This is a genomic window from Desulfosporosinus fructosivorans (assembly GCF_004766045.1).
In the GTDB taxonomy this organism is placed as follows: domain Bacteria; phylum Bacillota; class Desulfitobacteriia; order Desulfitobacteriales; family Desulfitobacteriaceae; genus Desulfosporosinus; species Desulfosporosinus fructosivorans.
This window is the reverse complement of record NZ_SPQQ01000020.1, coordinates 1-54,870: the sequence shown is the minus strand read 5'-3', so window position 1 is coordinate 54,870 and position 54,870 is coordinate 1. Positions and strand designations below refer to the sequence as shown.

Below are 54,870 nucleotides of genomic sequence, written 5' to 3'. Positions count from 1 at the left end.
TTAGCATTTTCAACTTGCGTTGTCAATGACTAATTTACTGTGTTTAGATTGAATAGTTTGAAGGGTTTAACCCCTCACTTGTTCATTCAGTGTGCGTCTTCGTGGCGCTCAAATAGAATACCATTTCTAGTGTATGCTGTCAATATATTATTTCAAGATATACTTCTGCGTATTATCCTATATTATCGATATCCAGGCCTTCGCATCACTTTTTATACTTTGAAGAGCTCTCAATCGTTTTAATACTGAGAATACAGATCTACTATATATTACTTTTCATTATTTCTCTTCCTCCCGTTGTGTATCTACTTCTTAGAAAATCCATTACGTATAGTTTATTGTTTCCATTGGGTATTATTATAAATAAGTTAGTTTATAAAAAATAATGTACAAGCTTATAAATAATCAAAAGTTATTCTCCAATTTCAATACACACCCTTCATAGTTTTTGTATAAGATGTTGGGTAAGATTAATTAAAATCAACTTGATCACGACTCCGCCTGGCTATCAGTGTAGAAATTTCACTCATAATGGCGTTGTCTTCAAACAGTTACTATGATTATATTTTTAATAAGGGGAGTCTCCTATGTCAAATAATAAACGTCTCCAAAAGGAAACATTAACCATACTCTACCTTAAGTGCCCCATCTGTACAGAACCATCTCATATTAGTCAATGGGCAACTGAATGCTTTGATACTCCGACTTATCAATGTTCTGTGTCGAAAGAACAGCAGTTGAAAGATGATAGTTTCTTGATTTGCCCTAAGTGCTTAAGAAGTAGTATGTATGGTGTACTGGTGCAAATGCAATAAGAGCATTATTAAAGAATACGATAAGGGATAGGATTCATAGCACTTGAATCCTATCCCTTATTCGTATTCTTATTGGTTCAACTTCTTATCCTTCCAAATGAATTGTTGTAGTCTCAAACGCAGATTTAAAACTCTCACTTTCAATTATCTGATCAATCATGACTTTTTTTTCGTCCTTTGTGTATTCGTAAAAGATTGGATTTAGATCCCATTCGTTTTCTAAAGGATAGTAACGCAAATTTGCTCTAACTGTTTTTTCCGCTTCATCGTCTTTTAAGACTAGAGTTAACGCATAATTGTTAAAGTTAGATTCCCTATCAAAACCTGACCCGTTAACCGCAATATCGAAAATCTCCATTTCTACCTCCCACTTTAAGCACGTTTTCTTTTTATTATGTTATTACGGCAACTTCTTTATTCAAACTAAAGTTTTCAGTGGCACGTATATCTTTAACAAAAGTCCCCGCACGGACAATAAGTATTGTCCAAAGTGTGATCTTATTGATTAAGAAATACGTGAAAGTAGCTATACAGAAAACAATCAAAATCTTACATTCGGCAAAACACAGTGATTAAGACAAGGTATAGAAAGTGTTTCAGAATGATGCTATATAATCCTAATCGTGTAATCGTTCAGCAAAACAGGGATCCATTGCGCACCGGCTTTTGCCCGTGGCTCTGCTTTAACGTTCTTCATTTCAATCTGGGTTACCGTGCCACTATCTTGTATAACATGAAATATATCACCATCATTACCGTGAGTAACACCCACGACAAAGCCAGTTCCTACTGGGTCTACCTTGCTAATTGCAATTCCTTTTCCGGCCCGAGCTTGAGGTTTATATTCCTCAAACGAGGTACGTTTTACAAAACCTCGTTCAGTCACTGTCACTAAATCCCCCAAAGGGTTTTCCTTTGAATTGGACAATAGGATTGCATCAACAAGCCGATCCTCACTGCCTAAAGCCATTCCTTTGACACCGCGTGATTTTCGCCCCATTGGGTTGATTTCGGCTTCCAAGTACCGTATTGATTGTCCTTGATGTGAAACGAGGAATAATTCCCCTTGGCTATCTCCCAAGAACACCTTCACCACGGCGTCCCCCTCTTTAAGTCCCATAGCCTCCGAAGAACGAGCGTTAACAAAATCACTGGCTGCGCTCCGCATGACCTGTCCATCCTTCGTGATAAATATGAAGAATAACCCCTCTGGTACATCCTTGATGGAAAGGGTAGAGACTACTTTTTCTCCCATAGGCAACGGGAATAAATTAGTTAGGGGACCCCCTTTATCTTTATTTCTTGCTTCAGGGATTATTCTAGCCTTAATGCTGTAGAACTTTCCGGTATGAGTAAAGAAATAAAGGATATCTTTGTCAGTGCAAGTAATCCTCTCTGTTAGAGTATCTCCATCCTTAAAAGCGCAGATTAAAGCACTCCCCTTATTTTTCTTTGTTTGGAGAGGCATCCTTTTAATAAATCCATTCGCTGTGAGCATAACTTCGATGTGATTTTCAGGTTCCTCAAAGGAGCTTAGATCAAGCTGATCCCTCATTTCTTCAGGCAGAATGAGCGTACGTCGTTCATCCCCGTACTTGTCGGAGATGTCTTTAAGTTCTTTCTTGATAATATCATAAACCTTGTTCACATTTGCCAGGATACTTTCTAACTCTGCAATGTGTTTTAAGACCTCAGCATGTTCCTTCAGAATTCCTTCTAGTTCAAAATTTGTTAAGTTTTGCAGCCTCATATCCAAGATTGCCTGGGCTTGGATCTCGGATAATTCAAAACGAGTAATAAGTGCTGCCCTGGCAATCGAAGGTGTTTTACTGGCCCGTATAATAGCAATCACTTCATCAAGGTTATTTATAGCAATCACTAATCCTTCAAGGATGTGAGCTTTTAGACGAGCCTTTTCTAAGTCGAATTCTGTGCGTTTTGTGACAACGATTCTGCGATGTTTTATGAATGCCGCATTGATCTCTTTAAGACCAAGGACCTTAGGCGTGCCCTCTGCCGTGATGACTAAATTGATAATCCCAAAGGTATCTTCCATCTGAGTGTGTTTATACAGGAGACGTAAGACGATCAAGGGATCGGCTTCTTTTCGGCATTCGACAACAAGTCGAATCCCCTCCCGATCAGATTCATCCCTGACCTCGCTAATTCCTTCGATCTTCCCCAAATCTGCCAATGTTTCAATTTTGGCGGCCAGCGTTGATTTATTAACTTGATATGGAATCTCAGTGATCACGATTAAGCTTTTGCCATTTAAACCTTGTTCGATCATCGCCTTACCACGCATCGTCACTTTGCCACGACCAGTTTTATAGGCATTGACAATACCCTCAGTGCCTATAATCAATCCACCCGTGGGGAAGTCTGGTCCACTCACCTTCTCCATGAGTTCATCAATTGTAATCCGAGGATTATCTATTTGAAGGATCACACTTGTTACGACTTCCCGCAAATTATGAGGAGGCATATTAGACATCATACCGACAGCAATTCCAGACCCTCCGTTAACTAAGAGGTTAGGAAAAGGGCTTGGGAGCACGACAGGCTCTTTCAGTCGTTGATCATAGTTTGCTTTGAAAAGAACCGTATTCTTCTCAATATCTTGGGTCATCAGGTGGGATAAATGCGTCATTTTCATTTCCGTGTAACGCATAGCAGCTGCATTATCTCCATCGATTGAACCGAAGTTCCCCTGGCCATCCACCATAGGGTATCTTGTTGCCCACGGTTGAGCCATACGAACTGCGGATTCATAGATTGAAGAGTCTCCGTGGGGATGATATTTTCCCATACAGTCCCCTACCAAGCGAGCTGACTTGCTGTAGGGTTTATCCGGGTGCATTCCAATTTCGTCCATGGAAAAAAGAATTCTGCGATGAACCGGCTTAAGCCCGTCTCTAACATCAGGAACGGCCCGCTGCAATATAACATGTTTAGAATAACCTAAGAACGCTTCTGGTAAAACGTCTTCGAGTGGCCGCTGAATAATATTATCTTCCGTAATGCTCATCCTGTATTATCTCCCCTAAACTCTACATATCATCGTCCGTAAAGACAATATTCTCCATCAAAAAATCGCGTCGTGGCTCTACTTGCTCACTCATCAGGATACTTAGCTTACGCTCTGCTTCCAAAGTATCATCAATTGTTACCTGAATCATGCGTCGATTGGCGGGATTCAGGGTTGTTTCCCAAAGTTGTTCTGGATTCATCTCTCCAAGTCCTTTATAGCGTGAAATCTTTGCCGTTTTCCCTAATTCCTTGAGTTCTTTCTTTAATTCAGGATCGTTGAACGCGTAGCGAATAATTTTGCCTCGTTCCTTCTCTACTTTATACAAAGGAGATTGCGCGATATAGACCCTTCCGCTTAAAATCAAGGGTTTCATATATCTATAGAAAAAGGTCAGCAGTAGACAGCGGATGTGTGCTCCGTCAATGTCAGCATCGGTCATAATACATACACGTGCATAATTGCCCTTCTCTAAATCAAACTCTTTGCCTACCCCCGAGCCAACGGCTGTAATAATGCTCCTAATTTCCTCATTCCCTAAGACTTTATCGATCTTAGCACGGTAAGTGTTTATGACCTTCCCCCGCAAGGGAAGAATGGCTTGAAATCGGCGATCTCGTCCCATTTTAGCAGAACCACCTGCACTGTCCCCTTCGACAAGGAAGAGTTCATTACGTGTCTTATCCTTTCCACTACAGGCTGCAAGTTTACCGCTTAGTGCTTTAACCTCGGCATCTCGAGCTTTCTTTTTTAGCTCCTTGGCCTTCTTCGCTGCGAGTCTTATAAGACAGGTTGTCAACGTGCGATGGATCACGTCTTTGGCTACGGAAGTATTTTGCTCAAAAAATTGACTGATCCCCTCATTGGTCAACGACTGAACAATGCCCTCAACTTCCATATTGGATAGTTTCGTCTTGGTCTGCCCTTCAAATTGAGGATCTTTAACCTTGAGAGATAGCACACACGTTAAGCCGTCTTTGAGGTCATCCCCGATAAGATTCTCATCTTTTTTGAAAAGATTATTTTTACGTCCGTAATTATTGAAGACTTTTGTCAACGCCGTTCGAAAGCCTGACTCATGAGTTCCACCCTCATCTGTCGGGATATTGTTGACATAAGAGTGTAGCGATTCATCATCTCCGTCGTTATACTGAATGGCACACTCCACAACTACATCCTCTTTTTCCCCTTGGAAATAGATCGGTTTTTTATGTACGGGGGAAACATTAGATAATTTAATTAAGTGATCAACAAAACCAATTATCCCATTTTTTGAAGTAAAGGTTTCTGTCTTAGTCTCTCCTCGAAGGTCAGTAAGAAGAATGGTGAGACCATTATTCAGAAAAGACAGTTCCATTAAACGACTTCTTAAGGAATCATATTTAAAAACGGTCGTTTCTTTAAAAATGAGGGGATCGGGTTTAAAAACCACAGATGTTCCTGTGCCTGTCATTTTTTTGCCAATGACGTGTAAATCCGATTTAAGCTGACCCCCGTTGACATACTCAACTCGATAAAGCTTACCGTTTCGTTTTATGTCAACTGTTAAATAAACAGACAAGGCATTGACCACGCTTGCTCCGACTCCATGCAATCCTCCGGAGGTTTTATAGGTTTCTCCACCAAATTTACCTCCAGCATGTAACGTCTCAAAAGCTAAGCGTACAGCAGCGATTTTCTTGACAGAATGTATGTCAACTGGAATACCACGTCCATTGTCCACGATCGTTATTGACCCATCTATGTTAATAGTAACTGCGATTTGATCACAAAATCCAGCCCCAGCCTCATCAATTGCATTGTCAATGATTTCAAAGGCAAGATGGTGAAGCCCTCTGCTTCCAGTGGAACCAATATACATGCCAGGACGTTTGCGGACCGCTTCCAACCCCTCAAGCACCTGGATAGATTCTGCATTATATTGCTTAGCTGTCAAGAACAGTTCGCCTCCCTATCGGTTTTATTTCACGATGGCTACCCGCCGATAAGTAGAATATCACCTGCTAAGCCCCTTTGTCCATATAATTTACTTTCAAAACCCTAAATTATCATTTTTTTACAAATCCAAAATTAGTTTGATGTACCAGACCTCTTAATTTTCCACAAGCAACTCTACATTATAACAGTATACCAACAAAATGCATCTTCTCCTTGAAGCAATATTAAAAGCGATGTAATATAGTATCCATGAGCTTTAACATATAACGTTTCTCCATATGTTTTTTGAGTGAGAACCTATAACCTATTTGCTAAATCGACAATGAACTCGTTCAACTTAAGTTGAACATCGAGACTTCGGTAGGGGACTCTCCTCCCAAAGCGGAGTACGGGGTGCCAAGGTGGGAGTCTCATGATTCGATAGAATACTGCTTATTTTGCTGTGAGGATAAATACCTACTATATATGGTTTTCTAAATTAATGGGGGGTAATCTTGTGACAGCTAAGACATTTCACCAACTGATTCATTGGCGTGATTTTAAACTAAAAGTTTTTTTTGAAGGGATTATTATCGGACTATTTTCAGGCTTAATTATTGTGGCTTTTAGATACTGTTTAGAACAGGCAGAGTCATTCAGAGAATCTATTTTCCACTTAGAGAACATGGGAATATCAAAAATTATTATCTTACTTGTTGGACTTGGACTTATAGCATTTTTACTAAATCTGATTGTTAAGAAGGAACCTCTTGTAAGTGGTAGCGGGATTCCACAAGTGAAAGGGGTTTTATCGGGTCACATAAAATTGAAGTGGGCGAAAGTTCTCATACTTAAGTTCGTTGGTGGTGTTCTAGCGATTGGTGCAGGTTTATCATTAGGGCGTGAAGGGCCTTCCGTCCAGATAGGAGCCGCAGTAGGTCAAGGCGTAAGTAGACTTTTAGGTCGTTTAAAAATAGAGGAAAAGTTTTTAATTACGAGCGGAGCAAGTGCAGGTTTGGCTGCGGCCTTTAATGCACCTTTAGCTGGTGTTATATTTTCAATGGAAGAACTAAACAAAAACTTCTCTCCCGCCATTTTAATGTCTGCAGTTGGGGCCTCTCTTTCAGCAGATTTTGTAACCAAACTATTCTATGGCTCAACGTCTGCCTTTAATTTCCCCCTACTCCCGATATTACCCGTTAATTATTACATTTACTTAATAGGACTGGGTCTTTTCATCGGGTTATTCGGGGGCTTTTTCAACCGTTCATTACTTAAAACTCTAGAAATAAAAAATAAAATGAGTTTGCCAAACACTTTAATTATTTTAATTCCTTTGCTAATTGCATGTTTATTAGGCTATTTTCTGCCAGAAGTGCTTGGTGGAGGGAATCATCTAATAGACTCTCTCGGCCAAAATAAATACCCTATAAGCCTACTGATCATATTAGTACTAGTAAAATTTTTCTTTACTTTGATTAGCTATGGTACAGGCGTACCAGGTGGTATATTCTTACCTATCTTAGCGATTGGCGCATTAACAGGAAATCTCTACAGCGATTTGATCATAAAAGTCTTCCATGTTAGCCCGTATTATAGTAATAATTTTATCATCTTTGCTATGGCAGCTTATTTTACGGCCGTCGTGAAAGCACCTATTACTGGAAGCATACTCATTACTGAAATGACAGGCTCATTTAGTCACTTATGGGCATTAATTACTGTTTCCACAGTGGCTTATCTAGCCAGTGACCTATTAAAAAACAAGCCCATTTATGAAGCACTTTATGATCGTATCTTGACGAAAAAAGGTAGTACCAACAACGAAAAGAAAACCATGTTACTTATCGAAACTGTCGTTTGTTTAGGTTCGGAAATGAGTGGCAAATGTGTTAAACAAATTGCTTGGCCTAAGCATTGTCTATTGGTTAATATTAAACGAGGCGATCATGAGATCTTACCCCAAGGGAATACGCTACTCTATGCTGGAGATAATATCTTCGCTCTAGTAAACGAGAGTTATGCTGTGGATATTGAACAATCCCTTTGCGTACTTGCTAAAGAAAATCCTCAAACAAACAAACAAACAAATAAACAAATTAAACTCCCAACATCTTATACTTTCATATATTCCAATAAGATAATGAGGACACTCAGAAACAATCGTCTGAGCGTCCTCATTATCTTATTATTTAACAATCATGACAGGACATTTTGCTTTACTTAAGACGCGCTGGCTAACACTCCCCAGCAAAGATCCGGCAATCGCTCCATAGCCACGGTTTCCCATAACGACTAGATCAATTTGACCGCTCTCGATCTCCTCTAGTATTGCTAATCCTGGATGCCCAGGTTGTTGTTTCTTTTCTATAGGTACATTTCCGGTATCAACTCCAGCCAGTGCAGCCGTCAAAGCCTCTCTCCCGTAAATACTAATTTCTTCTTGGGGTACAGAGATCCCGCTAGAAAGGGTATAGCCCAATGCCTCTGGTGTATAAACCACATGCAGAAGGACGATTTTGGAGCCAAACTCCTTCGCTAATTCCAAGGCCGTTATCAAAGCACGTTGTGCTGATTCAGATGCATCGGTCGGAACCAAAATATTCTTAAACATTTCCTCTCCCGCTCTCTATAAATTAATAATACCTACCATGATAAAGGCAAAGTTGATCTTAAGTAATAATGATTATCTACTTTCTCAGTACCAATACCTCGGGTATTGTCTATTTGGAGACAGGTTATTGACCACAACTCCGATTATTACTAAAATAACCGCTCCGACCATAATCGGTGTCAAAATATAGCTAGAATGGGCTTTACTCAAAACAGCAAAAAGTGCAGTTGCGCCCCCCGGTGGATGTGTAGTCTTAGTAATAATCATAACGACCAAAGCAAGAGCAGTGCCCAAGGCCGGGGACCACCAAGTTAACCCAAACATCATAAAAGTTGCAACTCCCGCTGCAGCCGACAGAGTATGCCCAAATATTACATTACGCGGTTGGGATAGAGGCGCATCAGGAACACCGTAAATCAACACAGCTGATGCTCCAAAGGAAGCCACTACCGATAAGTCAAACTTGTGAGAGAATAATACTATAGCTGTTATGCCTAAAAAAGCACCAACCCAGGTAATAAATACGTCCAAGGGTGGAGGCGCCACAAGGGGAGTTGTCCTTTTGTGGCCTTTCATTTTAGATAAGTACATAATCATTAGAGATGGTACCGTCTGTGTAGTTGCATTTTCTAGATCAGACGGAACCACGATTTCCCCCAGTTTTTTTACTTCTTGCACTAGACTCACTCCCAGCTCAATTTCCATACCGTAATTATAAGCGAATCTTGGCTGGAAAGCTGTGAACAGTATCACACTTTCAATAAATGATCCAATTGCGATACTCCCACAATCTGGATTTTCGACACTAGTCGAAACTGTGTCTGAGCTGGACCTTTGTTATTACGGACGAATATAGGCCCATCCTTGTGCCTGCTTTTTCACTAATTCTCCAACACCTGATGGAACAACTTGGACTAATTCAACTAGCTGCTCCTTAGTAACACCTCTTTGGCGCATGGCGTTGGCGCAAGCAGCAAATTTAACCCCCATTTTAGCGAGCCTAACAATTTGTTCCACATAGGTATCAGGGCTTTTGAGTAGTATTTCGATACCTTCATGATTTGCAACTAATTCAGCATTCACATTGTCTTCACCTAAATCCGCTAACAGATTTTCAATATTATTTAATCCTAGTAACCCCTTGTCACGCTCATCAATATGAAAAACCACTTGATATTTGTCCATTAAATTCCATCTCCTTATTACAATTCTATCATAAATCTTTCCATGAAAAAAATCTAAATCTAAGATAATCCATACTATGGAAGTGAGAAAAAAATAATATCGAATTACCGCAATTATCCTCTATTCAAAGAGAGAATAACATGCATAATGAGCTTATTATAAATATTAGCGATCAGGAGGCAAATCATATGAAAAAGGTCCTACTCCTTCTACTCCCTTTCCTTTTTCTTGTAACAGCCAGCTCTGCTGGAGGCAACAATGCTTCCTTCCTAAACCTCCAAGTTGGTAGCCTACCTGTTATCGCCCAGCCTTCTAGGTCCTCAATCGATCGTACAACTATACCCCTATTAAATAAACTTAGTCAACGAACTTCAACCTTACTTTTCGGCGTAGTAAGTGACATCCACGTGCAACGTGCCAATCCTGTTGCCCAAAACAAGTTCCAGCAGATGCTAAGTGATATTATGCAGCTCCAAGTCCCTAACCTAATCATCAACGGAGATCTTGGAGACGGAACTCCACAAGACTATCATACTTTAAGTACCCTTATCTCACGTCAAAAAAACACTCCAGCAATCTTTTACACGATTGGTAATCACGAGTTTTACAAGGCGAATCACAATCCAATAACCGATGCTTGGAGTCCCGAAACCTTCCCCAATGGTGAAACTGAGGTTGCAGCTATCAATCGATTTCTTATATTTTCAGGACGTGACCAAGTTTACTATGACGAATATCTAGAGGGCTATCATTTTATCTTTCTTGGATCCGAAAAATCGGCGATCTCTGATCGAACTATTGGTGATAAAGCTTTTCTTTCGAATACACAATTAGAATGGCTAGAGTCGGAACTTAAGGAGAATTATTCTCCAGGTAAACCCATCTTCGTTTTCCTACATCAACCATTGTCACGTCTCGGATCTAGTGTAAATGGTTTTATAACTCAGGCTGATCGACTTCGCGAAATACTGAAGAAATATCCCGAGGTATTTTTCTTTTCTGGTCATATTCACCACCAATTGTCTCTCCCTAGCACAATGATAAAGGAAAATTTTAACATGGTAAACTCTTCTTCTGTCGCCCTACCACGAGACGTTAACGGAAAACCTCTTCCTAACCAGAGTGAAGGCCTAATAGTAGAAGTCATCGATAACAAAGTGTTTATTAAAGGGCGGGACTTTCTAACCAAAACCTGGATTGAGGGCACACAACGCGAGTTTGCTTCACCTAAAGTCATATAATAGAACGCCATTTAATAATGAAGCCTGCTTCCAGCTCAGTTCATCAGTCCGGAAACAGGCTTCATTACTTATTCTATTGCAGAATTACCAAGAAACTGTTCCTTGATAATTCTTTATCGACCCTTCTCCGTTGCCATTCGCCGTAATTTCTCCCGACCATCCGCTGGGGTAATATTCAAAACAGATCGACGAGACATCGTCAATGAACCACTAGGGCAAGCTGATGCACACGCACCACAGCCAATACAGCGTTCTTTGTTCAAAACTGGTATTTCTATTACACTTCCCTGGTCAGTCATAACGATTGCATCGATTTGGCATCTATCTGCGCAAATACCACAACTTATGCAGCTTTTCAACTCTAATGACGGAGTGAAATTACTAGAATGCGTGGCATAGACCTGTTGTTCATTGATGCTGCGCAGAACTTTGCAACAGCAACCACAGCAATTGCAAATATAAGTTGGTTTATTCATCACGTTATCACACAGGTGAACTAACCCAAGTTCTTGTGTCCGAGCTAGCACTCCCAGCAGGTCCTCCACGGTTGCCGGTTTACCTAGCCCTTTGCGTACAATCCATTCAGCCGCTTTACCAAGGGACATACACACCTCTACCGGTGCGTCGCAGGCTTTACCTAGGTGAGAGGCTTCATGACGACAAGCGCACATAGTAATTGCACCTCCGCCGGATTGTCTGATGACCTCTGATGCCAATTCATAATCTAATACTTCTGTTTCTACTGCCAAAGGGATAATACTTTCATAAATCAAAGTTCGCATGATCTTAGTATCCAACCCAGCAATTTCTTTCATAACCCCTTCGCTGTGAAAATAGATTTCAAACAACTCCGCGAGCTCTTTTAAGGAGGCATGGTCACCTGTCCTCATAAAGGTGTATTCAAAGAATCCGACCAACATTGGAGCCAGCATGTAGTAGAAGGACTCCTTACGAGGGATATCCAGGACCAGTCCCTTATCCGACATTCCGTCTAGAATTACTTTTAAATCATTTTCTTCAATCCCTGTAAGAGACGCAATCTTAGTTAGGTTCATAGGAATTGAAGAGAATTTACTGCCTACTAATGCTTCGCTTTCCGTATACAGTCGATGAAGAATTGCCATGAGATCTTCATTGATTGGCGCGCCTTCTGGAGTTCTGCTTAATCGTTCTGCCAAGGCATGGTAGATCTCTTCTTTGGCATTAATTATATGTCCCACTCCTAGATCCCCTTTCTCTCGTAATCCAAACACGATGCATGCACATGAAAGGCACGAAAATGCAGCTTCTCCTAGAAGTATAGCTAAACTTAGAATGGAGTTAAGCTCCATTCTAAGTTTAAGTTATGTTTCTTAACCAAGCTGATTTTCGGATTAAGGTACTTCCTTCTATACTCTAATCGCCTCAGCATACGCCTCATGGATGGCGTCTAGAACTTTACGTGGTTTTGCTGCATCCCCTATGATACTTAAAGAGTCTATCTTTCCTTGCAAAGCAAGATAAAGTTCATTATTAGAGCGAGAACCTACAGCTAAAATTACTGTATCTGCCGGGATAATCTTTTGTGCGCCCTCATTCTCTACCAAAACACCGTCTGCACGAACCTCAAGTACTTTAGTTTGATCTTGGCAGTTAACCTTGTAACGTTTTAAATCTGCCAGCATAGACCAGCGAGTACTAGGACCGATATCTCGTCCGATTCCTTTGTCCATCTCAAGAACGGTGATTTTTTTACTCCCCTGAGTCAACAAACGATAGAGTTCCTTGTCTGTTTCTGCGTGCTGTAGCATGAGGAACCGTAAAGTATCATTATCCAGGGTGCCACATTCCGCTAGTAGCAATGCCGTATCAACTCCAACAGCCCCGCCGCCTACGACAATCACGTTTTTCCCTATTTTTCCACAGCCTAACAAAACGTCCCAGGCTTGCAGTGTCTCAACTCCTGCTTCAATAGGGATAGGTGGGGAAATTGGACGAGCCCCAGTAGCAATAACTACTCGAGTAAATTTCCCTTCCTGCACAGACGTCAAAACGTTCTCTGGAGTTGCCTTTACATTATACTCAATTGTCACTCCAAGTTCCAGACAGGCATTAGCTAAATAAGTACCTAGATTCAAGAAATCTTGTCGACCGGGAGGGCTTGCAGCTAGTTTTAATTGACCACCAGACTGCTCATTTTCTTCCCAAATCGTCACCTGATGTCCTCGTGCTGTGGCTACCCGTGCAAATTCCATTCCAGCTGGACCTGCGCCAATCACTAGAATTCGTTGACTTTCTTTAGTAGGACCACTTGACGCTAATTCAGCCTCTCGGCCAGCCTCCGCGTTAACCAGACAGCTCGTCGGTTTCAAACGAAAAACGTAGTCCAAACAGCCTTGATTACACCCGATACATTGACGAATCAGTTCCGAATGCCCATTCATGGCTTTATTAGGTAGTTCTGGATCTGCGAGGAGTGGCCGAGCCATGCCTATAAAGTCTGCCTTACCCTCTTGGAGGATTTCCTCTGCCAGATCAGGCGTGTTAATCCGATTGCACGCAATAACAGGGATAGAGACAACCTGTTTGATTCCGGAAGCTAAATAAGTATAGGCTCCTGGAGGAACATTCATAGTAAGTTGAGGAACTGGGGTTTCGTGCCACCCGCCGGTTACATTGATGGCGTTTACTCCTGCCTTCTCCAGGGCTTGACAAAAGGCTCGGGACTCGGTATTCGTGTGACTACCAGGCACAAAGTCATTCCCTGCAACCCGGACAATGATAGGATAATCTGGACCGACAGCTTCACGCACTGCCTCTACCACTTCAAGTCCGAAGGTCATGCGTGCCTCGAGGTCTCCACCATAACGGTCTGTGCGCTGATTTGTAACCGGGGATAGGAACTGAGAAATAAGGTATCCGGCACTGGCCAAGATCTCAACTCCATCAAATCCTGCTGCTTGGGATCTTTTTGCTGCACTGACAAATGATGCGATTATCTCAACTATTTTTCCCTCCGTAAGCTCCTCAGGGGTTTGACCCGTAAGTCTTGAAGCGATCGGAGATGGAGCGACTGAGGGCTGACCAGTCAGGGCGGAGTGAGCATATCTTCCTGCTTGGTAAAGTTGTGGTACGATTTTGGCACCTTCCTCATGTACTGCATCCACCAAACGGCGAAGACCAGGAATAAAGCGATCATCATCAAGTTGAGTCATCCCGAAGGCATTGCCAATCCGATCGATGCCACACCCGCCGACTATGATAAGGCCAACCCCTCCACGCGCACGAGCGCGATAAAACTCGATGAGTTGGTCATTAACCTCTCCTTTAGGACTGTATCCTAAATGGATAGGCGTCATTACCAGACGGTTACGAAGCTGTAGTGAACCTATTTGAGCGGGAGAAAAAAGAATAGACATAATAAATCCTCCTTTTATTTATATATAAATATTACTTATACTCTATTTAATCATTTCAACTCGACAACGGACATAACGGTGTAGCGGAGTTCCAGCGATTGGGTCGCGATGGGTGTTCTTGGTCAACCAGTTGACATTAACACCATATACCTCACCATTATAGGACAAGCCAAAACCATGAGGGATTATCACATTTCCGGACCGGGTGGCTAGACTTGTTTCCAGTTCAATATCCACCGTTCCTGCCTCAGTGGTAACTCTCACTATTTGTCGATCACTTAAACCCATTCGCTCGGCATCATCCGGGTGCATAGCTAGCGTACAAGCACGGCGTCCCTTGTTCCACTCTGGGTTGCGCATCAAGGTATTAGCATTCATGTCCATATGTCTTCCGGCCATGAGAATAAAGGGGTAATCCCCATCAGTCGCTAAACGTTCAGCTTCAGACTCAGGGGTAATACTATATACCCACTCCTCGACTTCTGGGATATATAGATTGATCCGTTTATCCTCTGTGCGTAGGTTGGCGAAATTTTTATTTGGGTCCACTTGGCCAATCCACAAGCCCTCAGGATGGTCGACAAGAGCTTGAAAGATGTCATCACCCATAGTTGGACCTGGTTTAAATCCGGCACGAGCCGCGTTTTCACGAAAGTCTTTTGGCACATTCTGCAGTAAGGCCCACATCCAGGCCAAGTTGACCGAGCCCATTTCTTTACCCAGTGTTTTAGCTACGATAAAGGGGAGAACTGCCGCTACTTTTGGGTCGGATTGCACATAGGTGTATAGTGCCTGACCATATTCCGAACGGGATTTGCTCGCAGCCTCATACACTGACTCGGGGATCGTTGGGATAATACCTAGTTTGTCTGCCAAACGGGTCAATATTTCACTCCCTTCAAGGGCCTGACCCGTTTGCTCTACGATGGGGTGGCGCATTTGGCAGTAAATCCCAGGGTAATTCCACTGAAAGTAAGTGGTATCCCAACGTTCGTAGGCCGAAAGATCGGGCAGAACGTAATCGGACATCAAAGCCGTCTCCGTCATGGCGATCTCAACAGTGACCAGGAGGTCCAACTTAGAGAAGGCTTCTTCATAGGCCGAAGTATCGGCAAAAGAACGCAGCGGATTACTGGAAGTGATAAGCACTGCGCGCAGCCGCTCCTGATGGTTGTTATTAATTTCTTCTGGCATTACGTTGGGCGGATACATACCCATGATTGGCGGAAAATCCGTAACCACTGTGCGCCAGTATTTAGGATTCCGTTCGTCGGAGTGCGAGCCCATGGGCATTAAATAACCTGGAATAACGTTCCCTCCCGGTACACATAGCCGCCCACAGACGGCGAGCAGAATAATCTCCAAATATGTTGTCAGCGTACTGTGCCGACCCATGAGCACACCTAGGTCAGCGTGAAGAGAAGATTTGCGGGTGGCGAAAAGACGGGACACCTCTTTAACCTGATCGTAGTCCAGCTCACAAACTTGGCAGGCCGCACGGGCATCGAAATCAACGAACCAAGGTCTAACTTGCTCAAACTGGCTAACATAACAATCAATATACTCTTGATTCTGCCATCCTTCTTGAAGTATGATGGCGATCATGGCGCGGGTAAGAAGGGCATCCGTGCCTGGACGTAAAGCCAGGTGAATATCCGCCCTTTCCGCTGTCTCAGAACGTCGCGGATCAATGACCACCAACAATTTATTGGGGTCCTTAGCCATCTGATCCAGATGTCGCCTAGCCTGTGGTGTCTGATGGCTCATCCATCCGTTCCAGCCAATGGCAACCAGCATATCAGTGTGATCGTGGTCAGGTATGGTGGCATTGTATTGCTTACCAACAGTGCGTCCGTAACCCCAGTACATCCCGGTAAGTTCCCCTGCTATGGCATTGTAGTAATACTGGGAGCCCAGAGATCGCAGTAGACGGAGTCCAAAAACCGCTTCTGAATGAGCCCCCAGGCCACCAAGACCCATAAAAGCCAAGGAACGTGGTCCATGTTCATCAATTATGGAGCGAAGTTTCTCAGCTATTTCGGTTAATGCCTGGTCCCAGGTAATGGGAACGAACTCATTGCCCATTTTTTTCAGTGGATGAGTGAGCCTTTGATCGTGATGTTGATGATGGGCAATATTTAGACCCTTACGACAGACATAGCCTTGACTTCGAGGATTATCTTCGTCCGGTTTGACCTTAACAATGCGATTGCTCTCCACCAGTACCTCAAGCCCACAATTTTGAGCACAAAGAACACAACTGGTCTTTTTCCATTCTTTCATCGCTACCTCTCCTTTGTTCTACTCTAAATAACCCATATGCTGCTTAAAGCACTAGTCCTTTCTTCGAAAGAAATAACTACAATTCCATATAATTAGAAAATAAGTTTTGAATATTCCATTATTTCTGTCTAAAAAAACGGGTCCCACTCACCCCCCCATTTATCATTGATTAGATGTCAGGGTCAGACCTCTATGCCACAGAGAGTACTACTTGATATGAACCCTAGCAAATTTTTCTTATCTCTAATCTTGGGAAAGCTTTTCAAGAACTTTTTCAAACGTGGCAAAATCTTCATCCGAAAAACGTTCTTTAATTTCCTGATTAAGCTTCTCCGCGAGGCAAGTAATCTCGACGATACTCAATTTAGCCTTTTCTTTTAGAAATACCAGGAGTGAGCGCTTGTCATTTGGGTCGTCTCTCCTCTCGAGCATATCCTGACGCTCAAGTCTATCAAGGATAGATGTGAGCGTTGATCCATCCATGTCTAAACTTTTAGCAAGATCTTTAAACTTTAATCCATCATTTTCCCACACTGCACTCAATACATAGAATTGAGCAGGTGTAATGCCGTACTGCGAAAAACTGCTTTCATAATAACGATGAACCCTTCTCATCACTCGACTAAGTTTATAGCAGACATACTTTGACGGCCTACTGCTGTTAGTTATCTCGTCCACAATTGCACCTCTTAGAAATTATTGATTTAACATTTTGTTTGTATAACATTAATTGTATACAAATGATCCTTAGATAAAGTATAACTTAGTTTCTATTTTATGACAATATGAATTTGGATTCATAAACAAATAAATATTCACAACATCCTGTTACCGTTGAAATTATTGTGTTCGCCAAAAAGATGCTGCCTACATATTATGCGGGCAGCATCCTTTTACGGACTTTTCTCTGTTATACGACCTCTGCGTTCAAATTTGCTCCGGTGAACTGACTGTTATAAAGATCTGCATAGAATCCTTTCTGTACAAGAAGGTCATTATGGTTACCCATTTCAATAATAGTTCCTTTGTTCATGACCAATATCAATTCTGCATCTCTAATTGTAGAAAGCCTATGCGCAATGACAAAACTTGTTCTGCCCTGCATTAATTCCGTCATAGCTCTTTGAATATAAACCTCAGTTCTTGAGTCAACACTACTTGTAGCTTCGTCAAGAATTAAGATTGCAGGATCAGCTAAGATTGCCCGTGCAATCGTTAGAAGTTGTTTTTGCCCCTGTGAGATATTAGAAGCTTCCTCATTTAAGATGGTATTATACCCATCAGGAAGTGTTTTAATGAAGTGATGGGCATGAGCGGCTCTTGTTGCTTGCATAACCTCTTCTTCTGTAGCACCCTCACGACCGTAAGCAATATTCTCCATTATAGTGCCATTAAAGAGCCAAGTATCTTGCAGTACCATGCCGAACATACTGCGTAAAGCACCACGCTTGATATCTCTGATATCAACCCCATCTATTGTTATTTTGCCAGCATTTAGTTCATAAAAACGCATCAATAGATTAACAAGTGTCGTTTTCCCTGCACCAGTTGGCCCAACGATTGCGATTGTATGTCCCTGTTTGACATCAATATTCATGTTCTTGATTAGGGGTTCTTCTTCTTTATAGCTGAAATCTACGTTTTCAAACCTTACCTCTCCTTTAGGAAAGGCTATCACTTTAGCATCGGTCTGATCCGGTAGTTCTTCAACCTCATCTAGTAGTTCAAAGACCCGCTCTGCCGAGGCTATAGTCGATTGAATAATGTTCGCGATATTAGCGGTCTGAACGATGGGCATCGTGAATTGCCTTGAATATTGAATAAAGGCTAGAATATCACCAATTGTAATAGTACCCTTCGTTGCAAAAATCCCACCAACGACACAGACAATAACATAGCCTAGATTGCCGACAAATCTCATTAAAGGCATAATTATCCCTGAAATAAACTGGGCGTTATAGCCCGCAGTATAGAGTTTGTCATTAATTGCCTTAAATGTTGCGATGGATTCATCCTCCCGGCCGTATGCCTTAACAATTTTGTGACCAGTGTACATTTCTTCAACATGCCCATTAAGTTCTCCCAGTGATTTCTGCTGAGCGGCAAAATGTTTTTGAGAGTGTTTAGCAATATTCATGGTTACCACAATATAAAGAGGCAGGGTTAAAATTACGATGAGGGTTAATAACGGGCTAATTGATAGCATCATTACCACGACACCGATAATCGTTACAATAGAAGTAATCAATTGGGTGAGACTTTGTTGTAGCGTCGTTGAGATATTATCAAAGTCATTGGTAACACGGCTCAAGATTTCTCCATGTGTTCTGGCATCAAAGAACTTAAGCGGCAAGCGCGAAAGCTTTTCATCCACTTCTTTGCGCATATTATAAACTGTTTTTTGGGCAACTCCTGCCATAATATATTGTTGCAAATAACTAAATGCCGCACTAATAAGATATAAGCCTAAAAGAATTAACACGATCTGACCTATATAAGTGAAATCCATGGAGGGAACAGGCAGATTCATCTTAATGGCCATCATTTTGGCGCCAAAACCCTCTGCTATTTTTGTGATCGCCTTACCCATAACTTTTGGGCCGATAATACTAAAAATTGTGCTCAGAATGGCAAAGACAAACACTGCAATAAATTTAGTTCTCTGCGGCTTTAAATATCGAAGCAGCCTAAAAAGTGTCCCCTTGAAGTTCTTTGCTTTTTCTACCGGTTTTCCTAAGGATCCCGCCGGGCCACCTGGCCTTCCACCAAAACCTTGTTGGGATTTATCCCCTTTACGTTCTTCGCTCACGCTAATTCCTCCTCTGACAGCTGGGAAGCTACAATCTCTCGATATACCTTACAGGTATTTAGCAGTTCTTTATGGGTTCCAATGCCAGAGATCTGTCCATCATCTAAAACAATAATTCGATCGGCATACATAACAGTTGAGACGCTTTGAGCAATAATAAATACCGTAGAGTCCGCAATTTCTGGTTTAAGAGCTGCCCGTAACTTGGCGTCCGTTTTAAAATCGAGGGCGGAAAAACTATCATCGAAAATATAGATCTCCGATTTTCTAATTAAAGCACGGGCAATGGAGAGACGTTGCTTCTGTCCTCCAGAAACATTGGTTCCGCCCTGGGCAATATGATGCTCAAAGCCCGCTTCAAGCTCAGAGACAAACTCTGTTGCTTGTGCCACCTGAGTTGCATGCTCAATTTCTGCCATGCTAGCATCTTCTTTACCGTATTTTATATTTTCAGCAATAGTACCCGAAAAAAGCACTGTCTTTTGAGGAACAAAACCGATCTTACCACGAAGCACTTTTTGACTCATTTCTCGAACATCGACTCCATCCACCAGTACACTTCCACTTTCAACATCGTAGAAACGAGTAATTAAATTTATCAACGTAGATTTACCAGAACCCGTACCTCCAATAATAGCCGTTAGCTCACCTGGTTTCGCAGTAAAGGTGATATTGCTAAGAGCTGGTTGATCTGCACCAGGGTATCTAAAGGAAACATCCTTAAATTCCACAAAACCTCTTGCATTATTCAATAGTTTGGGTTTTTCAGGGTCAACGATGTCCAGATCAGTTTCAAGTACCTCATTAATTCTTACTGCCGAAACCTGAGCACGGGGTACCATAATAAATAACATAACCAACATGAGTAAGGAAAATAATATTTGAGTAGCATATTGAATAAATGCCAACAGCGATCCGATCTGCATAGTTCCTGCTTCGATACGGAGAGCACCAAACCAAATAAGTGCCACAGTGGTTACGTTCATAATTAACATCATGACTGGCATTAACACGGCCATGATGATATTGATCTTTATTGCGTTGTCCATAAGGTCTGCGTTGGCATCATCAAAGCGTACTCTTTCTTTATCAATGCGATTAAAAGCTCGTACCACTCTGATTCCCGTCAGTTTTTCCCTTAAAACAAGATTCAACTTATCTATTTTTTCCTGCATTACCTTAAAGAGAGGTAAACCTCTTTTCAAAGTAATTCCAATGATACCGAACAGGATTGGAATTGCCACCACAAGCACCCAAGCTAACGATGTATCCTGTTGCAAGGCCATTATCACTCCACCAATACAAGTTAAAGGCGCAGTAATCATCATACTAAGAATCAAAACCGATACCTGCTGAATTTGGGTTACATCATTTGTCGTTCTTGTTATTAGGGTTGCTGCTCCTAATTTATCGAACTCATGCAAGGAAAAACTTTCAACTTTAGTAAAAATCTTTTCACGCAATATTTTTCCGAACCCTACGGCTGTTTTTGAAGAGAGATAGGTCGCCAAAATTGCACATAAGGTTCCTCCTGCTGCAATTAGTAACATGAAGCCGCCAATTTTAAGAATGTAATTGACATCTTTATTCACCAAACCTATATCAACAATATCCGCCATCAAAGTGGGTAAATAGAGGTCGGAAAGAACTTGTACAAACAGAAGCACGATCACAACTGCTATGTGTAGCGTGTATTGTTTTAGAAATCTAAATAATTTAATCATGACTAACAATCTCCAATCTTTCGTGATATAACTGTGTTTATATAATTATTCCTCGCGACTACCTAAAAGCTTCTTTAGAGCATCCAAACCAACAGAAATTTTATTTAGCTCTTCCTGTGTGCCTTTGTTCAGGACATTCCCGATATTCTCCTCTAGCCGTTTATGAAAGTCATGATGTATCCCCTTACAGCTAGGAGCTATACTGACATTGACAACTCTTCTATCTTCTTCGCTCCGCTTTCGCTCTACCATGCCCTGCTTCTCAAGTCGATCTATAATCCCTGATACAGTACTATTTGATAAGCTAAGCTTGGTACTGAGTTCTGTGATTTTCATTGTTTTTTCCTTACTTAAAATCCCCATAACCATACCTTGAGGCGCAGTCAAGCCAGGATTCATCTCCTCAAAGACTTTATTCATGCTGTGCTTAAATAAAATCATAACTTCCTGAAAGAGTTTGGCAACTTTTGTGCTTTCATTATTATCGTCCATTTTTTCCTCCGCTTCCAAAATGTTCGTATACATATATTTCGCATTCGTTTGTTTCGCCTACGGAGTATATATTACTCTATATATTTAATGTAGTCAAACAGCAAAAATAATCTGCATCTAAAATATTCAAAAAAATGGTACAATCTATAATAAGTCTCTCCTGAAAATACTACTCTTGCTCTATTATCTCGAATTATTACTCATTTAATGGTTGCTAATCATTTCCATATATATTTTCCCATATTAATTTAACCGTAAGCTATACAGCAAAGAGGCACTCACAAAAATATTTGTGAGTACCTCTTTACTATATTATTCAGTAATACTTTCTGGAAGGCTATCTAACAATTCCTCGATTGACAAAATCCTGTTTGAGAACCTCTAATCTCTTCGTACCGTCTAGTCGTTTTTGTCTCATTTCCTCTTGAATCGCTTTAGTTTCCTCGATGCCTTTAACAATGGTCTGCCATGATTTTTCTAAGGTTTCAATACTAACCGAACTGCCCGAGGCTAGTTTAGCCACCATTTTTGATTGCAATGCCGTGTTTTCGGCATTTCTCAGTAATAGTTCGTTGGTCTTCTCATCGAGTGCACTCATCGCTTTCGCTTGAACCGACTGACGTTTTAACATGATTGCTTGAACTAAGCACTGTTTAAAAATCGGCATAGTAATTACAAACGCTGAATTAATCTTGCGTACCAAGTTATAATTACCGTACTCAATCGACTTTATGGTCGGCATACTTTGAACAGCTACGTTCTCTGCGAGTTGTAAATCATAAATTCTCTGTTCCATAATCTCTTGTACTTGTAATAAGTTATTGACGGTCATCTGGTCAAGTCTGTTTTCCGTCTCGTTAGCTTTAGCTTGGGCCGTAGGGATAATATTGTTCTTGAGTTCGGTCAAGACTACCTGTCCTGCGTAAATATATTGTCCTAACTGTTCGTAATACTCAGCATTCTTATCAAACATGTCATCTAAATGCTTATTGGCAACATTGATCTCTGCTTCATACTGTTTCAGAGTGACAAAAACCTTATCAACTTCATCACCCATAGAATTGTACTTTTGAAAGAGAGCTTCAACCGTATTCTTTGCTTTCGAAAACATCTTTTCTAGAAAGCCAGGAGATTTATCTTCGAAATCCTTAATATCAAACTTGTCCATGATTTTATTAAGCTGAATTAATAGCTCTCCTGAGTCCTCAACCTTAGTTGTTTGCATAGAATGAAGAATAGCGTCTGAAAAACGAGACACTTCTTCAGATACATTTTTACCAAACGTCATAATTGAACTTACATCTTCAACATTAATCTGGCGAACAATACTGCGCACCTCAGGACTTTCCTGAACCTTAGCCATAACCTCGCTTTTCTTTTTTTCGAGATCAAACTCCGGAACTATGGCTGGTACTAAACTTTTATCCTCAGTTAATGTCGTTGTAAAACCTTGAATTTCCATGAATATTCCCCCTTTTATTAGAATCTTTACCCTACGATTAGATTTGCTCTTAAACTCTTCTTATAAATTAAGCCTTTAAATATTATCTGTTGCTAATTGTATACTTTCTTAGCATGGCAATCAAAACGTCCCCTTGCCAAAAACGTCCCCTTGCCACCCATTGCCAACATCACTCATTTTTTCCAGCTCTCCGCTTTTCCCGCAGGCGGGAAACAGATCCCCGTACCTCCCTCGTAGCATCCCCAGCCCAGAGGGGCCGCACGGTGTGACGCGGACCCTCCTATAGTTTAAAAAAGCGAGAAAGCAATCCAGGTTTCTGTACCGGGGCAGCAGAAATACTGCTTAAAGACGGAAGAGCTAAATCATATTTAACGAATGGCAGTTGATGAATATCAAAAAGACTGGGCTTGATCTGCTGCTCAATCGTTTTATAATTCGTGGGTGTAAAGATCACGACGTCGAGACCAATAAGATTAAAATAAGCAAGTAAAATAGCGTCGTTTTCACTGAAGGTTGCTTTTTCATTGTCGTAGACAATCACTTTAGGGATCTCTTGCGGATAATCAAAGACTTCGATAAGCTTTATCAGCGAGTCGTCCATGGTTAGGATGGTCATAATTATCTTAAGCTTGAATTTGTCATCAACTGACACCAAGAACATTCCAGAGCTAAGAAGCTCATTGATTTTCACGATAAGGAAATGTTGTAAGTCTGCTTTCAGGTAACCGAATTTGTAGTGCTGACTTTCCATCACTTTGCTTTCATCAAAGAAGCCCTGCTCGTTCAGTAAATAACCAGTCTGATAAAGTTCTTGTCTAGTGTAACTAATTTTAGTAAAGGGTAGATCCTCCAGTAACCTAGTATTGGGAGCAGACGAAAGTGTTTTCAGGTCTAGCCAATATGAATTAAGATCTTCGCTAACCCCATTAATCTTTGCAAACATGTTGGGAACATATACTTTTTTGTTTTTAACCTTGAACTCAGGACGAATTTTAGCGGGTTCTGTCCAAAGAATTTTCAATTCATCTAAGGTAGTTTTAAGCGTTATGGGTTGGGTCGAGTAACTTTCAAACTGCCATGGTTTAAAAAGGCCAACCTCTTCGTTATAGATCGCTTCTTCAATTTCTTTGGAGGCTTTGTAGGCTATGGTACTTTTGCGAATCAACCGCTCGCCTTCCGGAAATGTTGTCAAGGGTAGGTTATGTTCATTCTCCATCACTTGGGTCATTAATTTGTCATCGTCAAAGCTCCTAAACGGTAGGTCGCCCTCCTCATCGGAATTAACATAAAGTACATCACACCCCATTTTATGGAATGCGTGGAGCAAGTAAATTTCATGCGATTTAATCGTGCCATAGAAAAGAATTTTAGGGTTATGCTCGTAGTCAAGCCCACCGACGCTGAATTTCTTATTCCGATTACTTCTAGTTAAGAGCTTGGGCAAGTATCTATTGAACCAAGTAACAAGTTTTAACGAAAAGTTCAAGACTATAGATGTATTAACATTACTACTTTTCTCTACGAAAAGATTAACTGAATCTACAAACGTTTTTCTAACTGTGTTATCTAGAAGCTGATCATACGTTTGAGGAAGTATATTGGACTGAAGAAGTTGTTCTAAAATTTCAAACCTATCACTATAGGGGTAATGAATTAGCCATTGTGGTATTAGATTACTTTCCGCAGAACTAGGTGTAGGTATTCCATCTAGAAACTTCAAATAAAAGCCCGTTGTTTTAAAGGCATTATCCAGGTTATAGAGGCTGTTATAATACTCTGCCTCCCAATCATCTGAGCAATCAGGAGCACCAATATAACGCACAAAATATACCGGGAGTATTGGAAAGGACCCGCCTACATAGCCACTTCGTTTGGTCAAGGGAACGAGGATCTCCTCAAAGATAGTTTCAGATTTCTTAAGTTTTACCACAATCGTTGGATCATATAAGGCTACTAGGTTGTGATATGTACTCAGATCTCGTTCAGTATTTTCCTGCAGTTTACTGGGCTTTTCTACTTTAGACTGGGCTTCTTCGACCTTCACAGTAGGTGCTTTTATAGATTCATTCGTTGGAAAATCAGCGATCGGCCGTTCTCTCTCTTGCCTAATTAACAATGAAAATTCATTTTGTTTATCTACTTGATCAAACCTGTCATTAAATGATGTGTTAAGCACAAGAACATCGCACCCTATAATGGACATAAGGATAAGGAAGTAAACTTCGTGTGTTTTGGGACTCCCCCAGTACACTATTTTAGGATTATAAGGAGATTTCTTTCCTACTTGTTTGCCATAATCAACGAACCACAGCAACACTTTCATAACAAAGTTCATGATAATACTCAAATTTACAGTTCGTTCATTAGTCATATAGAGTCTAAGTATTACACCGAAAGCCTTCTTAATTTCTAGGTTGACTTGGAGGTCTGAGGTTAGCGAAAAATAGCCATGTGTTTCCAATACATTTAAGAGTGCCCCATTGCTATAATCGTTAAGGGGAACTTGATTAAGTAATTTTCTGGCCGCCTCAATTGATGAGTTGCTTGCGAGCTTGATTCTTCTATCAAGGAAAATATAGTTGCCAAGTGATCTAAGTTTTTCATCTAGACTAACAATCTGTGCCCGGTACTTTTCCTCATGATCGCACCCAATAATTCGGTAGAAGTAAACATCGGAAACAGCCTCCCTATCAATCAAAGGAGACAAAATATCTTTAAAAATATCGTCGGAATGCTTGAGGTTCGTTCGAATATCCTTCCTTGCCTCCATACTAATCACTCCTTTCAAGCCAAAGTGATGTCAACATTTAAAAACCTTAATCAACCCATGAAGCCCATACAGCCGGTACATAGCCAACAGTTGACTTCTTGCCATTACGTACAATTGGAGTTTTATAGAGACCAGGGTTATTGAAAAGCATTTCTTCCCTACCACTCTCAGAGATAATACGATCCATATTTAACTTTTTATAATCCTTAGATGCATTATTAACTAGATTATTCAACCCTATCGAAGCCTTTACGCTTTGTAATTCTCCCTTGCTCAAACCAAACATAGTCAAATCCACAAATTGATAATTTATTTTTCTTTCTTTAAAATAACGTTCTGCTTTTTTTGTATCAAAACATTTCTTAACGCCGAAAATTTGTATATTCATCAGTTCTCGAACTTCCCCTTAAAATATTTAATACAAACAGCTCTAATTCGCCTAGAACAAGTATCTATCCTGAATATTCTACAGTTTAATATCGAATCCCTTCAAAACATACTAAAAAAGCTCGATACCCTTGTGCTTAAGATTTGCAATACATTCTTCGCGATACGCATCATCATGTTCTGGGTAAATTAGATCTTCTTCACAAAGGTTATACTCAGAGGACAAAGCGCAAGGCCAAGGCATCGTATTTTTCCCACGGTATTCAGGGCAATACCATTGTTGAGCTGGTTTATATCCCCTGTGCACCATTTCCCTGAGAACAAGCTGATGATAGTTGACAAGCCTCTTGACATTGTGCTTGAACACGTAGTCTACGGTAGAATGCTTCCTTCCCCACCCCATTCCTCTTAGGGCACAGCATTCTCGATGTTGACCTAAAATTTGAGCACGGGGTAAGAAAGCAAGTAGTTCCTGGTGCCAGAGTCGCATGTAATACATTCTCTCATCTTATTATTCACATGATATTGAGGTGAACACATTGCACGTCCGCTGTCATTGACTATGACTTTAAATAGTTAGATGTCGTCTGTCCGCGGAACCTTAGGAAGTATAAAGAAAGGACCGGCCTTCGCGGGTCGATCCTTTAAAAGCCTTAAAATATGAATTCCCTCGGGTCCAAGTTTACCTCGCGGGATATTTCCTCTACAATTCTCTTTTCCACCGGAGCAAATTCTCCGTCTGCAAAACCAATTGCACAGCACAAGCGTACGACTAAGCGGGCAGCATCTGGTTTGCTCGCAAGCTTACCTATTGCCCTTAAGGCTTCCGCTTTACCCATCATCTGATCACTTTGAATCCGCTGAACAAAGTAATTAAAGCGTGTATCAACTTCATTAATATTAATCCCACGCATTTCCTGACTAGTGCGGAAATAGTCGATGAGTTTCTCTCTTTCCGAAGGATCGAGGAATCCGTCCGCCATTGCCACCAACGCGCTACCTGCTACCAATGCCTCAGTAAGATCTTTTCCCATATATTTACTCACAACGTTACGAGCACTTTCAGTTTGTTTCTGTAGCCACTGAGCGGTGTTGGTGTTACTTCCAGCATTCCAGCGCTCTTTACAGCTCAAGCAGGCAAACTCCATGTTTTTACTTCCAATAAAGCCTGCCAATATCCCTACTGGTCCCAGCAAAACGCCCCCCACTAGAGCTTTGCCAATTCCAAACCCTTTCTTACCAGCTGTCACTTGGGTTGAGTGGCAACGAGGGCAGGACATGCCCCCTTGATCAGATGGATTTGTATAGATCGGAGTGCTGTTTTGTCCAAAGGATTGGGAACTATTGTTACTATAGGATTGTGAACCGCTTTGACCATAGGGCTGTGGACTATTTTGTCCGTAAGGTACCGCAGCTGTTCCAGTCCCTGGGTTAGTGTAACTGGCATTCCCTGTGTTTCCATAACTAGGACTACTGGAAGTACTAGGCGTATTAGCACCCGCTGAGCTTTGCTCTTCTTCGACCTCAAGTCCAAAATTACGGCAAAGGGCGCCCAGACCACCTTGAAATCCACTGGCTATAGCATTGAATTTCCACTCCCCTGCATGGCGATAAAGCTCGGCCGCTACAATAGCCGTTTCGATGGAAAACTCTTGACCAAGCTCGTAATTAAGAAGTAATTCATTTGTGGTGGCATTGAGAATTCGCACATAAGAATTTTTAATATCTCCGAAACTTTGCCGTTTATTTTGGGCATCGTTAATGGTAATAGTAAATGCGATTCTCTCGATATATGAGGGCACTGCAGAAAGATTAATGTGAATCTGCTCGTCATCTCCCGCACCAGAACCCTTCTTGTTGTCCCCGCTGTGTTTCACTGAACCCTGTCCGCCAGAAGGATTATTATAGAAGACAAGATCATTTTCATCTTTCACTTTACCGTTCGACCCTATCAAAAAAGCAGAAGCATCTAAGTCAAAGTTATAACTACTAGCCGCAGGATTTGAAGCCCAACCCAATCCGACAATAATTTCCTTCAAGTTAGGATTGCTTTTCGTGAGGTCTACTTTTTGCCCTTTACTAAGTTTTACTGCCATTGTATCTCCACCTTTCGAATATTTTATATTTCAACTTCAACACTCCGAACTATACGTTCATAAACTACCATCCCTAGCCCAATTTTCTTTAACAAGGGAATTATATCACCTCTGCCTGGATAATCCAAAAATTCCGTATCAATTGAAATAAGTCACAGTTGATGAGGAGACCACGTTTTGGGTATGAAAAACAGCTCGGAAGAATAGATCCTTCAGCGAGCTGCTATTTCCTACTTTACTTTTCATCAAGCGATCGGTAAGTGATATATAGACTCCTAATCAAATAATATTAAAGCAAGAATTTCTAAATCTACTGTTCCTGTATTTTCAATGGAATGTTTTTCTCCATTTCTAGTAATGATCACATCTCCAGGCTTAACAAGCTTTTGGTCTCCGTTATCATCTACTAGGCCTTCTCCACTTAAAATGACATATGTTTCAGAATCTCCAACATGTTCGTGAAGACCAACAGAAGAGCCTGGTTTTAAGACGTTCTTAGCAAATAATCGACCTTTGGAATTAAATTCGCCCTTATCAACTTCCAGAAAGTGCGTTATCTGCACTTCACCTTTTCCCCCCCGGAATTCAGGAATTGTATCTTGTTTTAGATCCTCTAAATGTTTTATCATTTTAGTGCTCCTTTATAATAAAATTTTACAACATTATATCATAATCTCTGGATAAAATATCAAGAGATCTTGATCGACTAGATATTTTATACTTATTTTTTACCTATTTCGAGTTTTATGGTATAATTTACCTTAAGAATCCATCTAATATTTAATGTTAAAGATTATCGAAATTTAAATTCTGCGGGTTCATGATTTCGATTTGATTTCGATTAAGGAAGGGAGTCTTTATGGATAATATTTCACTTGAAAAATATGCTCACCTTATTGTAAGAACAGGCTTAAACCTTCAACCAAAACAAATTTTGGTCATTACTGCTCCGATTGAATGTGCGCACTTTACACGCATTGTCTCTCAATTAGCTTATGAGGCTGGGGCTCTAGATGTTGTGATCCAATGGAAAGATGAACTGTTTTCAAAAATTCGTTACCTTCATGCTCCAGAAGAGGTTTTCGAGGAATTCCCAGAGTGGCAAAAGGAATTTTATCTATTCTATGTACACCAAGGTGCAGCTTTCTTAAGTATTTCTGCTTCAGACCCTGAGCTTATGAAGGATGTAAATCCCGAAAGACTCACCAAAGCTCAAAAAGCCAGCAGCACTGCACTTAAAGTGTATCGAGAACGGCTTATGGGTAATAAAAATGTTTGGTGCGTTATTTCAATACCGACATCAGCTTGGGCCAAAAAGGTTTTTCCTCACCTTTCTGAAGAAGACTCAATTGAGAAGCTATGGGAGGTCATCTTAAAAACAGTACGAGTCGACACTGAGAATCCCGTAGTTTCCTGGGATGAACATAAGACTAATCTCAAAAGAAGGATGGAATTTTTAAATTCTCTTACCTTAAAGTCCCTCCATTACACAAATTCTTTAGGTACTGATCTAAGAATTGAGCTTCCGGAAAATCATATCTGGCTGGGAGGTTCGGAATTCACTCCTGAGGGCATAGAGTTTATCGCTAATATACCCACCGAAGAGGTATTTACGTTGCCCTTAAAAACAGGAGTGAATGGCAAAGCCGTCAGCTCCATGCCCTTAAATTATAACGGAAACCTTATTGAACAGTTTTCTCTGACCTTTAAAGATGGAAAAATCATTGATTATGATGCAGCACAAGGTTACGAAACGCTCAGAACAATTATTGAGACGGATGAAGGTTCCCATTTTCTCGGAGAAGTCGCCTTGGTTCCCTATGATTCTCCGATCTCAAACTCCAATATCCTGTTTTACAATACCCTCTTCGATGAAAATGCCTCCTGTCATTTAGCCCTAGGAAAAGCCTATCCTGTGTGTCTAAAAAATGGCGAGAACATGAACCAAGAAGACTTAGCGAAATTAGGAGTCAACGAATCTCTAGTGCATGTTGATTTTATGATCGGTACAAGTGATCTTGAAATTCTAGGAATAACTACTGATAATAGAGAAATTGCGGTCTTTAAAAACGGCAACTTTGTTCTATAGTAAAGACGATCTTTTGAATCAATCATTAAATGCCCAGGAGAAAAAGGTTTTCTCTCCTGGGCATTTTTCTTCTCTCATATTTTATATCCACATACCTGCAAAGGGTAATTCTTATTCATATAGAAAGGAAGTGCGTAGTATACGCGTTAAACGTCAGCTGAGCAGTATCTATCGACAAACTCTTGGGGAAGCTTTTTAATTAGTAACACTGGTATATCAGATTTATTTAGTACGCTATGTGCCAAGCTGCCGTAAATCAGTCCCTTTAAACTGGTTAGTCCGCGAGTACCCATAATTATTAATTCAAATCCATAATTTATTGCATAATTAAGAATCGCCTCCACTGTATCAGCAATATTGTAGTTGGAGTATATTACCTTTTGTTTAACATTATGGCCTCTCTCTGTAAATATTTCCTTAGTTTTGGTCATGATTTGAGAATACTGCTTTTTTTTGCTAGAATCGGCTTCTGCTACTAAGTGTTTCTCCCAGTTCAAATGAGTTTTACTCGACCAGGTTTCTAGCAGATTGTAATCTTCATCAACGAGACCTTCAGCATTTTCTTGTATATGCAAGACAGTTAATTGCATATTAGGTATATTAGAGAATAGGTTGGCTGTGTAAACGGCCGCAGAAAACGAGTGCTTAGACCCATCAGAGTAAAGAAGGACTTTTAACGGGTTAGAATTAGTCATCTCAGTTACCACCTTTTAATGATTTACTTAACATAGCAATTCTTATGCAGAATCTCGTTCCTGGTGTTCGGAGCGTCGAAGATATTGATTATCTACCCTTTTTCCCTGTTTAAATCGAACAATGTAACGTACTATCATTATTACCCCGATAATAGCACCTCCATACAGAGTGATGGCGGCTGCAATGTCGAGGAACATAGTAACTCCTTCCGACAAATTAGCCATATGAAGATCGACTAAATATTTTGGGATGGCAAACGCCCTGCTAATAGCGGACATACCAATTACTACAGCCATTACCAGTTTAATTTGCAATTCAGAAACCATTTTAGTGGCATTTGCTCCGATATATAGGCCCAATAGAGAACCTAGGTACAGCAGTAACACTAAACGAATATCCACAAAACCATTCAAAGCGTACTGAAATGCGCCTGAAGCCCCTGAGAAAATTGCTAAGAATAACTCTGTACCCGCGGCTACCATTGTTGGAACACCTAGAATATATATCATGGCAGGGACTCCAATAAATCCTCCTACACCGACAGTACCCGCTAACCATCCAGTTGCCAATCCAATAAGCGCAACAAACCATAGCGAAACACGAACATTCGCTACTCTAAAATAAATCATTGGCGGGATGTTAATTTTAGTAAGTCTTTTAGCTACTCCCTCGCGTTGAATCGATCCATGTTTTTGACTAGGTTTAAAAATATCTCTTAAAATAAAGATGGCTAGGTAAGACAAAAGAACTACAAATACCAGACTAATATACAGATTTGACCCAGCCTTACCCATACTATCGAATATATACTTATTCAAAAACACTGCAATATTAACGCCTAATAATAGAAATATGACCATACAAATACCCAATCTAATATCCACATTACCCATTTTAGAGTGTTTCCTAGCTCCAACCATTGCTTTACCAAATTTGTGGGCAAGGTTTGAGCTAACCGCAACGATGCCTGGAACTCCTAGCGCCATCATACCAGGGGTCATTATGAAAGCGCCCCCACTCCCAATAAAACCACTTAACATTCCACCTAAAAATCCAAGCCCTGCCATTGAGAATGCTGTCTTCGGGGTTATGTCGATAAATCTCATTACTTCTCCGACTAAATTAACAGTTTCTCCTGCCATTTTTCAGTCCCCCTCTAATGATCGCTTTCTAACCCGAGTAGACTTAACACATTAGATATCGCTGTCCCATACAGAAAAGCAATTCCAATTACAGTGCCTAATAGGCAGAAAGCAGGAATTATTCCTTTACTAATGAAGTATTGATTTAACTGGTCGATATTAAAGTAAATTCCAAGGTACGCAATAGTGGCCAATGCCAGGAAAATTACAGTTCTCAAAAAACCTGGTTTTGATGCTCCACTCATTCTTAATCTCTCCCTTTACATGGTATTATTACAAGGTACATAAAATAGATATCTTCCCTCCCTTGCGTGTGATATGATTCTCTATATAGCAAATAGTGTGCCACCTCTAAAACCCGCTTAATTCAAGCTTTCTTTTAATTAAAAATAAAATTGGTGTAGCAAATGCTACACCTTAAAATTAGTTTTAGATCGCCTAATTATGGCTGATATCATCTTCATCCTCTGATTTATTAAGTATTCTAGCATTTTGATAAATGTAGCTTTCCTTCTATTATATGTATCATTTCATACAGTTTTGAATTCTTCGCTAATAGGGGGTAGTTTTATGAAGAATATAATGTTTTCTTCTTTCAAAGGAAAAAGTTTAACTAATCAAATAGTGATTATCATTGCCGCGATCATGCTTGTACCTTTAGTCGCCTTAATGTATGACATCTTTTTCGCTTCACGGACGGATAAAGTAATCTTCTTAGACAAAGAGCAACGACTGGAGGCCTTGGTCAAAAGTACCAATAATGAATTTTCTAAAAGTCTAGAATCTCTGGGGAGAGAGCCGGAAGATATCATAACCGCCATGCTTCATAACGAATTTACTCGGGTCGTAGATCCTCAGGTACCAGCGAATCCTGGCATTCGCTTTGGTCTATACGTTCCCCGAACAGAGAAGATTACAGTACTTGGTTTCCTACACAACTATCGTAACCTCTCCAAAGAAGAAGAAGCTCAGAGAGAAAGAGAGATATTTTCCAATACTAAACCAGGCCTGATAGCAACTGAGATGAGTAATGAACCACTCTTTAGAATTTCTGGTTCATGGGATGATCAGGTTGTAGAGTACATTTCTCCTGTTGTCCTAAAAGGGAAAGTTGTAGCAGTGATGTGGGCAGGAGAACGACTTAACCCCTTCTTTTACCAAAGTAGTTACTTTCGGAAGCTTCTGCGATATTTTAACTTGGGCGTACTAACCATAGTTATGATTGGTACCCTCATAGTAATCAGAAATTTAACCAGCGGGGTCGACCGCTTAAAACAGGGAATACATAGCATGGAGAAGGATATACATCACTTATTGCCTGAAATGTCGGGTGAACTGGGTGAGGTGGCCCAAGCAGTTAACCGGATGGCTGTAGGTCTATCTGAAAAGGAACGTTTAGAAGATCAACTCAGGCAATCTGAACACTTGATCGCACTTGGTCGATTAGCAACTGGCGTAGCTCATGAATTACGTAACCCCATCGGTATTATTAAAACCTTAGTTGAACTTATGAAACAAGAATACTCACAAGTGAGTGGCATCGAAGAATTTACAAAAGCCATAGACGAGCAAGTTGACCGTCAGGACATGGAAATACAAGAACTACTGGACTTTGGACGCCCTACCAGAGTTTCTATTAGGGAGTGTTCTGTCAATGATTTAATCAAGAGTGTCCTCTCCTTTTCGGCTGCTATGTTACGAAATCAGAAGGTGAGAGTCGAATTGCTACTTGATAACACACTCTCTCAAATTTTAGCAGATACCGAAAAGCTAAAACAAGTATTTGTTAACATTATTGTTAATGCCGCAGAAGCTATGCCTGACGGAGGGAAATTAGAAATAATTACAAAAGAAACTGACAGCATAGTTATTATCAGCTTCTCCGATACCGGAGAAGGCATTCCTGCAGAGGAAAAACTGAGAATATTCGATCCCTTTTATACAACTAAAAAAACAGGTACTGGTCTGGGACTATCGATATCCTATCAAAGTGTTAAATTGCATGGTGGATCGATTGATGTGGAAAGCGACTTAGGTAGAGGATCAACTTTTATTATTTCTCTTCCTGTAATACCTAAACTATGCGACAGGAGTGATCTTCTTGACACCGAGAATTTTAGTAATTGACGATGAGGAAAGAATGTGCTGGGCCCTCGAGAGGGCTTTAGGTCACGAAGGCTATCAGGTAGTAACCGCTACAAGAGGTTTAGAAGGTATCCATTTGGCCCAGGAAACCGAACCTTCAATGGTAATACTGGATTTGAAAATGCCGGACATCGACGGTATTGAGGTTTTAAAAGAGATAAAAAAGATCAATTCCAGTATTCCTATTATTATGATTACTGCTCATGGAACCATAGACACTGCAATAGAAGCGATGAAAATTGGGGCCACAGATTATATTACTAAACCTTTTAAGCTAGAAGAATTAAAGGTGCAGATTAAGCAAGCTTTACACCTTTCTAATTTAGAAAACCAGGTTAATTTCCTACGTCAGGAATTAGGCAAGAAATATGGAAAGATTGTCGGCCAAAGCGATGCAATGAAAGAGGTTGCCCTCTTGATTAGACAAGTTGCAAAAACTGGTGCAACTGTTCTGATTACTGGAGAAAGTGGAACTGGAAAAGAAGTAGCCGCTGTAGAAATACATAAAGCAAGCAACCGATCTGATAAGCCCTTCGTAGCAGTAAACTGTGCAGCTCTTCCAGAACAGCTCTTAGAAAGCGAATTATTTGGCCATGAAAAAGGTGCCTTTACAGGGGCAACCAGTAGAAAAAAGGGACGTTTTGAGATAGCAGATAAAGGTACTATTTTCCTGGATGAGAGCGGAGAAATGCCAATCAGTATGCAGGCAAAGTTACTGCGGGTACTTCAGGAAAGGTGTTTTGAGAGAGTGGGGGGAACTGAAACTATTCATGTAGATGTAAGAGTCATTGCTACCACTAATATTGATCTTGCTACGGCCATTTCCAACGGTACCTTCAGGGAAGACCTTTATTATCGCTTAAATGTCATGCATATCACCATGCCACCACTTAGATCCCGGAAAGAAGATATCCCCCTTCTGGTTAATCATTTTCTAGAGAAATTTGATCCAACCCATAGTAAAAAAATTTCTTCGGAATCGATGAAAATTCTAACCCGCTACAACTGGCCCGGTAATATAAGAGAGCTTCAAAACGTGATCGAAAGAGCTCTTATTGTGTGTCAGGGCTCTGAAATTCAGCCCGTACATTTCCCCAAGGAACTACTCAATAGTTTAGAACAAGCTACAGAACCTGTAATCAGTCTTACAGAGGGTGGTTTCACTTTGGAAGAGTTGGAAAAACACCTTATCATCAAAGCCTTGGAAAAGCATAATTATAACCAGACAAAGGCCGCTAAATATCTGGGAATTACACGTCCGACTCTTCTTTATCGCCTGCAAAAGTATGGCATAAGGTTATAGGTCAATGCAAACTACGGTATTTAACACTGTAAACTTGTTTGACTAAGTACGAATGCAAGCTCCACTCTTGTTTCACGTGCTTTTACCTTCTCATCTCAAAATGATTTGGAAATTGAAGTAGGGCTTCCTCTCCTTTAGAAATTACATTCTAAGGAGAGGAAGCCCTATTGAACACCTTATATTAGTATTTAATAAAACCTTGGGGGAGCTTCTTAATTAACATCATTGGTATGGGAGAATTATTAACTAAGCAACCGAAAAGTAATACTTTCAAAGTAGTAAGTCCCCGCGTACCCATAATGATTAGATTATATGCGTTTTTTGCGGCATAGTCATGAAGTGCCTCTACTGTATCCGTAATTCCAGGATTACAATAAATCACAACATGGCTAACGTCCTTTGCTCTATCTGAAAATAATTTGTTGGTTTCAGTAAGAATCTCACTGTATTTATGGTTAACGGAGACATTGGATCCGTCACAAACGCGCTTCATCCAATCCGAGGTTGCGCTTATCGGCCAATATTCATTTTCCCTTTGATTACTTTTTTCCAAGGCCCAATTTACTAGGTCTTTAGTATCGATCCAACTATATTCCGTAATCTTTGAATCTTCACAGCCTTTTCGCACCTGTACGACTGTCAAATGCATATTGGGCATATTCTTTAATAGTTTAGCAGTGTGAACAGCTGCATAAAAGGCCTGCTGTGAATCATCAAAGTAGAGGAGCACGTTAAACTTTGCATCGTTCATGTCAAATACCCCTTTCCTAAATAATGAAACACTAAGGTGAGATACAGGTGGCATTATTGGAAACTGGCGAATGTTTAATCCATATATTAAGACGATCCTTGTTTTCAATAATCTTTTCTGCTAATCTAGACCCAACATAATGATAGTAATTCTCGCTGTCTTTTCTACAGAAGTAATTTTGAGTGTCAAGGAAGCTTGCACTAACCCCCACTCGATGAAGTAAGGGAATAATATTAGTTTTGTTAATATCAAAGTTCTCCATTGATCTTTCAAATTCATCGCCTAAGAGTGAAGTACTCCAAGACTTAGGTCCTTTTTCAGGTTTAATTTCATAAACACGCCTCAAAAATTCAAAAGCAAAGGCACCAAATGAAAATAGAATGGTAGGTTTGTACTTCAAGGCAATTTCTCTGAACATCTCAATTTCTTTAGCTACTTCGGGTCCCCACCAATTTAAAGTATTGGGAACAATGCTGATATCTCTAACTGCATTCCTAAAATAAATATCCGAAGAATCAATTCTAGTGTTCAATTTTCTATATACTTTGTCCTGAATCTGATCTAATACAGGTGTCCAATTGTCATGGCTAATAGGATGTTTTGGATTAAATAATATCCAAATTGGATATTCCCTTTCCCCCGACTCTCTCTTCAACATCTCTCAATCCCCTCATTAACAGAGTAAGGCGGTACTAACTAAATACGGGATATAAAAATGCATTTTTGCTAAAATATAAACCTTTTGCCACAACTGATGATGCTCCATTTGTGCCACTAGTTGTAGCAAAAGGTTAGTCAGACATTATATTGGACTATTACAGAAAGACGTCTATTTAAGCTGCCTTCTTTTTCGGTTTACTAACCGTTATCCCTAGGCCGTCAAAGAGATAAAACAGTCCAAAGCCGTACCACACAGTATATATAAGGTAGAAGCAGAGTAGGAAGGCGAGAGCAGTTGTATTTTCGCTAACCTTCTTTATTTCAACTCCGTAGTAGTTGTAGGCTGGCTCAAGTGCCTTTTGTTGAACTTTGACCAAGTCAAATTCCTCTTGGAACTGCGCTTTAGATTTCAGTGCGGCGTCAATTTTCTTTAAGGAATTGTTCCAGTTGTTGGTTGCTTCACGGCCATCATAACCATATTTTGTTTCCAATGCTTTACTATCATTGTGATACATGAAGTCGCTGTCAGCTACGACGGCTCCTAGGATTTTGCCATAATCTCCGTCGATGGTCACCGAAGCATCTTTAACCGTCACAGTTGCACCTGCTGTAGTGTACAATTTACCCCATTTTACGGCGTCTTCTGCAGATGAAGCTTTAATCGTAAGGTTGATGGGTTTTCCCTTTTGACCATCAGCAACTTTTTGTGCGTCCTTGATGAAATAGGCTGAGCCCTTAGATAAAGAGTTAAACATATCATCAGCGTATTGTAGACCATTCCTGCCGTTACCGAAGTTTGGGGACATCATGCCAACATAGCATAGTACAAAACTCAAGATCATAACTAGACCGATGGAAAAAGTCTTTTTGTTTCGAACTAAACTCATTGGGAAACACCCCCTTTGCTTAAATTGACATCATTATCCGCAGCCGACTCGGCTCGGAGCTTCGGTACATTAATAATAAATGTGCCGATGATCCAGATGGCGAAGAAGGAAACTAGGCCGAAGAATAACCATACTCCAATCTTGGTGATTAACGCACCAGCGGATGCTGATAGGGTGATATAGCCCATTTGTGTTAATTTCTCCGGCAGAGCAAATAGTCTGTTGACAAAACCAGCCAATATTGCTAATGCGTAGAAGGCCTTAATCTGGGTGCCAGGGACCACTTTGGTGGTAATAGCGCCTATTTGGATCCCGAATAGCGAACCTAGTAGCATACCCATGGCAAGTGTGTAGAACACATAACCGTAGATCGCATACTGCGCTATGGAACCGTAACCAGCTGTAAAAATAATCTGGAATATATCTGTACCCACAGTTGTTGCGGTGGAAATTCCCAGTCCGTATACAAACATTGGGAAGGTAACAAAACCACCGCCAACACCTAGGATGGAGGCTAAAAAGCCTGTCACAGCACCGCAAAGTGCTACAAAAACACCTGATATCTTTCTCCCGCCGGGGACTACGTTCTCATCGAATTTAATCATAGGAGCAAGATTAATGGATTGCAACTTTGCTCCTAGGGCTGTCATTTCTTCCGGGCCGCCGTGAGCATCGCCACCGTCCTTAGGAGCATTTTTCCTAGAACCAAGATACTCGCTCAGTGAGAAGATACCCAGGAATCCCAACAGAATCACGTATATCGAACTTATTACGAAATCACTCATTATAGGATTAAAGTTATATAATGCACGATTTATTGTACCGCCGCCTGTAACTCCCAGTCCCGAACCAACCAGAAAGGCGATGGCGAGACCCGCATGAACGTTACCCATTTTCTTGTGTAGGGTTGTGCCCATGATAGCTTTCGCAAAGATGTGAAACATGTCGGTACCTACTGCCAATATACCCTTAACTCCTAGGCTCATCAGTGCTGGGGTGATAACAAAGCCCCCCCCTGCACCTATACACCCTGTAATTAGGCCAGCAATGACACCCACTGCTATGGAGCCATAAAAAGTTGCAGGTGAAAAAAAGGATGGTCCGAAGGCTGCTTTACCGCCAATGAAAGCTGGTAGAGTAGCTGCCGCATGAGCCATTGCCGGGATGAGTAAGGGCAGAGCCATTATGAACAATATTAATAATTTCTTGCGATTTTTGATAATGCTAAAAGACGTTTCAATCTCCCACTGGGCGTGAGCCCTAGATGCGTACATAAAGGAGTTGTATAAACTTTTCATTCTAATGTTTCCCTCCTCCAATGTTGTTCTCTTTTAATAAAAATAAGATTTTAGTTATTACACGTCCTCACTTTTCTGAAGGTTTATGATATAATAACTAATGAGAAATTACTTTCGCGGCCTTTTATAGGCTGCTTTTTTCTTAAAGAGGTACCTCATCTTACTTCATAGCTACTCTGATGACTGTCCCTAATTTGTGATTTATAGGACAAAACTAAGGCTAAGATTTCGCCTATGCGCTACAAAGATGTATCATATTCTGGTCCTCCTCAATTATAAGGGGCAAACATCTACTCTCCTTTCCTTCGAACTTCCTTTCACAAGTAAAGAGTAACATTGCATTCGAATGCTGTCTATAGTGTAATCGTATCTCTATAATCAAGGATTTCTATAGCAAAATTACTTAAGATCTGTAAAAAGGCTGAGATATCGCTGTTTTTGTAAAAGAAACAAGCCGAGTTACTCTACTTAGCGCTTTTCATTCATTTAATAAATCAAAGCTATTTTCTCCGAAGTTGACGATTACTGTATAGCAAAGCACTTGATTCTTAAGGGTTTGGATTAATGAAAGCACCCAGAGCAAATGCCCTTTTAGCTTTTCAGTTGCATTAAGTAGTACGTCGGTACCTTTTCGCAGCCATTATTTTGTACACCATTTTATTGCATTACAAAAACCAAATCTTTTTAATCAAAATACCAACAACCCACTCGGATAAAACAGAAATATAATTATGATTAAAGTAGGGTCTAAGAATTCGATAGCTCAAACCTTTCTCTAAAACGCAAAATGAAGTGTCGCCATGCAACACTTCAAAATAATCTCAGATGATTTTATTAATTCTACAAGTCAGCTTGACTGACCTGCAAGGTTATTATAAATAGCCCAATTTCCATAATGGACGAGATACTCAGTATTTGGGGCGACTCTTCTTAAATCTAATCTTAGTATCCTGAAGATGCGACTGGGGCATTGTTGGAAAGAATATTGTAGTGATTCATATCGATTACTCCGCTCATCCAGGATTCTGAAATCACGTTTGCTTTCTTTTTGTCGAAACTATCTCTGACCGGGCAAGTTATTTGGATAATAAAAACTTCTTCTGAGGGGTTCCCACCTAACTCCTGAATCATTAGTGTAGCAACGTCAGTTGGTAAATCATTTAATTCCTCCTGACTAAATGGAACATCTGGTCTGATCTCCAAGGTAGCATAAAATGCACGTTTGACCATACCTTCTTGGAGAACGGTTCCTACACTTGTGCTCAGAGTAGCCACAGGACGTCTAGCTCTAACCCGATTATTTAATAGTTCAAACTTGAAATTACGATTACCCTCTGATCGAGACACTGCTACAACCTTTAAAAACTTGCCCCGAGTGTATCTTACCCCATAATCAAGGGATTCTTCTCTCATTGATAACCCTCCTTTCACTTGAAGCGAAATGGTAAGTGTGGTAATTTTCTTCAATCCTTAACTGTTGTAATCTGAAACGCGATTAAATTTCTTAGCGACCTTTTGAGGCAGCTTTTTATATTTTAGCAAAATGATAATATCAAAATTTTTACTTCTTCACTGGACTGCCTTTTTTACTTTCTTAAGTCAGCCTCCTTTTTCTTCCTGTTTGTTCACTATCCTTACAATTAAAGATTATCATCGGATTAAAATCACGTATATAGCAAAACAAAATGCTTATAATCAATTTCTACAATGGTAAATTCACGGGACAGAAAACAACTTAAAGGCTCAAAGTATGTGGCCGTGGTAATAATATCTCTAAAAATGCGCAATGCTATCCACTACTGGTAAACGCTATCATTTAATGAGAAAAGGTCTAAGCAAGCATCGTAGAAGGGAGAACTGATGCATGGAAAACTCCAAGGAATCTCTCGAATTACTTTTAGAATTTGAAAAGAAATATTGTAACTCTTCAAAGCTTGCTAACTCTCAAATGATGTATTGGTATTACAAGATTTTAGGGATTAGTTCATGGAAAGAAGTAATCCCAGAAATTGATAATTGGGTCTATCATTATGAGCGCTTCTTGGATTGCGGTGGAGATCCGTACCAGTTAAAACAAGCAGATAGTTTTCTCGGAAGGTACTTTTAGCGAATGACGAATCTAGTCATTACGGTCTTACTGCGTTCGTGGGCGTACTCCTGTAAAATTACTAACCGACTCTAGTAGAGTACTCGCGACTGATTTCTCTTCCTTATCGGCCATTTCACAATTCAAAACCGCGTTGGCCCTCTCTAAATCGATAGTTGATGCAGCATAAATCTTAATATCAGTACTGAAAATAGTCTCCGAATCGCTTTGAGGAACAATAATCAGATTTTCTAACGTTGAACCTTTATCCGGCCTATCTCCGTTGATTGAAACACTTCCACCGACTTCTTTTACAATCCTAATAAATGTGTTCAAAGCATGGAGAGATGTGAAATCAATAGTAGCCACATATTTAACTTCCATTGTCCATCCCCTCAATTCTAAAAAATGTGTTTTGAATTTACTTCATCCAGATATCTAGACTAGCCCTGTTCTGAATAACCTTTTCCGCAATCTTTGTTCCAACATCCTGAAAGTATTGTTGTTGGCGGTCACTACCACTGAAAGAATCATCTGATTTTATTAACTTGTCACTGGTAATCACTCGGCGAAGCAAGGGAATCATATTAGTCTGGATAACATCAAACTTCTTAAGTGATCGTTCAAATTCATCCTTTAAAATTGACGCACCCCAATACTTAGGTCCCTTTTCTGGTTTGCTCTCGAAGACACGCCTAACAAATTCATAGGGAAACGCACCAAAGGAAATCAACATCTTGGGATTATATTCAAGAATAATTTCCCTTAATGACTTTATTTCTGTGGCTACTTCATTTCCCCACCAATTTAATGTATTAGGAACTATTCCACAATCACTGACTACACTCCGGATGTAAATATTTGAAGTGTCGATTCGAGCATGTATTTCTCGATAGACTTTGTCCTGAATCTCATCTAAGACATGTCTCCAAATATCGCTGACAACATCTGGGTATTTTGGATTAATTAATAGCCAAATTGGATAGTTTCGATCTCCTAAATCTCTATTAACTAAAGGTATATATTTATCGCGTGCAAAGCCGGACAACGAATTCCCACCTTTCACACCTTTTAAAATTGGTTACTCAAGCGCCAAGGGATAATGACCACCAGAGAGGGTTAAGGTCTGGAATACCACCAAAGCGTCCCATATCCTCAACCAAGGGGATCATCGTCGCCACAAAAGGAATATTATCTACAAAGGCCGAGGCAATAGCAGAGAGCCAAAGGATTAACATTCCAGTAGGCAACATCGCTCCACCGGTAAGTTTTAAGCCCTCTAGTGCTATCCACTCTATGACTCCGACATGTTCCAATCCTCCAACCAAGATAAATAGTCCAGCAAAGAAGTTGATACACCTAGATCGACGACCTAAGTGTATCAGTTTTAACTACTTACTACCTTATAAGTGGAGACAAACCAACTAATGGCCAGTAGGTAAATGTCATGAGTACTAAGACGCCCATGATTAAAGCGCTGGCCGGAATACCACTCACAAAAAATTCTCCTGTAGTAAACTGTTTAGATTCATAAGCCATAGCATTAGGAGCTGCGCCAATCAGTAGTAAGAAAGGCATACCAGCCATTGCGGTCGCACCGTAGAGGACCAACTCTGGATTAACTCCTAAATATTGAGCCATAACGAGTGCCACCGGCAGGGTAATGGCAATAGCGGCCACATTCATAATAAAGTTTGTCATAATCATTACCAAGAAGCAGACAGCTATCAAGAACACCAACCAAGGTGCGCCAGCCAACATTCCTAACCACTTGATCGCAATCCATTGAGCTGCGCCTGTCTGCCATAGACAGAAACCAATACTCATAGCACCAGAGAATAATAAGACAATGTTCCAAGGGATTTTCTTCTCCAGATCTTCAACTGTCAATACATTGGCGAGGAAGAATAATATTCCTGCGATTAGCAACGGGACTGAACGGTCCATGGTCTTTAAAGCAGGAATAATTGCTTGCAATACAAGCATAGCCAAAGCGAAGAAAACAACAGTCCCTACAAATTTTTCCTGTTTGCTAATAGGACCAAGTTTTGCATACTCTGATTTGGCTTTAGCACGCAAGCCGGGGATATGAGATTTTTCTGGCTTATAAATGACCATTAACAATGCCCAAATCAGAAATACTGTTGCCCAACCAAAGGGAGCTAAATGAATGGAAAAGTCGACAAAAGAAACTTCTTTCCCTGTAAACTCTGTATAAAAACCTACTGCCGCTGGGTTACGAGCACCACCAAGAAGGGTACAGATACTTCCCGCACCAGCAGTGTAAGCCATCCCTATGAATAAGGCCTTACCAAACTTGGTGGGCTTGCCGTCGTGATTATCACCATTATACAAGGACAAAATAGTCACTAAAATTGGAAACATCGTTGCTGCCACGGCCGTATGAGCCATGATATGGGTTAATAATGCAGTGATAACAAAGACCCCTAATAGAATCTTTCGGGTATCTTCACCGACAACGTCTAACATTTTATAGGCAATTCTCTTAGTAATACCCGCTTTGGTGAACGCTAAACCGATTAATAGTGATCCTAAAATAAACACTACCGTGGGATCCATAAAATCTCTAAACGCTTCCTTTGCAGGACGTATAAGGAATAAAGCTTGAACAACACCAATCATTAGACTGGTGACGCCGATGGGAGTTACCTCAAATACCCACCATATACTGGCTAGAAAAAACAAACCGATCGCTGCTTTACCTTGTTGGCTTAACGCAAAAGCTTTACCGGAAGGATCTACCGCAGGTCCAAACTGTGGAGCATAAAAGAATACTAAAAATAATGCTACGCCAAGTAAAATAAAGAAAATGCGTTTTGCATTCTTACCATTCATTATTAGTACACCCCTCTTTCTTGTTTAGGTGCCCATCTGTTCAGCATTTATGGCTATTAACAGTCAACACTGAACAAAATCATACACTTTTCCAAATTTCATGTTATAATAGTATTACGATTAAATTTCTTAGCGGCCTTTCGAGGCTGCTTTTTTTTGATCTCAAATGTTTTCTGACTACAAGACTTATACAATTTATTTGTTCATATAACCAGCCAATTACTAAGACCCTTACCCATTAAAGTTTAGAAATTTCAAAGAAGTGATAAAACTCCTCAAGCCTCCTTTCTTTTGATCATGTGACTCTGCTCACAATCAAAGATTATCATTGAGCTTAGCTTCGCGTCTATAGCAAATCAATATGCTCTTAATCGCTTTACGCTATTGCCAATACAAAGTTCTTTGAACAATTTCTGTGATATTTGCTCAAATTATTAACACGATGCTTCTTTGCGCCTCATTACAAGTGAAATATGCGCCTAACTAGGGGTTCACTTCCCGAAACTTCTCTATTGCAATTCATAGAGACAATAATGAATCTTCTCACTCCCCTTTCTCAATCAATCAGAACTATTATGGAAATAAACGCTCCTAAGAGAAAATTTTCTCTTAGGAGCGTTTATTTTTCAAAGTAAAATTATCTCAGTAGGGGCCAAATGCCTTAATTTGAGGTTCCATTTATGATATCTCATTAGCAGTATGAATACAGACAACTCACTTGTAATTGTTCATAAACAAACACAAGTGAAGATACCTGTTATCAAGCGCACAATCAGGAGAATCTTGATTCTTTTAAAGTAGTTTGAACTCCTTTATCTACTTATTCAGCATTTTAGATGTCTGAAAACACACATAATTTATCCGCAAAACGGGTAAAATGGGTGGCATGATAATTGCATAAATGATTACTTGAGTAGCACTAAGACAAAGAAAGGTGGGATTCGTTTGTCCAGCTCAGTACTCAATAATTATTCTACTTATGTTGTCGATAAAATGAAGATAGTATCCGGAAATAAGGATTGTCCGATTTGGTTATTAGTTAATCCCAAACATTACCATGACATTCACGATATTTGGGCATTAATAATGTATGAAATTCAGGACAAGGTGTATCGTAAACTTCATGCAAGAATTGATAGTAGAAATATTTTCATGATGAGTGCGTTTAGCGACATCGGCAGAGTTCCTAATGCCTTAATTGAAGCAGAGGTAGCCAAAGAAATTGTGATGTTAAGAAAAAGCATCCTTGAACATCAACCCAAACTTCTAATTACTTTCGGTACCATTACAAATGAGTTTGTGAGGCGTGTCTTTGATATCACTCCTAATAATGGGCCTAAGTATTGGAGCACTAGTAACTTAGGAGATGAATTTGAACGATCAATTGCAAACTTTGATATAAGTCGAACAAATTGGATTCCCTTAATTCGCCGAGCAACTAAAAGTTATAAGCACAATAAAGATTGGACAGACAACGAAAGTCATTATCATGATGTTGCAACAAAGATTGCCGATAGGATCATTGAAAACAAGGATAGTCTCAAAATATGGATTTAATAAACGGCGCTTCTCCAAGTCTTACCTAAAAAATAATTATTAATTGGTCTCCATTTAGAAAAAAAATAATGGTTCAGGATTCTTCACCATAACCATAAATAATTCACCATCGCCAAATAATAATGCACTCTAACGGGCAGATATCCTATTAGGAGAGTTAAGATCATCATTATTCTGATGATCATTAGAGTGGTAAACCTGTTCTTAATGGAAGTGTATTCGATTTGGGAATACTTACTGTCATAGTAGTTCCTTTAGGGGAAGTTTCAGAAACCCAAATTCTACCCATGTGCATGTGAATTATTTGATAACTAATGGATAGTCCTAAACCAGCCCCATCGTCTCTTGTCGTGTAAAAGGGATCAAAAACGCGCGGAAGATCATTGATCTCGATACCGGAACCTGAATCAATAAAATTAATTTCAATATCCTCTTCTTTGATAATTGATTCGATGATAAGTTTACCTCCACCCTGCATTGCTTGGGTAGCATTTAAAATTAAATTAACAAAAACCTGTTTCATTCGGTCCATGTCAATGTTTACAAGAGGAAGATTAGATTCAAACCTCTTCTCCAATTCAATTTTATTTTGCCGCAACATTGGATAGGTAAACGTTAGAACGGATTCTAACAATCGATTTAACTCGGTGGGACTAACGATAGGTTTACTAGGACGGCCAAAATCTAACAACTCTTTAATAACATTATTGCCCCGATCTATTTGCTCACAAATAACCTTAGAATATTCTTTCAATCCCTGTTGGCTTTTAAACTCTCCCTCCATAACCTGGACAGTCGCTTTAACAATCGCCAAGGGATTTCTTAATTCATGTGCAACTCCAGTAACAAGGCGACCAAGTGCTACCAGCCTTTCGGAGCGCATTAATTCTTCTTCCAGTCGCTTTTTTTTCTTTAGGTTATCTGCCATATTGTTAATAGCTTGGACGACTTCTCCAATTTCCCCTGGCATAGCAGGTAACCTTTTATCACTATCTTCCTCCATACCCAAGATTCCATTTTTGATCAGCTGTACTTCAGCAGCCAAGTTATGAATGACGTAAAGAGCTGCTCCTAGGCCAAAGATCAGTCCCAACAGCGTCAAGATTCGAGTGATTAGACTGAATTGCCTACTCTGAGCAAATACTGGATGAACCTGTTCGTCTGCCCAGGCTATAGCAATTAAATTCCCCTGCTGCATAACGGGCATTAAGTATTCAAACGCTTGGTTACCAAGTGAGCCTGCGATACGGGAAAGTGGTTTTTTAGTTGCATTAACAGCTACAAGCCCCGAGGAAGCCTCGTCTAAAATTCGATACTCTCTTGCTTTCATTTCTTCAGGCGTTTGAGGCCGGTATTGGTGGAGAAAACCATAAACGTAAAGGTCATTTGTTTCAGGAATATATAGCCCCAAGCGTACTCCTGGGTTTCCATCCGCCAATGGTTTGGCAATTACATCAAAGGCATTGCTGATTATGCTTATATCCATAGCTGTGAGGTGGGAGTTGAATTCTACATTGGAACGGTCCAGAACTTCAGATAATCCCTGAACTGTTGCGTTAACCATGGTACCCAATCGTTCTTCCTTTGTTTTTAAGAGCATTTCATCTTTGGCACCTGAAAAAAATATGTCATACGTCATCACCAGGATGGGGATTAACAGGATGGCTGCAACAGTGACCATAATTTGTGTTGCAAAGGATTTATTTTTTAGAATTCTTAACAATTCAATCCCTCCAATAGTTCGAATTCAAGACAATACACTTACTTGTGTTCGAAAACAAACAAAGGGGAATACTTGTGTATAAATAGGCCACACAGCTAGAGATAAATAATGTTAAAGACAGCAAGATCGTAGTTTCAAAAACCTATAAACACATAGGAGGGATTTTCATGACTACTAATCAATTCACAGACTGGGTTCAAGAAGTATTTGACTCATGTAATGTTCATAATGAAATAGAAACTAGCAGGCTAATTATTGAAGTGATGCGGAAATTCCACTCTATAAACAATGATAAAGTTCAGGAGCAAGTAACTGTGGTAAAGTTGTAGCCTGTTTTAAAAATTTGGGAAATGTAAAATTATCATGCTTTAGGTATCGGTATTTTTACCATTGCAGTATTATTAATATGTAAAAAAATCAATAAGAATTTGCCTAGAGCGTTATTGGGGTGACGGTCAATTTGTAGAACAGATTGTCAACGGGGAAAGTAAGTCTATCTCTATCTTTCAACTAGAAAGAAACTTGTGCTTTGGTTCTTCGGCCGATCTTGAAAATAAATTGAGTGACTCATACTCAGACTCAAAAATTTTCCTAATTCATTTCAAAGGCGTTTCAATTTTTGATGTTACTGCGTTGGAAGTAATCGAAGTTCCCTCTCCACTGAAGCGGAGTACAGGATCCCACTCACTCCCACTTGTAGAAGTGGGAGTGAGTGGGATAAAATTATCCTCATGACTAACGTAACGGCTTTATTTAAAACTATCAGAAACTGATTATTAGCATAATCAGTTTCTGATAACTAATCTACTCCGGTATATAGCTCTGATCAAAGACTATAAGATCGTCAATGTTATTTTTATAACTTTAATTGGTACTTTTGAGCCCTATAAAGAAGTGCCGATCGAGTAAGACCTAGCAGGTGGGCCGCTTTTGTTTGATTCCCTCTACTTTTCTCAAGAGACTTAAGAATCAGCTCTCTTTCGACCTCATCAAAGGAAATCCCCTTGTCTGGGAAATTAAGAATCAAACCTTGATCGGCAGCGCTTTTTCGGTTTTCAAGTTTTTGAATTTCCTTTGGTAGATGGTTGATCTTAATGTCATTTCCCCGTGAGAGGATAACAGATCTTTCAATTACGTTCTGCAACTCTCGAATGTTCCCAGGCCACTCATAGTTCATCAGTAAACCTATAGCTTCTGGAGAGATCATTTGTTCCTGAGAGGGGTTAAATTTTTGAAGAAAGTGCATGACCAATAAAGGGATATCTTCTGTTCTCAAACGTAAGGGTGGAATATGAATCGGCAAAACATTTAATCGGTAGTACAAATCTTCTCGAAAAGTCCCGTTTTTAATACAATCCATAGGATCGCGATTAGTAGCTGCAATAATCCTTACATCTATTTTAATACTTTCGGTTCCACCTACCCTTTCAAACTGCCTTTCCTGAAGAACTCGCAGCAGTTTTACTTGCATAGAAAGTGGCATTTCAGTGACTTCATCTAAGAAAATTGTCCCTTTGTCGGCCAGCTCAAAACGGCCAATTTTTCGTACGACAGCACCTGTGAAAGAGCCCTTCTCATGTCCAAATAACTCACTTTCCAGTAACGACTCTGGTAGCGCTGCACAGTTGATAGGCACATAGGATTTGTCCCGGCGATAGCTTAGGTTGTGGATCGACAACGCGGTAACCTCTTTGCCTGTTCCGCTTTCTCCAGTAATTAATACCGTGGCATTACTGTCAGCTACCCTCTCTATTAGAGTGTTAACTTCTTGTATCGCTGGACTGTTACCTAAGATTCGACCGTGTTTCTTGTTTAGTTCAGAACGTAGAAAAACAACTTCTTCCCGTAAACGACTAACCATTAAGGCCTGCTTTACAACGATCTTAAGCTCGTCAAGGTCAAACGGTTTAGTAATATAGTCAATTGCCCCTAGTTTCATAGCTTCGATGGCAGTGTCAATAGTCCCATGGGCAGTTATCATAATTACAGGAAGCTTTGGAATGAGGTCTTTAGCCTTTACCAATACTTCTAACCCATCCATTTCAGGCATTTTGAGATCAAGAATGACTAAGGAAGGTGTTTCATTCTGAATTAGTTCTAAGCCTTCTTTCCCCCGGGTGGCAGTTATCACCTGATATCCTTCCTGGCGGAGGCCTTTCTCGAGAGCCCAACACAGATGCTCTTCATCATCAATGATAAGTATCTTATTCAATATAAACACTTCCTTCGCTCAACGGAAAGTGAGTTACAAATTATTCTAAAGGCAAGGCGCTTACGGCATTAGTAATTTTCAGGCTGTTAGTCTCTTTGGAGTATGCACCTTCGTTAGCGTCACCAGTAATAAACGTCACTTTAGACTTTCGTTACCGAAATCTCCGTAATGAACTTTAGCTGATTTAGATCACTTAATCCAAATATCCATATTTCCCTTGTTCTCGATAATCTTTTCAGCGATTTTTGCGCCTACGTGTTGGAAATAAGTTTCTCGGTCAGTCCGAGACAGAAAATTACGATTTTCTATGAACTTATCAGTTGCAATGACTCGACGAAGTAAGGGAATCCTATTAATTTGATTTATATCAAAGTTTTCAATTGCTTTTTCAAATTCATCTTGTATAATAGATGAGCTCCAAGCTTTAGGTCCTTTTTCTGGTTTTACTTCAAAGACTCGTCTCGTAAATTCATAAGGAAATGCACCGAAAGAGATTATCATTTTCGGTTTGTGCTCCTGGACAATCTCTCTATAAAATTCAATTTCTTTAGCTACTTCCCTCCCCCACCAATTTAGTGTATTAGGAACTATTCCACCATCGTTAACAGCACTTCTAATATAAATATCTGAAGTTTCTATTCTCGTTTGAAATTCCCTAAATACCCTATCCTGTATCTCATCTAGTACAGGTCTCCAAATATCATGGCGAACTGCAGGGTATTTTGGATTAATGATCAACCATATCGGATAATTCCTTTTTCCCAATTCTTGTTTCATGATGTCACCTTCTCGAAAAGTGTTATTAGGTGATAAGCAGGACACTAGGAACCCCACCTTTCTAATTCTTATACTACCAACACCTAAGAAAGAATTCTTTCATTTATGAGTACGATAAAATTTCTTAGCGGCTTTAACAGCAGCTTTATAATTTCAAAAACAACTTTGAATAGCAAGCTCCTATATCTGCTCTGACCTCCTTTTTTCAAACTATGTGTATTTACTCACAATTAAAGATTAGCATTATGGACGTAGTCGTGTCTATAGGAAATCAATACCGGCATAATCACGATATCTTATTACGAAAATATATTGTTGATTAGTTTGGTATCCATTACCCGGATTCATCAAAAATAGGGCATCACACAAAACGGCATCATCATTAATTCTCGAAGAAGAAATAGACTTCTTCTTCGAGAATTAATGAAAGTCAGTTGTCTTTTCTGGCATATTACTCTTAAGTTATGATCATTCAATACGCCAGTACTCGAATAACTTTGCCTTCAGCTGTAAGCAGTTATATGCACAATTCATAACAACCCTTACGTTGCTATATTGTTACTCAAGACAATTGTATCACAATCCGCTCGAGTTATGGTTAAACCGCCCGTAGCACATCTACCCCAGCGAAGCAAAGTACGGGTCCCACTTCCATGGTAATAGTTGAGGTCTCACTAATGGGTAATTTTCCATCTTCAGCAATGTATTTTAAGCAATAAGATGCCCCATGGAAATCCATGGGGCATAAGTAGCAACACGTTGGTTACATTATTTGCGACGAAATTACGTTTAAGAATTGTCCGCACAGTAACTGTCAATGAACTCTTGAGACAGCTTCTTAATGAGCAATACTGGTATAGTAGACTTATTAAGAACGGAATGTGCCAAACAACCAAAAATCAATCCCTTTAATGTGGTAAGACCGCGAGTACCCATAATGATCAATTTAAATTGCTTTTTTGTTGCATATTCCAAGAGTGCATCTACTGTATCAGTAATACTAGGATTAGAGTATATCACTTGGTGACTGACGTCCAGTCCTCTCTTAGTAAATATTTCGTTAGTTTTGTTGAGGATCTCATTATATTGATTTTTGACAACTGTATCAGATTCATCGATTACGAGTTTCATCCAATCCGCGGTAGGGCTAACTGGCCAGGTTTCTTTCCAACTATATTCTGCCCCGCTAGAACCTTCATCACTTTCTTGTACCTGCACAACGGTTAAATGCATATTAGGCATATTCTTAAATAGTGTAGCAGTGTAGACGGCCGCAGAAAAAGACTGCTGAGATCCATCCGAATAAAGAAGTACATCAAATTTCGACTCATTCATGGGCAATACCCCTTTCCTAAAAGAATAAGGCTTATTGTGCAGCCTAACAGGCTGTATATCCTTACTGATCATTATAACGGGACTTTGCAGATGAGACAATAACTATTAAACTGTTACCATCTGTCACAAGTAGTTTTGTTCGTTGCTATTTTGCTTGTCGCCAGCAGATAGCTGGATTGGTCTAATGGCTTGTCAAACATGTGGTAAAGTTTTTTTATAACGAAGCGGTGGACTTATTTGTCCCACCAGTACTTCCATTGAAATTTGTAACAGATTCTAGTAGTGTACAAGAGGCAGATTTTTCTCCACTATCAGTGGGATCACAGTTGATGGCTGATCTTGCCTTCTCTAAGGCGTTAGTGGAAGATGCAAAAATTTCATTCTCCGTCATGAAAATGTTTTCTTCGCCGATATCAGACGTTACATTTGAATTTTTTAGCAATGAGTTTAGTTCTGACTTTACACCACTAATGATAACGATACCACCTGCGTCTTTTACCGATCTAAAAAATATTTTCAAAGCATTAAGGGATGTTAAATCGACACTCGTAACATATTTCATTCTTAAAATGAAAACTTTAGCTTTATCGATTAACCCATCAAGCTTTGTTTCAAGATCTTCGGCAGAACCGAAATATAGATTTCCTTCTAATTCAATAATTAAAATATCGACTTTGCCTTTGACCGATTCAATTTTCTTCTCAATAATTTGTGAATCTTTTCCCTGTGACGGGATAAGAATTCTAACAGGTACTTTATTGGTATCTTTCAAATACAACATGATAGAAATGGCAATTCCCGTGTAAATTGCAAAATCCAGGTGCGGCATGAAAATTGTCGCTAAACAGGTTGCCCACATGGCCAGAGAATCAGACTTGAATTTACCCGCTTTTACAATATGGGCGATCTCCTTTTTGTCAATCATGTTGTATGAAATAACCATGATTACGCCTGCAAGACAAGGATTGGGGATATACTTTGCAAAGCCACCTAAGAATACAAGAACTAACGCAACAAGCACACCTGATAGGATTCCCGCAATTCTTGTAGCTGCGCCGCTATGATAGTTAATGGCAGAACGTGTAAAGGAACCTGATCCTGCAAAATTCTGAAAGAAAGAACCAACTAGATTTCCAATACCTTGGCCAATAAATTCTTGGTTAGCATCAATTTTCTGCCTCGAAGTGGTCCCAATGGATTTGGCAATTGATATGGCCTCTACCAGTCCAATGATAGCAATGGCTATCGCACCACCAAACATAGCCTGAACGCCTGCAAGGCTGAACTGTACCATTACGAAAGGAGGTAATGTGGATGGAATAGCGCCTGTGAGTTTGACACCCTTCTGATCTAAAGCAAAGATAACAATAAAAATAACTGGTATGATAATTCCAATTAAGGCACCGGGTAAGCTTTTATTAATCCTCTTACAAATCACTATTATTACCATTGTCATAACCCCAAGTCCGAGTGCATACAAGTTCGTTTGGCTTAAGTGGGTTAAGACGTAATAAAACTTCGTGATGGTTGACATATGTGATGAATCTTTTATAGATATGCTCAGTAGGGTACTTAGTTGACCGAGCGCAATTAAAACACCTGCACCTGCAGTAAACCCGATAATTACGGAATGGGACACGAAATTGATTACCTTACCCAACTTAATGACTCCAAAGAGTATCTGTAAGGCGCCAACAATAAAGGTCATTAGAAACAATAATTGATAGGCATTTTCTTGTGCCATATAGGGGCTCATACTGCCTGCTACTAGTAGTGCAATAGCGTTGGTTGGTCCAGCAATCAAGTGTTTCGAGCTTCCAAATGCAGAAGCAAAAATCGTAGATACAATAGCCGTATATAGACCATATACTGGACTAACACCCGCAATCAGAGCATACGCCATAGACTGGGGAATAACTACGACTGCAACTGTCAAGGCTGCAATTATATCTTTACTAATATATTCTTTTTTATAGTTTCTAATGGTCCCGATTAAAGGAATGTATTTAAATCGTGATAAGTGCATATGAATCCCACCTTTCAGAATAAGGCTAGCATAACCATGAATCAGGTCTAGCTAAGTATTGATGTCAAAAACGATTTTCATAGCTACTTGTGCCAGTTTGTACACGGTAAAAGGATTGTCCTCCAATCTCAATACACATAAGTTCTAACTTATAAGAGATTGCTTTTGTTTAACCCGTGGTCAACGTTCAGTTTGCTTTGATGCTTTTGGCTCACACTAGTATTCAATGGTTCAATGCCTGGGATTCCACGACTGAAATGCAGCAACGGATGCCCATCGTAGGCAAGAAACGCTGCGAATTCCTCCTTCAACGTCTAATATCCTTGTGAAATTCTTCTCACGAACTAAGAATAACATCGGGTTATAACGAAGTCAATCCTATCATAATCAGGTTAAGCTATTACGAAATAATTATCATTTGAAGTTGTTTGTCACATAAATCCAATTATATGTATATATCGATGCCCTCTAAATAGCATTAATGGGTAAAAGACCTGCGGATTTCCCTATATCCTCAGGGCTTTTACCCTCTCCACGACTACGCCACACGGGCCGAGTACAGTACACGAAGGTGTCTACAAATTGCAATCTGCTGTACTAATGCAGTGAAATACCATTAGCAATTTTGATTATGAAATAATCGCCACAATTGCTTCTAAAGACATAGCGTAAGACCTCAATTGCTCTAATCACTGAGATACTTATGCAAAGTGAACTCGTTCATGGAACAGTATATTTAATAATAATTTCCTCCCGGGCGATATTCTCCAGTTGAAAGTATCGTCAAACCTCTACCTATAAAGGCGCGGGATTAGTATCGTAATTCAAGACCAAAACAAATTACGGGGTACCAATGTTTAGAAGTGGGAGTCTCACGATTGTGCAGAATTCATCTACTGAATTAAAAATAGAACTCCATTTAGTTTAAGAAGTGAGATTTCTAGAATTGGACAAAGGAAAAAGAGTGCAAATCTCGCAGATACGAGAATTTGCACCCTTTCCTACTTACAATCAGTCAAGGAGCATAGCAAAGCTAGCTAAATGATCGATCGATTGATTGTCTTAATGACACGTTCCCTAGTGTTATTCAACACCAAACATATCAA

At 40.0% G+C, this 54,870-nt stretch carries 45 protein-coding genes and 1 pseudogene; 9 read left to right on the top strand and 37 right to left on the bottom strand.

Going from position 1 to position 54,870, the window contains the following annotated elements; translation table 11 throughout:
* Nucleotides 1-900 precede the first annotated feature (900 nt).
* The 3 genes from E4K67_RS27290 to E4K67_RS27280 form a co-directional block, all read right to left on the bottom strand.
* Entirely contained in the window at nt 901-1,173 is a 273-nt protein-coding gene (locus E4K67_RS27290) for a hypothetical protein (RefSeq protein ID WP_135552570.1), read from the bottom strand.
* Nucleotides 1,174-1,422: 249 nt separating this feature from the next.
* Nucleotides 1,423-3,843, bottom strand: a complete 2,421-nt coding sequence (gyrA, locus tag E4K67_RS27285) for a DNA gyrase subunit A (protein ID WP_135552568.1) — start codon at nt 3,841-3,843, stop codon at nt 1,423-1,425.
* Nucleotides 3,844-3,865: 22 nt separating this feature from the next.
* Complete coding sequence (locus tag E4K67_RS27280) at nt 3,866-5,779, bottom strand: DNA gyrase/topoisomerase IV subunit B (RefSeq protein WP_135552566.1); 1,914 nt, start codon at nt 5,777-5,779, stop codon at nt 3,866-3,868.
* A 498-nt stretch (nt 5,780-6,277) separates the two neighbouring features.
* Between E4K67_RS27280 and E4K67_RS27275 the strand changes: the two genes are divergently transcribed.
* Nucleotides 6,278-7,987 carry a ClC family H(+)/Cl(-) exchange transporter gene (locus E4K67_RS27275; protein WP_243454654.1) on the top strand — a complete coding sequence of 570 codons (1,710 nt, stop codon included), beginning with the start codon at nt 6,278-6,280 and terminating at the stop codon, nt 7,985-7,987.
* Here E4K67_RS27275 and E4K67_RS27270 read toward each other — a convergent pair.
* The 3 genes from E4K67_RS27270 to E4K67_RS27260 form a co-directional block, all read right to left on the bottom strand.
* Entirely contained in the window at nt 7,949-8,374 is a 426-nt protein-coding gene (locus E4K67_RS27270) for a universal stress protein (protein ID WP_135552562.1), read from the bottom strand. The two genes, E4K67_RS27275 and E4K67_RS27270, sit on opposite strands and share 39 nt — an antisense overlap.
* Before the next feature lie 84 nt (nt 8,375-8,458).
* On the bottom strand, nt 8,459-9,052 hold the full coding sequence (locus E4K67_RS27265) for an HPP family protein (RefSeq protein WP_243454653.1): 594 nt from the start codon (nt 9,050-9,052) through the stop codon (nt 8,459-8,461).
* Between the two features lie 162 nt (nt 9,053-9,214).
* Nucleotides 9,215-9,559, bottom strand: a complete 345-nt coding sequence (locus E4K67_RS27260; protein ID WP_135552561.1) for a DsrE family protein — start codon at nt 9,557-9,559, stop codon at nt 9,215-9,217.
* Between the two features lie 188 nt (nt 9,560-9,747).
* On the opposite strand from E4K67_RS27260, the gene E4K67_RS27255 reads away from it, so the two are divergent.
* Nucleotides 9,748-10,800 (top strand): metallophosphoesterase family protein, encoded by a 1,053-nt coding sequence (locus E4K67_RS27255; protein WP_158408593.1) that lies wholly within the window; start codon nt 9,748-9,750, stop codon nt 10,798-10,800.
* A 113-nt stretch (nt 10,801-10,913) separates the two neighbouring features.
* Here the strand turns inward: E4K67_RS27255 and E4K67_RS27250 are convergent, their stop codons facing one another.
* The 13 genes from E4K67_RS27250 to E4K67_RS27190 form a co-directional block, all read right to left on the bottom strand.
* The gene (locus E4K67_RS27250; RefSeq protein ID WP_135552557.1) at nt 10,914-12,020 is read right to left on the bottom strand and encodes a 4Fe-4S binding protein; all 1,107 of its coding nucleotides are present in this window, start codon (nt 12,018-12,020) and stop codon (nt 10,914-10,916) included.
* A 168-nt stretch (nt 12,021-12,188) separates the two neighbouring features.
* On the bottom strand, nt 12,189-14,198 hold the full coding sequence (locus E4K67_RS27245) for an oxidoreductase (protein WP_135552555.1): 2,010 nt from the start codon (nt 14,196-14,198) through the stop codon (nt 12,189-12,191).
* A 42-nt stretch (nt 14,199-14,240) separates the two neighbouring features.
* Nucleotides 14,241-16,481 carry a molybdopterin-containing oxidoreductase family protein gene (locus E4K67_RS27240; protein WP_135552553.1) on the bottom strand — a complete coding sequence of 747 codons (2,241 nt, stop codon included), beginning with the start codon at nt 16,479-16,481 and terminating at the stop codon, nt 14,241-14,243.
* Between the two features lie 243 nt (nt 16,482-16,724).
* Nucleotides 16,725-17,159, bottom strand: a complete 435-nt coding sequence (locus tag E4K67_RS27235; protein WP_243454652.1) for a MarR family winged helix-turn-helix transcriptional regulator — start codon at nt 17,157-17,159, stop codon at nt 16,725-16,727.
* A gap of 232 nt (nt 17,160-17,391) precedes the next feature.
* A complete protein-coding gene (locus E4K67_RS27230) occupies nt 17,392-19,290 on the bottom strand; it encodes an ABC transporter ATP-binding protein (RefSeq protein WP_135552551.1) in 1,899 nt (632 codons plus the stop codon).
* Nucleotides 19,287-21,014 (bottom strand): ABC transporter ATP-binding protein, encoded by a 1,728-nt coding sequence (locus E4K67_RS27225; RefSeq protein WP_135552549.1) that lies wholly within the window; start codon nt 21,012-21,014, stop codon nt 19,287-19,289. Before E4K67_RS27225 ends, E4K67_RS27230 begins: the two co-directional genes overlap by 4 nt.
* A 45-nt stretch (nt 21,015-21,059) precedes the next feature.
* Nucleotides 21,060-21,506, bottom strand: coding sequence for a MarR family winged helix-turn-helix transcriptional regulator (locus E4K67_RS27220; protein WP_135552547.1), 447 nt, complete (start codon nt 21,504-21,506; stop codon nt 21,060-21,062).
* A 337-nt stretch (nt 21,507-21,843) separates the two neighbouring features.
* A complete protein-coding gene (locus tag E4K67_RS27215) occupies nt 21,844-22,968 on the bottom strand; it encodes a toxic anion resistance protein (protein ID WP_135552545.1) in 1,125 nt (374 codons plus the stop codon).
* Nucleotides 22,969-23,248: 280 nt separating this feature from the next.
* The gene (locus tag E4K67_RS27210; protein WP_135552543.1) at nt 23,249-25,738 is read right to left on the bottom strand and encodes a YceG family protein; all 2,490 of its coding nucleotides are present in this window, start codon (nt 25,736-25,738) and stop codon (nt 23,249-23,251) included.
* A gap of 46 nt (nt 25,739-25,784) precedes the next feature.
* The gene (locus E4K67_RS27205; RefSeq protein WP_135552541.1) at nt 25,785-26,126 is read right to left on the bottom strand and encodes an arsenate reductase family protein; all 342 of its coding nucleotides are present in this window, start codon (nt 26,124-26,126) and stop codon (nt 25,785-25,787) included.
* A 111-nt stretch (nt 26,127-26,237) separates the two neighbouring features.
* Nucleotides 26,238-26,615: a TIGR02328 family protein gene (locus E4K67_RS27200; RefSeq protein WP_135552540.1), complete on the bottom strand. Its 378-nt coding sequence runs from the start codon at nt 26,613-26,615 to the stop codon at nt 26,238-26,240.
* Between the two features lie 163 nt (nt 26,616-26,778).
* Complete coding sequence (locus E4K67_RS27195; protein ID WP_135552538.1) at nt 26,779-28,221, bottom strand: TerD family protein; 1,443 nt, start codon at nt 28,219-28,221, stop codon at nt 26,779-26,781.
* A 275-nt stretch (nt 28,222-28,496) separates the two neighbouring features.
* Nucleotides 28,497-28,850 (bottom strand): cupin domain-containing protein, encoded by a 354-nt coding sequence (locus E4K67_RS27190; RefSeq protein WP_135552536.1) that lies wholly within the window; start codon nt 28,848-28,850, stop codon nt 28,497-28,499.
* A gap of 230 nt (nt 28,851-29,080) precedes the next feature.
* Here E4K67_RS27190 and E4K67_RS27185 point away from each other — a divergent pair, with 230 nt between their 5' ends.
* The gene (locus E4K67_RS27185) at nt 29,081-30,310 is read left to right on the top strand and encodes an aminopeptidase (RefSeq protein WP_135552534.1); all 1,230 of its coding nucleotides are present in this window, start codon (nt 29,081-29,083) and stop codon (nt 30,308-30,310) included.
* Between the two features lie 146 nt (nt 30,311-30,456).
* Here E4K67_RS27185 and E4K67_RS27180 read toward each other — a convergent pair whose 3' ends face one another.
* From E4K67_RS27180 to E4K67_RS27170, 3 genes are read right to left on the bottom strand one after another with little or no spacing between them, the layout of a single operon-like run.
* A complete protein-coding gene (locus E4K67_RS27180; RefSeq protein ID WP_135552532.1) occupies nt 30,457-31,005 on the bottom strand; it encodes a universal stress protein in 549 nt (182 codons plus the stop codon).
* 42 nt (nt 31,006-31,047) lie between these two features.
* Nucleotides 31,048-32,148, bottom strand: coding sequence for a sulfite exporter TauE/SafE family protein (locus tag E4K67_RS27175; RefSeq protein WP_135552530.1), 1,101 nt, complete (start codon nt 32,146-32,148; stop codon nt 31,048-31,050).
* 14 nt (nt 32,149-32,162) lie between these two features.
* A complete protein-coding gene (locus E4K67_RS27170) occupies nt 32,163-32,393 on the bottom strand; it encodes a hypothetical protein (RefSeq protein ID WP_135552529.1) in 231 nt (76 codons plus the stop codon).
* Between the two features lie 325 nt (nt 32,394-32,718).
* On the opposite strand from E4K67_RS27170, the gene E4K67_RS27165 reads away from it, so the two are divergent.
* Nucleotides 32,719-34,275, top strand: coding sequence for an ATP-binding protein (locus E4K67_RS27165; RefSeq protein ID WP_135552527.1), 1,557 nt, complete (start codon nt 32,719-32,721; stop codon nt 34,273-34,275).
* Entirely contained in the window at nt 34,250-35,596 is a 1,347-nt protein-coding gene (locus E4K67_RS27160) for a sigma-54-dependent transcriptional regulator (RefSeq protein WP_135552526.1), read from the top strand. The genes E4K67_RS27165 and E4K67_RS27160 overlap by 26 nt, the downstream gene beginning before the upstream one ends.
* A gap of 181 nt (nt 35,597-35,777) precedes the next feature.
* On the opposite strand, the gene E4K67_RS27155 is transcribed toward E4K67_RS27160, so the two are convergent.
* From E4K67_RS27155 to E4K67_RS27135, 5 genes are all read right to left on the bottom strand, one after another.
* Nucleotides 35,778-36,347: a universal stress protein gene (locus E4K67_RS27155; RefSeq protein ID WP_135552524.1), complete on the bottom strand. Its 570-nt coding sequence runs from the start codon at nt 36,345-36,347 to the stop codon at nt 35,778-35,780.
* 31 nt (nt 36,348-36,378) lie between these two features.
* Entirely contained in the window at nt 36,379-37,005 is a 627-nt protein-coding gene (locus E4K67_RS27150) for a hypothetical protein (RefSeq protein WP_135552523.1), read from the bottom strand.
* 175 nt (nt 37,006-37,180) lie between these two features.
* A complete protein-coding gene (locus E4K67_RS27145; RefSeq protein WP_135552521.1) occupies nt 37,181-37,894 on the bottom strand; it encodes a hypothetical protein in 714 nt (237 codons plus the stop codon).
* A complete protein-coding gene (locus E4K67_RS27140; RefSeq protein ID WP_135552519.1) occupies nt 37,891-39,192 on the bottom strand; it encodes a sulfite exporter TauE/SafE family protein in 1,302 nt (433 codons plus the stop codon). The genes E4K67_RS27145 and E4K67_RS27140 overlap by 4 nt, the downstream gene beginning before the upstream one ends.
* A 942-nt stretch (nt 39,193-40,134) precedes the next feature.
* Entirely contained in the window at nt 40,135-40,605 is a 471-nt protein-coding gene (locus E4K67_RS27135; protein ID WP_135552517.1) for a hypothetical protein, read from the bottom strand.
* A gap of 451 nt (nt 40,606-41,056) precedes the next feature.
* Here E4K67_RS27135 and E4K67_RS27130 point away from each other — a divergent pair, with 451 nt between their 5' ends.
* The gene (locus E4K67_RS27130) at nt 41,057-41,299 is read left to right on the top strand and encodes a hypothetical protein (RefSeq protein WP_135552515.1); all 243 of its coding nucleotides are present in this window, start codon (nt 41,057-41,059) and stop codon (nt 41,297-41,299) included.
* Between the two features lie 27 nt (nt 41,300-41,326).
* Here the strand turns inward: E4K67_RS27130 and E4K67_RS27125 are convergent, their stop codons facing one another.
* From E4K67_RS27125 to E4K67_RS27110, 4 genes and pseudogenes are all read right to left on the bottom strand, one after another.
* Nucleotides 41,327-41,662, bottom strand: a complete 336-nt coding sequence (locus E4K67_RS27125; RefSeq protein WP_135552513.1) for a hypothetical protein — start codon at nt 41,660-41,662, stop codon at nt 41,327-41,329.
* A 37-nt stretch (nt 41,663-41,699) separates the two neighbouring features.
* Nucleotides 41,700-42,326 (bottom strand): hypothetical protein, encoded by a 627-nt coding sequence (locus E4K67_RS27120; RefSeq protein WP_135552511.1) that lies wholly within the window; start codon nt 42,324-42,326, stop codon nt 41,700-41,702.
* A 40-nt stretch (nt 42,327-42,366) separates the two neighbouring features.
* A pseudogene (locus tag E4K67_RS31230) lies at nt 42,367-42,633 on the bottom strand (SLC13 family permease); the annotation flags it as partial.
* A gap of 43 nt (nt 42,634-42,676) precedes the next feature.
* Entirely contained in the window at nt 42,677-44,134 is a 1,458-nt protein-coding gene (locus E4K67_RS27110; protein ID WP_135552509.1) for an SLC13 family permease, read from the bottom strand.
* Nucleotides 44,135-45,079: 945 nt separating this feature from the next.
* On the opposite strand from E4K67_RS27110, the gene E4K67_RS27105 reads away from it, so the two are divergent.
* Entirely contained in the window at nt 45,080-45,691 is a 612-nt protein-coding gene (locus tag E4K67_RS27105) for a hypothetical protein (RefSeq protein ID WP_135552507.1), read from the top strand.
* A gap of 184 nt (nt 45,692-45,875) precedes the next feature.
* Here the strand turns inward: E4K67_RS27105 and E4K67_RS27100 are convergent, their stop codons facing one another.
* On the bottom strand, nt 45,876-47,414 hold the full coding sequence (locus tag E4K67_RS27100; RefSeq protein ID WP_135552505.1) for an ATP-binding protein: 1,539 nt from the start codon (nt 47,412-47,414) through the stop codon (nt 45,876-45,878).
* A 167-nt stretch (nt 47,415-47,581) separates the two neighbouring features.
* Between E4K67_RS27100 and E4K67_RS30335 the strand changes: the two genes are divergently transcribed.
* Both E4K67_RS30335 and E4K67_RS31395 read left to right on the top strand, forming a co-directional pair.
* A complete protein-coding gene (locus E4K67_RS30335; protein WP_199242667.1) occupies nt 47,582-47,743 on the top strand; it encodes a hypothetical protein in 162 nt (53 codons plus the stop codon).
* Nucleotides 47,744-47,834: 91 nt separating this feature from the next.
* Nucleotides 47,835-48,149: an STAS domain-containing protein gene (locus E4K67_RS31395; protein ID WP_338031922.1), complete on the top strand. Its 315-nt coding sequence runs from the start codon at nt 47,835-47,837 to the stop codon at nt 48,147-48,149.
* A gap of 121 nt (nt 48,150-48,270) precedes the next feature.
* Here the strand turns inward: E4K67_RS31395 and E4K67_RS27090 are convergent, their stop codons facing one another.
* From E4K67_RS27090 to E4K67_RS29975, 5 genes are all read right to left on the bottom strand, one after another.
* Nucleotides 48,271-49,629 (bottom strand): sigma-54-dependent transcriptional regulator, encoded by a 1,359-nt coding sequence (locus tag E4K67_RS27090; RefSeq protein WP_135552571.1) that lies wholly within the window; start codon nt 49,627-49,629, stop codon nt 48,271-48,273.
* 186 nt (nt 49,630-49,815) lie between these two features.
* Nucleotides 49,816-50,403: a hypothetical protein gene (locus E4K67_RS27085; RefSeq protein WP_243454651.1), complete on the bottom strand. Its 588-nt coding sequence runs from the start codon at nt 50,401-50,403 to the stop codon at nt 49,816-49,818.
* A 789-nt stretch (nt 50,404-51,192) separates the two neighbouring features.
* Nucleotides 51,193-51,738, bottom strand: a complete 546-nt coding sequence (locus tag E4K67_RS27080) for a universal stress protein (RefSeq protein WP_135552501.1) — start codon at nt 51,736-51,738, stop codon at nt 51,193-51,195.
* 214 nt (nt 51,739-51,952) lie between these two features.
* A complete protein-coding gene (locus E4K67_RS27075; protein WP_135552499.1) occupies nt 51,953-53,764 on the bottom strand; it encodes a SulP family inorganic anion transporter in 1,812 nt (603 codons plus the stop codon).
* A gap of 149 nt (nt 53,765-53,913) precedes the next feature.
* Nucleotides 53,914-54,075 (bottom strand): hypothetical protein, encoded by a 162-nt coding sequence (locus E4K67_RS29975; RefSeq protein ID WP_158408592.1) that lies wholly within the window; start codon nt 54,073-54,075, stop codon nt 53,914-53,916.
* Nucleotides 54,076-54,870: the final 795 nt, after the last annotated feature.

Coding starts and splice junctions, on each gene's coding strand:
- E4K67_RS27290 (WP_135552570.1), bottom strand. CDS start 1,173: ATGGAGATTTTCGATATTGCGGTTAACGGGTCAGGTTTTGATAGGGAA.
- gyrA (WP_135552568.1), bottom strand. CDS start 3,843: ATGAGCATTACGGAAGATAATATTATTCAGCGGCCACTCGAAGACGTT.
- E4K67_RS27270 (WP_135552562.1), bottom strand. CDS start 8,374: ATGTTTAAGAATATTTTGGTTCCGACCGATGCATCTGAATCAGCACAA.
- E4K67_RS27260 (WP_135552561.1), bottom strand. CDS start 9,559: ATGGACAAATATCAAGTGGTTTTTCATATTGATGAGCGTGACAAGGGG.
- E4K67_RS27255 (WP_158408593.1), top strand. CDS start 9,748: ATGAAAAAGGTCCTACTCCTTCTACTCCCTTTCCTTTTTCTTGTAACA.
- E4K67_RS27245 (WP_135552555.1), bottom strand. CDS start 14,198: ATGTCTATTCTTTTTTCTCCCGCTCAAATAGGTTCACTACAGCTTCGT.
- E4K67_RS27240 (WP_135552553.1), bottom strand. CDS start 16,481: ATGAAAGAATGGAAAAAGACCAGTTGTGTTCTTTGTGCTCAAAATTGT.
- E4K67_RS27225 (WP_135552549.1), bottom strand. CDS start 21,014: ATGATTAAATTATTTAGATTTCTAAAACAATACACGCTACACATAGCA.
- E4K67_RS27220 (WP_135552547.1), bottom strand. CDS start 21,506: ATGGACGATAATAATGAAAGCACAAAAGTTGCCAAACTCTTTCAGGAA.
- E4K67_RS27215 (WP_135552545.1), bottom strand. CDS start 22,968: ATGGAAATTCAAGGTTTTACAACGACATTAACTGAGGATAAAAGTTTA.
- E4K67_RS27210 (WP_135552543.1), bottom strand. CDS start 25,738: ATGGAGGCAAGGAAGGATATTCGAACGAACCTCAAGCATTCCGACGAT.
- E4K67_RS27205 (WP_135552541.1), bottom strand. CDS start 26,126: ATGAATATACAAATTTTCGGCGTTAAGAAATGTTTTGATACAAAAAAA.
- E4K67_RS27200 (WP_135552540.1), bottom strand. CDS start 26,615: ATGCGACTCTGGCACCAGGAACTACTTGCTTTCTTACCCCGTGCTCAA.
- E4K67_RS27195 (WP_135552538.1), bottom strand. CDS start 28,221: ATGGCAGTAAAACTTAGTAAAGGGCAAAAAGTAGACCTCACGAAAAGC.
- E4K67_RS27190 (WP_135552536.1), bottom strand. CDS start 28,850: ATGATAAAACATTTAGAGGATCTAAAACAAGATACAATTCCTGAATTC.
- E4K67_RS27185 (WP_135552534.1), top strand. CDS start 29,081: ATGGATAATATTTCACTTGAAAAATATGCTCACCTTATTGTAAGAACA.
- E4K67_RS27180 (WP_135552532.1), bottom strand. CDS start 31,005: ATGACTAATTCTAACCCGTTAAAAGTCCTTCTTTACTCTGATGGGTCT.
- E4K67_RS27175 (WP_135552530.1), bottom strand. CDS start 32,148: ATGGCAGGAGAAACTGTTAATTTAGTCGGAGAAGTAATGAGATTTATC.
- E4K67_RS27170 (WP_135552529.1), bottom strand. CDS start 32,393: ATGAGTGGAGCATCAAAACCAGGTTTTTTGAGAACTGTAATTTTCCTG.
- E4K67_RS27165 (WP_135552527.1), top strand. CDS start 32,719: ATGAAGAATATAATGTTTTCTTCTTTCAAAGGAAAAAGTTTAACTAAT.
- E4K67_RS27155 (WP_135552524.1), bottom strand. CDS start 36,347: ATGAACGATGCAAAGTTTAACGTGCTCCTCTACTTTGATGATTCACAG.
- E4K67_RS27150 (WP_135552523.1), bottom strand. CDS start 37,005: ATGTTGAAGAGAGAGTCGGGGGAAAGGGAATATCCAATTTGGATATTA.
- E4K67_RS27145 (WP_135552521.1), bottom strand. CDS start 37,894: ATGAGTTTAGTTCGAAACAAAAAGACTTTTTCCATCGGTCTAGTTATG.
- E4K67_RS27140 (WP_135552519.1), bottom strand. CDS start 39,192: ATGAAAAGTTTATACAACTCCTTTATGTACGCATCTAGGGCTCACGCC.
- E4K67_RS27135 (WP_135552517.1), bottom strand. CDS start 40,605: ATGAGAGAAGAATCCCTTGATTATGGGGTAAGATACACTCGGGGCAAG.
- E4K67_RS27130 (WP_135552515.1), top strand. CDS start 41,057: ATGGAAAACTCCAAGGAATCTCTCGAATTACTTTTAGAATTTGAAAAG.
- E4K67_RS27125 (WP_135552513.1), bottom strand. CDS start 41,662: ATGGAAGTTAAATATGTGGCTACTATTGATTTCACATCTCTCCATGCT.
- E4K67_RS27110 (WP_135552509.1), bottom strand. CDS start 44,134: ATGAATGGTAAGAATGCAAAACGCATTTTCTTTATTTTACTTGGCGTA.
- E4K67_RS30335 (WP_199242667.1), top strand. CDS start 47,582: ATGACTACTAATCAATTCACAGACTGGGTTCAAGAAGTATTTGACTCA.
- E4K67_RS27085 (WP_243454651.1), bottom strand. CDS start 50,403: ATGAAACAAGAATTGGGAAAAAGGAATTATCCGATATGGTTGATCATT.
- E4K67_RS27080 (WP_135552501.1), bottom strand. CDS start 51,738: ATGAATGAGTCGAAATTTGATGTACTTCTTTATTCGGATGGATCTCAG.
- E4K67_RS27075 (WP_135552499.1), bottom strand. CDS start 53,764: ATGCACTTATCACGATTTAAATACATTCCTTTAATCGGGACCATTAGA.